At 71.6% G+C, this 54392-nt stretch carries 54 protein-coding genes, 1 tRNA gene, 1 pseudogene and 1 riboswitch (1 of these 57 running past the window's edge); of the genes and pseudogenes, 25 read left to right on the top strand and 31 right to left on the bottom strand.

Features of this window, described 5'->3' with window-relative positions:
• On the bottom strand, nucleotides 1-805 hold the 5' portion of the coding sequence (locus ACZ5WG_RS17265) for a S8 family peptidase (RefSeq protein ID WP_468724015.1). Its footprint begins 377 nt before the window's first position; only the first 805 of its 1182 coding nucleotides appear in the window; it begins with the start codon at nucleotides 803-805; its stop codon lies beyond the left edge, outside the window.
• Between the two features lie 379 nt (nucleotides 806-1184).
• Between ACZ5WG_RS17265 and ACZ5WG_RS17260 the strand changes: the two genes are divergently transcribed.
• Entirely contained in the window at nucleotides 1185-1511 is a 327-nt protein-coding gene (locus ACZ5WG_RS17260) for a protease inhibitor I9 family protein (protein ID WP_468724013.1), read from the top strand.
• A 97-nt stretch (nucleotides 1512-1608) separates the two neighbouring features.
• A complete protein-coding gene (locus ACZ5WG_RS17255; protein WP_468724011.1) occupies nucleotides 1609-3225 on the top strand; it encodes a serine/threonine-protein kinase in 1617 nt (538 codons plus the stop codon).
• Nucleotides 3226-3241: 16 nt separating this feature from the next.
• Here ACZ5WG_RS17255 and ACZ5WG_RS17250 read toward each other — a convergent pair whose 3' ends face one another.
• Nucleotides 3242-3841 (bottom strand): phosphoribosylanthranilate isomerase, encoded by a 600-nt coding sequence (locus ACZ5WG_RS17250; RefSeq protein ID WP_468724009.1) that lies wholly within the window; start codon nucleotides 3839-3841, stop codon nucleotides 3242-3244.
• A 212-nt stretch (nucleotides 3842-4053) separates the two neighbouring features.
• Between ACZ5WG_RS17250 and ACZ5WG_RS17245 the strand changes: the two genes are divergently transcribed.
• Nucleotides 4054-4551, top strand: a complete 498-nt coding sequence (locus tag ACZ5WG_RS17245; protein WP_468724008.1) for a Uma2 family endonuclease — start codon at nucleotides 4054-4056, stop codon at nucleotides 4549-4551.
• Nucleotides 4552-4636: 85 nt separating this feature from the next.
• Here the strand turns inward: ACZ5WG_RS17245 and groL are convergent, their stop codons facing one another.
• The 4 genes from groL to thrC form a co-directional block, all read right to left on the bottom strand.
• On the bottom strand, nucleotides 4637-6259 hold the full coding sequence (gene groL, locus ACZ5WG_RS17240) for a chaperonin GroEL (protein WP_468724007.1): 1623 nt from the start codon (nucleotides 6257-6259) through the stop codon (nucleotides 4637-4639).
• 344 nt (nucleotides 6260-6603) lie between these two features.
• Complete coding sequence (locus ACZ5WG_RS17235) at nucleotides 6604-6807, bottom strand: cold-shock protein (RefSeq protein WP_005315736.1); 204 nt, start codon at nucleotides 6805-6807, stop codon at nucleotides 6604-6606.
• 382 nt (nucleotides 6808-7189) lie between these two features.
• Nucleotides 7190-7468, bottom strand: a complete 279-nt coding sequence (locus ACZ5WG_RS17230; protein ID WP_468724005.1) for a MoaD/ThiS family protein — start codon at nucleotides 7466-7468, stop codon at nucleotides 7190-7192.
• A 33-nt stretch (nucleotides 7469-7501) separates the two neighbouring features.
• Nucleotides 7502-8776 carry a threonine synthase gene (thrC, locus tag ACZ5WG_RS17225; RefSeq protein ID WP_389412980.1) on the bottom strand — a complete coding sequence of 425 codons (1275 nt, stop codon included), beginning with the start codon at nucleotides 8774-8776 and terminating at the stop codon, nucleotides 7502-7504.
• Nucleotides 8777-8793: 17 nt separating this feature from the next.
• A riboswitch (SAM riboswitch) is annotated at nucleotides 8794-8947 on the bottom strand.
• A 196-nt stretch (nucleotides 8948-9143) separates the two neighbouring features.
• Between thrC and ACZ5WG_RS17220 the strand changes: the two genes are divergently transcribed.
• Both ACZ5WG_RS17220 and ACZ5WG_RS17215 read left to right on the top strand, forming a co-directional pair.
• Nucleotides 9144-10121, top strand: coding sequence for a glucosyl-3-phosphoglycerate synthase (locus ACZ5WG_RS17220; protein ID WP_468724002.1), 978 nt, complete (start codon nucleotides 9144-9146; stop codon nucleotides 10119-10121).
• Between the two features lie 45 nt (nucleotides 10122-10166).
• Entirely contained in the window at nucleotides 10167-11627 is a 1461-nt protein-coding gene (locus tag ACZ5WG_RS17215) for an alpha,alpha-trehalose-phosphate synthase (UDP-forming) (protein ID WP_468724000.1), read from the top strand.
• A 107-nt stretch (nucleotides 11628-11734) separates the two neighbouring features.
• Here the strand turns inward: ACZ5WG_RS17215 and otsB are convergent, their stop codons facing one another.
• From otsB to ACZ5WG_RS17200, 3 genes are all read right to left on the bottom strand, one after another.
• Complete coding sequence (otsB, locus tag ACZ5WG_RS17210; RefSeq protein ID WP_468723999.1) at nucleotides 11735-12583, bottom strand: trehalose-phosphatase; 849 nt, start codon at nucleotides 12581-12583, stop codon at nucleotides 11735-11737.
• Nucleotides 12584-12651: 68 nt separating this feature from the next.
• Nucleotides 12652-12912 (bottom strand): DUF3263 domain-containing protein, encoded by a 261-nt coding sequence (locus tag ACZ5WG_RS17205; protein ID WP_468723997.1) that lies wholly within the window; start codon nucleotides 12910-12912, stop codon nucleotides 12652-12654.
• Nucleotides 12913-12990: 78 nt separating this feature from the next.
• Entirely contained in the window at nucleotides 12991-14292 is a 1302-nt protein-coding gene (locus tag ACZ5WG_RS17200; RefSeq protein ID WP_468723996.1) for an extracellular solute-binding protein, read from the bottom strand.
• A 211-nt stretch (nucleotides 14293-14503) separates the two neighbouring features.
• Between ACZ5WG_RS17200 and ACZ5WG_RS17195 the strand changes: the two genes are divergently transcribed.
• From ACZ5WG_RS17195 to ACZ5WG_RS17185, 3 genes are all read left to right on the top strand, one after another.
• Nucleotides 14504-15436 (top strand): ROK family protein, encoded by a 933-nt coding sequence (locus ACZ5WG_RS17195; RefSeq protein WP_468724535.1) that lies wholly within the window; start codon nucleotides 14504-14506, stop codon nucleotides 15434-15436.
• The gene (nagA, locus tag ACZ5WG_RS17190) at nucleotides 15436-16587 is read left to right on the top strand and encodes an N-acetylglucosamine-6-phosphate deacetylase (protein ID WP_468723994.1); all 1152 of its coding nucleotides are present in this window, start codon (nucleotides 15436-15438) and stop codon (nucleotides 16585-16587) included. The genes ACZ5WG_RS17195 and nagA overlap by 1 nt, the downstream gene beginning before the upstream one ends.
• 93 nt (nucleotides 16588-16680) lie before the next feature.
• Nucleotides 16681-17598 carry a 1-phosphofructokinase family hexose kinase gene (locus tag ACZ5WG_RS17185; protein WP_468723993.1) on the top strand — a complete coding sequence of 306 codons (918 nt, stop codon included), beginning with the start codon at nucleotides 16681-16683 and terminating at the stop codon, nucleotides 17596-17598.
• Between the two features lie 14 nt (nucleotides 17599-17612).
• Here ACZ5WG_RS17185 and ACZ5WG_RS17180 read toward each other — a convergent pair whose 3' ends face one another.
• Together ACZ5WG_RS17180 and cdgB are read right to left on the bottom strand one after the other, a co-directional pair.
• Nucleotides 17613-18623 carry a CBM35 domain-containing protein gene (locus tag ACZ5WG_RS17180; protein ID WP_468723991.1) on the bottom strand — a complete coding sequence of 337 codons (1011 nt, stop codon included), beginning with the start codon at nucleotides 18621-18623 and terminating at the stop codon, nucleotides 17613-17615.
• 68 nt (nucleotides 18624-18691) lie between these two features.
• On the bottom strand, nucleotides 18692-20422 hold the full coding sequence (gene cdgB, locus ACZ5WG_RS17175) for a diguanylate cyclase CdgB (RefSeq protein ID WP_468723990.1): 1731 nt from the start codon (nucleotides 20420-20422) through the stop codon (nucleotides 18692-18694).
• A 313-nt stretch (nucleotides 20423-20735) separates the two neighbouring features.
• On the opposite strand from cdgB, the gene ACZ5WG_RS17170 reads away from it, so the two are divergent.
• Entirely contained in the window at nucleotides 20736-21305 is a 570-nt protein-coding gene (locus ACZ5WG_RS17170) for a flavin reductase family protein (RefSeq protein WP_468723988.1), read from the top strand.
• Between the two features lie 17 nt (nucleotides 21306-21322).
• Here ACZ5WG_RS17170 and arfB read toward each other — a convergent pair whose 3' ends face one another.
• Nucleotides 21323-21748: an alternative ribosome rescue aminoacyl-tRNA hydrolase ArfB gene (arfB, locus tag ACZ5WG_RS17165; protein WP_053786579.1), complete on the bottom strand. Its 426-nt coding sequence runs from the start codon at nucleotides 21746-21748 to the stop codon at nucleotides 21323-21325.
• A gap of 180 nt (nucleotides 21749-21928) precedes the next feature.
• On the opposite strand from arfB, the gene ACZ5WG_RS17160 reads away from it, so the two are divergent.
• Complete coding sequence (locus ACZ5WG_RS17160; protein ID WP_030156998.1) at nucleotides 21929-22504, top strand: TerD family protein; 576 nt, start codon at nucleotides 21929-21931, stop codon at nucleotides 22502-22504.
• A 120-nt stretch (nucleotides 22505-22624) separates the two neighbouring features.
• On the opposite strand, the gene ACZ5WG_RS17155 is transcribed toward ACZ5WG_RS17160, so the two are convergent.
• Together ACZ5WG_RS17155 and ACZ5WG_RS17150 are read right to left on the bottom strand one after the other, a co-directional pair.
• Nucleotides 22625-24061, bottom strand: a complete 1437-nt coding sequence (locus tag ACZ5WG_RS17155; RefSeq protein ID WP_468723986.1) for a M1 family metallopeptidase — start codon at nucleotides 24059-24061, stop codon at nucleotides 22625-22627.
• A 163-nt stretch (nucleotides 24062-24224) separates the two neighbouring features.
• Nucleotides 24225-24782 carry a GlcG/HbpS family heme-binding protein gene (locus tag ACZ5WG_RS17150; protein WP_468723985.1) on the bottom strand — a complete coding sequence of 186 codons (558 nt, stop codon included), beginning with the start codon at nucleotides 24780-24782 and terminating at the stop codon, nucleotides 24225-24227.
• A 379-nt stretch (nucleotides 24783-25161) separates the two neighbouring features.
• On the opposite strand from ACZ5WG_RS17150, the gene ACZ5WG_RS17145 reads away from it, so the two are divergent.
• From ACZ5WG_RS17145 to ACZ5WG_RS17130, 4 genes are all read left to right on the top strand, one after another.
• A complete protein-coding gene (locus ACZ5WG_RS17145) occupies nucleotides 25162-26283 on the top strand; it encodes a sensor histidine kinase (RefSeq protein ID WP_468724533.1) in 1122 nt (373 codons plus the stop codon).
• Complete coding sequence (locus tag ACZ5WG_RS17140; RefSeq protein ID WP_468723983.1) at nucleotides 26280-26933, top strand: response regulator; 654 nt, start codon at nucleotides 26280-26282, stop codon at nucleotides 26931-26933. The genes ACZ5WG_RS17145 and ACZ5WG_RS17140 overlap by 4 nt, the downstream gene beginning before the upstream one ends.
• 437 nt (nucleotides 26934-27370) lie before the next feature.
• Entirely contained in the window at nucleotides 27371-28468 is a 1098-nt protein-coding gene (locus ACZ5WG_RS17135; RefSeq protein ID WP_468723981.1) for a M4 family metallopeptidase, read from the top strand.
• A 197-nt stretch (nucleotides 28469-28665) separates the two neighbouring features.
• On the top strand, nucleotides 28666-29169 hold the full coding sequence (locus tag ACZ5WG_RS17130; RefSeq protein WP_468723979.1) for a hypothetical protein: 504 nt from the start codon (nucleotides 28666-28668) through the stop codon (nucleotides 29167-29169).
• Nucleotides 29170-29186: 17 nt separating this feature from the next.
• Here the strand turns inward: ACZ5WG_RS17130 and ACZ5WG_RS17125 are convergent, their stop codons facing one another.
• Nucleotides 29187-29861, bottom strand: coding sequence for a pentapeptide repeat-containing protein (locus tag ACZ5WG_RS17125; RefSeq protein ID WP_468723977.1), 675 nt, complete (start codon nucleotides 29859-29861; stop codon nucleotides 29187-29189).
• Nucleotides 29862-29969: 108 nt separating this feature from the next.
• Here ACZ5WG_RS17125 and ACZ5WG_RS17120 point away from each other — a divergent pair, with 108 nt between their 5' ends.
• Together ACZ5WG_RS17120 and ACZ5WG_RS17115 are read left to right on the top strand one after the other, a co-directional pair.
• Entirely contained in the window at nucleotides 29970-30962 is a 993-nt protein-coding gene (locus tag ACZ5WG_RS17120; protein WP_468724531.1) for a zinc-binding dehydrogenase, read from the top strand.
• Between the two features lie 68 nt (nucleotides 30963-31030).
• Nucleotides 31031-31534, top strand: coding sequence for an FBP domain-containing protein (locus tag ACZ5WG_RS17115; RefSeq protein ID WP_468723976.1), 504 nt, complete (start codon nucleotides 31031-31033; stop codon nucleotides 31532-31534).
• A gap of 33 nt (nucleotides 31535-31567) precedes the next feature.
• Here the strand turns inward: ACZ5WG_RS17115 and ACZ5WG_RS17110 are convergent, their stop codons facing one another.
• Together ACZ5WG_RS17110 and ACZ5WG_RS17105 are read right to left on the bottom strand one after the other, a co-directional pair.
• A complete protein-coding gene (locus ACZ5WG_RS17110) occupies nucleotides 31568-32047 on the bottom strand; it encodes a GNAT family N-acetyltransferase (RefSeq protein WP_468723974.1) in 480 nt (159 codons plus the stop codon).
• 39 nt (nucleotides 32048-32086) lie between these two features.
• Complete coding sequence (locus ACZ5WG_RS17105) at nucleotides 32087-33001, bottom strand: aminoglycoside phosphotransferase family protein (protein ID WP_468723973.1); 915 nt, start codon at nucleotides 32999-33001, stop codon at nucleotides 32087-32089.
• Between the two features lie 190 nt (nucleotides 33002-33191).
• On the opposite strand from ACZ5WG_RS17105, the gene ACZ5WG_RS17100 reads away from it, so the two are divergent.
• On the top strand, nucleotides 33192-34586 hold the full coding sequence (locus ACZ5WG_RS17100; RefSeq protein ID WP_468723971.1) for an NAD(P)/FAD-dependent oxidoreductase: 1395 nt from the start codon (nucleotides 33192-33194) through the stop codon (nucleotides 34584-34586).
• An 88-nt stretch (nucleotides 34587-34674) separates the two neighbouring features.
• Here ACZ5WG_RS17100 and ACZ5WG_RS17095 read toward each other — a convergent pair.
• Nucleotides 34675-34748: transfer RNA gene (locus ACZ5WG_RS17095), tRNA-Thr, on the bottom strand.
• A gap of 160 nt (nucleotides 34749-34908) precedes the next feature.
• Between ACZ5WG_RS17095 and ACZ5WG_RS17090 the strand changes: the two genes are divergently transcribed.
• A complete protein-coding gene (locus tag ACZ5WG_RS17090; protein WP_468723970.1) occupies nucleotides 34909-36309 on the top strand; it encodes an RNA-guided endonuclease InsQ/TnpB family protein in 1401 nt (466 codons plus the stop codon).
• A 174-nt stretch (nucleotides 36310-36483) separates the two neighbouring features.
• Here ACZ5WG_RS17090 and ACZ5WG_RS17085 read toward each other — a convergent pair whose 3' ends face one another.
• A complete protein-coding gene (locus tag ACZ5WG_RS17085) occupies nucleotides 36484-36663 on the bottom strand; it encodes a hypothetical protein (protein ID WP_468723968.1) in 180 nt (59 codons plus the stop codon).
• 123 nt (nucleotides 36664-36786) lie between these two features.
• Between ACZ5WG_RS17085 and ACZ5WG_RS17080 the strand changes: the two genes are divergently transcribed.
• The 3 genes from ACZ5WG_RS17080 to ACZ5WG_RS17070 all read left to right on the top strand — a co-directional run bounded on the left by ACZ5WG_RS17080 (nucleotide 36787) and on the right by ACZ5WG_RS17070 (nucleotide 39299).
• On the top strand, nucleotides 36787-37875 hold the full coding sequence (locus tag ACZ5WG_RS17080) for an ABC transporter ATP-binding protein (protein ID WP_468723966.1): 1089 nt from the start codon (nucleotides 36787-36789) through the stop codon (nucleotides 37873-37875).
• A 183-nt stretch (nucleotides 37876-38058) separates the two neighbouring features.
• Nucleotides 38059-38472, top strand: coding sequence for a hypothetical protein (locus ACZ5WG_RS17075; RefSeq protein ID WP_053787873.1), 414 nt, complete (start codon nucleotides 38059-38061; stop codon nucleotides 38470-38472).
• A gap of 47 nt (nucleotides 38473-38519) precedes the next feature.
• Nucleotides 38520-39299, top strand: coding sequence for a nucleotidyltransferase family protein (locus ACZ5WG_RS17070; protein WP_468723964.1), 780 nt, complete (start codon nucleotides 38520-38522; stop codon nucleotides 39297-39299).
• A 77-nt stretch (nucleotides 39300-39376) separates the two neighbouring features.
• On the opposite strand, the gene ACZ5WG_RS17065 is transcribed toward ACZ5WG_RS17070, so the two are convergent.
• The 6 genes from ACZ5WG_RS17065 to ACZ5WG_RS17040 all read right to left on the bottom strand — a co-directional run bounded on the left by ACZ5WG_RS17065 (nucleotide 39377) and on the right by ACZ5WG_RS17040 (nucleotide 45677).
• On the bottom strand, nucleotides 39377-40960 hold the full coding sequence (locus ACZ5WG_RS17065; RefSeq protein WP_468723962.1) for a DoxX family protein: 1584 nt from the start codon (nucleotides 40958-40960) through the stop codon (nucleotides 39377-39379).
• A gap of 133 nt (nucleotides 40961-41093) precedes the next feature.
• The gene (gene rlmB, locus ACZ5WG_RS17060; RefSeq protein ID WP_468723960.1) at nucleotides 41094-42065 is read right to left on the bottom strand and encodes a 23S rRNA (guanosine(2251)-2'-O)-methyltransferase RlmB; all 972 of its coding nucleotides are present in this window, start codon (nucleotides 42063-42065) and stop codon (nucleotides 41094-41096) included.
• Nucleotides 42066-42177: 112 nt separating this feature from the next.
• A complete protein-coding gene (gene cysS, locus ACZ5WG_RS17055; protein ID WP_468723958.1) occupies nucleotides 42178-43578 on the bottom strand; it encodes a cysteine--tRNA ligase in 1401 nt (466 codons plus the stop codon).
• 106 nt (nucleotides 43579-43684) lie between these two features.
• A complete protein-coding gene (gene ispF, locus ACZ5WG_RS17050; RefSeq protein ID WP_468723956.1) occupies nucleotides 43685-44206 on the bottom strand; it encodes a 2-C-methyl-D-erythritol 2,4-cyclodiphosphate synthase in 522 nt (173 codons plus the stop codon).
• Nucleotides 44196-44942, bottom strand: coding sequence for a 2-C-methyl-D-erythritol 4-phosphate cytidylyltransferase (ispD, locus tag ACZ5WG_RS17045; protein WP_468723954.1), 747 nt, complete (start codon nucleotides 44940-44942; stop codon nucleotides 44196-44198). Before ispD ends, ispF begins: the two co-directional genes overlap by 11 nt.
• Nucleotides 44943-45194: 252 nt before the next feature.
• Nucleotides 45195-45677 carry a CarD family transcriptional regulator gene (locus ACZ5WG_RS17040; protein ID WP_003953493.1) on the bottom strand — a complete coding sequence of 161 codons (483 nt, stop codon included), beginning with the start codon at nucleotides 45675-45677 and terminating at the stop codon, nucleotides 45195-45197.
• A 661-nt stretch (nucleotides 45678-46338) separates the two neighbouring features.
• Between ACZ5WG_RS17040 and ACZ5WG_RS17035 the strand changes: the two genes are divergently transcribed.
• Nucleotides 46339-47019, top strand: coding sequence for a copper chaperone PCu(A)C domain-containing protein (locus ACZ5WG_RS17035; protein WP_468723953.1), 681 nt, complete (start codon nucleotides 46339-46341; stop codon nucleotides 47017-47019).
• A 325-nt stretch (nucleotides 47020-47344) separates the two neighbouring features.
• Here ACZ5WG_RS17035 and phoP read toward each other — a convergent pair whose 3' ends face one another.
• Complete coding sequence (gene phoP / locus ACZ5WG_RS17030; protein WP_466527820.1) at nucleotides 47345-48016, bottom strand: two-component system response regulator PhoP; 672 nt, start codon at nucleotides 48014-48016, stop codon at nucleotides 47345-47347.
• 61 nt (nucleotides 48017-48077) lie between these two features.
• Entirely contained in the window at nucleotides 48078-49301 is a 1224-nt protein-coding gene (gene phoR, locus ACZ5WG_RS17025) for a two-component system sensor histidine kinase PhoR (protein WP_468723951.1), read from the bottom strand.
• Nucleotides 49302-49514: 213 nt separating this feature from the next.
• Here phoR and phoU point away from each other — a divergent pair, with 213 nt between their 5' ends.
• Together phoU and ACZ5WG_RS17015 are read left to right on the top strand one after the other, a co-directional pair.
• On the top strand, nucleotides 49515-50192 hold the full coding sequence (gene phoU, locus ACZ5WG_RS17020; RefSeq protein WP_030858619.1) for a phosphate signaling complex protein PhoU: 678 nt from the start codon (nucleotides 49515-49517) through the stop codon (nucleotides 50190-50192).
• Nucleotides 50193-50311: 119 nt separating this feature from the next.
• Nucleotides 50312-50461, top strand: coding sequence for a hypothetical protein (locus ACZ5WG_RS17015; protein WP_266628058.1), 150 nt, complete (start codon nucleotides 50312-50314; stop codon nucleotides 50459-50461).
• A gap of 146 nt (nucleotides 50462-50607) precedes the next feature.
• Here the strand turns inward: ACZ5WG_RS17015 and ACZ5WG_RS17010 are convergent, their stop codons facing one another.
• The 3 genes from ACZ5WG_RS17010 to ACZ5WG_RS17000 all read right to left on the bottom strand — a co-directional run bounded on the left by ACZ5WG_RS17010 (nucleotide 50608) and on the right by ACZ5WG_RS17000 (nucleotide 52833).
• Nucleotides 50608-50964 carry a carboxymuconolactone decarboxylase gene (locus tag ACZ5WG_RS17010; RefSeq protein WP_389412955.1) on the bottom strand — a complete coding sequence of 119 codons (357 nt, stop codon included), beginning with the start codon at nucleotides 50962-50964 and terminating at the stop codon, nucleotides 50608-50610.
• Between the two features lie 254 nt (nucleotides 50965-51218).
• The gene (locus ACZ5WG_RS17005) at nucleotides 51219-51884 is read right to left on the bottom strand and encodes a hypothetical protein (protein ID WP_468723949.1); all 666 of its coding nucleotides are present in this window, start codon (nucleotides 51882-51884) and stop codon (nucleotides 51219-51221) included.
• Nucleotides 51885-52074: 190 nt separating this feature from the next.
• Nucleotides 52075-52833: a phosphoglyceromutase gene (locus tag ACZ5WG_RS17000; RefSeq protein WP_468723947.1), complete on the bottom strand. Its 759-nt coding sequence runs from the start codon at nucleotides 52831-52833 to the stop codon at nucleotides 52075-52077.
• A 152-nt stretch (nucleotides 52834-52985) separates the two neighbouring features.
• Here ACZ5WG_RS17000 and ACZ5WG_RS16995 point away from each other — a divergent pair, with 152 nt between their 5' ends.
• Nucleotides 52986-54263, top strand: coding sequence for an MDR family MFS transporter (locus tag ACZ5WG_RS16995; RefSeq protein ID WP_468723945.1), 1278 nt, complete (start codon nucleotides 52986-52988; stop codon nucleotides 54261-54263).
• Here the strand turns inward: ACZ5WG_RS16995 and ACZ5WG_RS16990 are convergent.
• Nucleotides 54260-54392, bottom strand: a pseudogene (locus tag ACZ5WG_RS16990) (IS481 family transposase); the annotation flags it as partial. The gene ACZ5WG_RS16995 and the pseudogene ACZ5WG_RS16990 overlap by 4 nt on opposite strands.

Raw genomic sequence — 54392 nt, 5'->3', positions numbered from 1 at the left:
GCAGCACGCCCGCGTCGGAGAGCGCGGTCGCCGCGTTGTCGACGGCGGTCGACTTGTCGCCGCCCAGGGAGGCGTTCAGCACGGCCGGCTGCTTGGCGTTCTTCGCCACCCAGTCCATGCCCGCGATGATCCCCGACCAGGTGCCCTTGCCGTCGCAGCCGAGGACGCGGACGCTGACCAGGCTCGCCTTGCGTGCGACCCCGTACGTCTTGCCGGCGACCGTGCCCGCGACGTGTGTGCCGTGGCCCTGGCAGTCCGCGCCGAGCCGTCCGTCGTTGACGGCGTCGTAGCCGAAGGTGGCTCGCCCGCCGAACTCGGTGTGGGCGTAGTCGATGCCGGTGTCGAGGATGTAGGCGGTCACCCCGGCGCCGTTGCCCTGGGTGGTGAAGGTGTTGTCGAGCGGCAGCTCCTTCTGGTCGATCCGGTCCAGGCCCCACGTCGAGGACGGCGCCCGCTTACCCGGCGTCCGGGTCGGCTGCGGCACGGACTGGACCGCGGCGTCCTCCTCGACCGACTTCACCCCGAGGCTCACCCGCACGATCTGCAACTGGAGCGGGGTCAGCGGGACCGCGAATCCGGTCATCGCCTTCGTGTAGACGAAGGTCGGCTTCAGACCCAGCTGCTGCGCGACCTTCGCCGCGTCCTGCCCGTTGTCCAGGGTCACGATGTACTGGCCGGGCACCGCGTTCGCGGCGGTGTGCAGCGGCACCGGGGTCGGCTCCGGGGTGTCGGCGGCGGCCGTACCGGCCGCGATCGGGGGCACGGTGAGCAGGGCGGCGGCGGCCAGGCGTGCGAGCAGGCGCATGGAAGGAACTCCCTGAAGGGGCGGGACGGAAGTCGGCATGAATGAGCCGCCCCGACCAGGACGAATGTCTGTGCGGGGGCGGCCTTCCCTTCCATCGGTGCCACGCCGGTGCATCCTGAACCGCCGTGCACCGCTTGGCCGATCGTCCGGTGCCCGCGCCCGCCCGCCCTGTCGGACAAGCGGCAGAAGGGGTTATCCCCTTACGCCGTCAAACCCGTGCCGAGCGAGGTCCCGGCCCGTACGGCCCGCGAGCCTCCAACAAGATCACCCGTATGGCCCGCCCCCACACCAGGGAGCGCACGGCCGGTGCGCCCCCAGTGCCCCCGCTACCGCCGCGGACGTCGTTGACCTGCGCCGTTGTACGTGATGGCCTCGGCCCATGCGCACCCGTCCGAGCCGGGCCCTGCCCGCAGCCGTCGCCGTACTGGCCGCCTTCTCCGCCCTGCCCGCGTCGGCGGCCACGGCCGCCGTGCGCGAACCGGTCCCGTACGCGGCCCCCGTCGACCACCCCTCGTACATCGTCACCGTACGCAGGGACCTCGACCCGGCCGACGTGGCGCGGCTGGTCGGCGCCACCCCCGTCCACGTCTACCGCACCGCCCTGCACGGCTTCGCCGCCCCGCTCAGCCCCGGCCAGGTCGCGGCCCTGCACGCGCTGCCGGGCGTCGAGACCATCGCGGAGGACGGGACGGCCTCGGCGGGCTGACGGGCTGACGGGCTCCCGGCCGTTGCGCCTCCCTGCCCGCGACTTAGGGTGAGGTCGATCAACTCATCGGTTGATCGGGGGAGTCGGGGGGAGACCGATGAACAGCGCGACCGAGGTGTTCCAGCCCCTGCGGGAGGACGATCCTCAGACCGTTGCCGGCTACCGCCTCGCGGCCCGGCTCGGCGCGGGCGGCATGGGCCGGGTCTACCTGTCGCACACCCAGGGCGGCCGCCCTGTGGCGATCAAAGTGGTGCGGCCGGAACTGGCCGAGGACCCGGCGTTCCGGCGGCGGTTCCGCCGGGAGGTGGAGGCGGCCCGGCGGGTTAGGGGTGCGTACACCGCCGAACTGATCGACGCCGACGTGGAGGGAACGCCGCCCTGGCTGGCCACCGTGTACGTGCCGGGGCCCTCGCTGTCGGAGGCCGTGGCCCGGCGCGGACCGCTGCCGGTGCCCGCGGTGCTGTGGCTGGTGGCCGGGGTGGCCGAGGCCCTGGAGGTCATCCACCGTGCGGGGATCGTGCACCGCGATCTGAAGCCGTCGAACGTGCTGCTGGCCGCCGATGGGCCCCGGGTCATCGATTTCGGCATCTCGCTGGCGTCCGGTACCACCTCGCCCACCGCCACGGGCAGCGCCATCGGCACACCCCAGTTCATGGCCCCCGAGCAGGCGCTGGCAGGCGAGACCACGGCGGCCACCGATGTCTTCGCTCTGGGCCAGACGGCGGCGTTCGCCGCGTTGGGCGAGCCGTTGTACGGAGACGGCCCCTCCGTGAGCGTGCTGTTCCGGATCGTGCACTCCGACCCCGACCTGTCCCGGCTGCCGGAGTCGCTGCGTCCGCTGATCGCCCGGTGTCTGGCAGCCGATCCGGAGGATCGCGCCACCCCGGCGGAGATCGTGGCGTGGTGCAGGCAGCGGCTGGGCAAAGACGCAGACGCGGGCGGTGGTCCGGCCGTCTGGCGGGAGGTGGCGGGGCCGGAGCCGGTGGTCCCTGCTCCGGTCCCGCACCCCACGTCGGTCCACACACGGGCCCTGGACCCGCAGCCGCCGGGGCCGTCCCAGACGGCCTGGCAGCCGCCGAGGACTACGCCGCTCACGCCGGAGGAGCGGCGCGGGCGCAGGCGGCGTACCGCTGTGATCGTCACTGCGGTGGTGACGGTGTCGGCCGTCCTGCTGACCGGTCTGGCCTGGACGGTCATGGACGCGGCGGACCGGGTGCGCGAACGGAACGCGGCCGCAGCCACGTCCCCCGGCCCGGCGAGTGGCGGCAAGGCCACCGGAGCCGCCGGGCCCGGCGGATCGGCATCGAGTACGCCCAAGGCCTCCAAGCCGCCCGCGCCCATCCCCTTCCCCCAGGTCCGGCTGGACGAGAAGAACTCGATCGGCATCAAGGACCCGGTCAGGCGGGAGGACCGCACGGGGGACATCCGCCTGGAGTGCGAGAAGAAGAGCTGTGCGCTGGCGAGCGACACGAGCGTCATCACACAGCTGTACGCCGACCCCGGCACCGGCAGCCTCGACACGTGCGGCCTCCTCACGAAGGCCGCCACGCAGCACACGCTCCCACTCGCCGCATCGGCGCCCGGTACCGAGATCTGTGTCCGGCACCCCTCTGGAGACATCGCGCTGCTCGTGATCCAGATCAAGTCGGTCGTGCGGCTGAACGGCCTGCCCGACTGGATCACCGCGGACATGACGGTCTGGCGCGCGTCCTGACGGCGGTGCGGCGGGGTCAGCCGCGGGCGGCCCCGATGAAGGCGCGGATCAGGCCGGGGTCCTTCACGCCGCGCTCCCGCTCGACCCCGCTGGACACGTCCACGCCCCAGGCGCCGGTGGTCTCCACGGCCTCCCGGACGTTGCCCGGGGTCAGCCCGCCGGCCAGCAGCCAGCGGCCCTCCGGGGCGGTGAACTCCGCCGAGCCCCAGTTCCACGGCTTGCCGGAGCCGGGGTCGGGCGCGTCGAGCAGCAGCAGGTCCTCCCCGTACTCCCCGCAGCGCTTCACGTGTTCGGCGGTGGCCCGCAGCAGGGTCCGCCCCTCGGCGCGCAGCGCCTCGTAGTACTCGGGCCCCTCGTCCCCGTGCAGCTGGACTCCCCGTACGCCGCTCTCCTCGGTCAGCCGCCGGACCTCCTCGACCGGCTGCCCGCGGAACACCCCGACGGTCAGCACCGAGTCCGGCACCTCGGCGGCCAGCGCCCGCGCCGTGGCGGCGTCGACGGTACGCGGACTCCCCGGCGCGAAGACGAACCCGACGGCATCGGCCCCGGCGGCCACGGCCACGTCGACGTCCGACCCGGTTTTCAACCCGCAGATCTTCACGAACAGCTCGCTCATCCCCCCAGTCAACCAAACCGCCCTGTTGGGTGGTGATCCGTCTCGGCACCCGGGCGCGGCCACCCACGCGCCGCTAGCCTGGAACGGGGCTCACGCCCAGTGCACGGCACGCCACGCGGAGGATCACGGTGACGATCATGATCGAACGGGCCACACCGATAGAGCAGGCGGCACCGCCGACATTCGAGACGCTCCTGCGCACGGTTGCGGAGATGGACACGCCAGACGGCTATAAGGCCGAGCTCATCCGGGGGAAGATCATCGTGTCGCCGTTCTCCAAGCTGCGCTACTCCCGTCGCATGCGTCTTTTGCGCGAGCAGCTCCAGGCCCACGTCCCCGAGGGGCAATTCGCGGACACCTCGCCCTTCCTCTTCCGGTTCGAGGCAGCGGAGCGCGGCTACGGACCAGACCTCTACGTCGCGGACGAGGCGGCCTTCGAGCAGGAGGGGCTGCACGCGGACGGAGCGGCCCTGTCACTGGTCGGAGAGTTCACGTCCGTCTCCACCAGGGACGCGGACTGGAACGAGAAGCTCGACGTGTACGGCCGGCTCGTGCCCGTCCACCTGGTCGTCGACATGCAGGACTCGGAGATCACCTGCTTCTGGGACCCCTCGCCGCACGGATACCGCTCCCGTACGACGGTGTCCTTCGGGGAGCCCCTGCAGGTCCCCGAGCCGTTCGGGTTCGCGCTCGACACCACCGGTTTCTAGAGGACCGGGAAACGCCCGAGGGCGGCACCCCCCGTGTGGGGAGTGCCGCCCTCGGTCGAAGAACAGCCGATCAGCCAGGGGCCGATCAGAAGTCCATGTCACCGCCCGGCATGCCGCCGCCGGCCGGGGCGCCGGCCTTCTCGGGCTTGTCGGCGATGACGGCCTCGGTCGTCAGGAACAGCGCGGCGATGGACGCGGCGTTCTGCAGGGCAGAGCGCGTGACCTTCGCCGGGTCGATGATGCCCTCGGCGATCATGTCCACGTACTCGCCGGTCGCGGCGTTCAGGCCCCAGCCGACGGTCAGGTTGCGGACCTTCTCCACGACGACGCCACCCTCGAGACCACCGTTGACGGCGATCTGCTTGAGCGGGGCCTCCAGGGCGAGCTTCACGGCGTTGGCGCCGGTCGCCTCGTCACCCGACAGGTCGAGCTTCTCGAAGACCACGGAGGCCTGGAGCAGGGCCACGCCACCACCGGCGACGATGCCCTCCTCGACGGCCGCCTTCGCGTTGCGAACGGCGTCCTCGATGCGGTGCTTGCGCTCCTTGAGCTCCACCTCGGTCGCGGCGCCGGCCTTGATGACGGCCACGCCGCCGGCCAGCTTCGCGAGGCGCTCCTGGAGCTTCTCGCGGTCGTAGTCCGAGTCGGAGTTCTCGATCTCGGCGCGGATCTGGTTGACGCGACCCTGAACCTGGTCGCTGTCACCGGAGCCGTCGACGATCGTGGTCTCGTCCTTGGAGATGACGACCTTGCGGGCGCGGCCGAGCAGGTCGAGGCCCGCGTTCTCGAGCTTGAGGCCGACCTCCTCGGAGATGACCGTGCCGCCCGTGAGGATGGCGATGTCGCCGAGCATGGCCTTGCGGCGGTCGCCGAAGCCCGGAGCCTTGACGGCGACGGAGCGGAAGGTGCCGCGGATCTTGTTGACGACCAGGGTCGACAGGGCCTCGCCCTCGACGTCCTCGGCGATGATCAGCAGCGGCTTGCCGGACTGCATGACCTTCTCGAGCAGCGGAAGGAGGTCCTTCACGTTGCCGATCTTGGAGTTGACGATCAGGATGTACGGGTCGTCCAGGGACGCCTCCATACGCTCCATGTCGGTGGCGAAGTACGCCGAGATGTAGCCCTTGTCGAAGCGCATGCCCTCGGTGAGCTCGAGCTCCAGACCGAAGGTCTGGGACTCCTCGACGGTGATGACGCCTTCCTTGCCGACCTTGTCCATGGCCTCGGCGATGAGCTCGCCGATCTGGGTGTCGGCGGCGGAGATGGAGGCCGTGGAAGCGATCTGCTCCTTGGTCTCGACATCCTTCGCCTGGTCGAGCAGGGCGGCGGAGACGGCCTCGACGGCCTTCTCGATGCCGCGCTTGAGGGCCATCGGGTTGGCACCGGCGGCCACGTTGCGCAGGCCCTCGCGGACGAGCGCCTGGGCGAGAACGGTGGCGGTGGTCGTACCGTCGCCGGCGACGTCGTCCGTCTTCTTGGCGACTTCCTTGACCAGCTCGGCGCCGATCTTCTCGTACGGGTCCTCGAGCTCGATCTCCTTGGCGATGGAGACACCATCGTTGGTGATCGTGGGGGCGCCCCACTTCTTCTCAAGGACGACGTTGCGACCCTTGGGGCCAAGGGTGACCTTGACGGCGTCGGCGAGCTGGTTCATCCCGCGCTCGAGACCGCGCCGGGCCTCCTCGTCGAACGCAATGATCTTGGCCATCTGAAGTGGTCCTCCAGGACTGGGGTTCCCCCTGCACCGTCGGTACGGGGGGAGGGCTGGATTGCTCCGGACCGCGCCCGCGCCCGCGACGGACGGCCTGCGTGCCCGGCGGTTCCTTCCCGCCGGACCCTGCGGGCCTCACCGACCCGGTCCTGTGTAGTAGCACTCTCGGCACGAGAGTGCTAACGCCAATGATTAGCACTCGACCCCCTCGAGTGCAAGCGGCTTGGGGGAACGCCGGGCCGCCGCCCGCGTCGGCGCCCGGACATGCGTCGAGGGCCCACATCCCTCCTCAAGGATGTGGACCCTCGTGCGTCATGCGTCGGTGGTCGATCGCGCCGGGGCTAGACGGCGAGCTTGACCATGTCCGCCTGCGGACCCTTCTGACCCTGCGAGATCTCGAACTCGACCCGCTGACCCTCTTCAAGGGTGCGGTACCCGTCCATCTGGATGGCGCTGTAGTGGACGAACACATCCGCACCACCGTCGACCGCGATGAAGCCGTAGCCCTTCTCCGCGTTGAACCACTTGACGGTGCCCTGAGCCATGCCTAACTCCCCTATTACTGGCCCTTGCGCAGGACCGCACTTCGCGGTCCCGGGTCAGAACTTGCGCCGGAACGCCTCGACCGGGGCTGAATGTATCTGCACCGCTGCTGTCTGCAACAGGTCAATCCGACGAGAAATCTGGACACGGGGATACATTGAAATAGAGTGAAAATTTGGCATATTGCCGGGCAACTCGGACCCGGCATATCTCGCCAAAGCCTCATAACGCGCTTGCATATTGACTCAATGTCAACCCTCACGCGACCCGCTCATATGCGGCGGGCAAGTCCAGCGGAGGGGACTTCCCCAACCCTACCGCGCCCAACCAAGCAGAATTACCCCCTCCGCTTTTACCGGAGGGGGTAATTCAGGGGTTCTTGCGTCAGCAGCCGCCGGCGACGGCGGGAATGATCGAGACGCCCGCGCCGTCCGGCGTCACCGCGTCCAGGCCGCCCTCGAAGCGCACGTCGTCGTCGTTGACGTACACGTTCACGAAGCGGCGCAGCTTGCCCTGGTCGTCCAGGACGCGCGCAGCGATGCCCGGGTGGTTCGCCTCCAGGGAGGCGATGACCTCGGAGAGCTTCGCGCCCTCGGCGGTGACCTCGGCCTGGCCGCCGGTGTAGGTGCGCAGGATGGTGGGGATGCGGACGTTGACGCTCATGGCGCTACTGCCTTTCCGGGTGTCGGGGAGAGATCAGACCAGGCCGGCGGCGCGGAACGCGTCCAGGCTGGGGCGGATGGTGGCGGTCTGCCCGCTGTCCGCGGCCACCGCCTCCAGGGTCTTGAGGCCGTCACCGGTGTTCAGGACCACCGTGGTCAGCGCCGGGTCGAGCTGCCCGTTCTCGATGAGCTTCTTGGTCACGCCGACGGTCACGCCGCCCGCGGTCTCGGCGAAGATGCCCTCGGTCTGCGCGAGGATCTTGATCGCCTCGACGACCTGCTCGTCGGTCACGTCCTCGACGTAGCCGCCGGTGCGGCGCGCGATGTCCAGGACGTACGGGCCGTCGGCCGGGTTGCCGATGGCCAGCGACTTGGCGATGGTGTTCGGCTTCTGCGGGCGGACCACGTCGTGGCCGGCCTTGAAGGCGGTCGAGACCGGGGAGCAGCCCTCGGCCTGGGCACCGAAGATCTTGTACGGCTTGTCCTCGACCAGGCCGAGCTTGATCAGCTCCTGCAGACCCTTGTCGATCTTCGTCAGCTGCGAGCCGGACGCGATCGGGATCACGATCTGGTCGGGCAGCTGCCAGCCGAGCTGCTCGCAGATCTCGTACGCGAGCGTCTTGGAACCCTCGCCGTAGTAGGGGCGCAGGTTGACGTTGACGAAGCCCCAGCCCTCGCCCAGCGGGTCGCCGATGAGCTCGGAGCAGAACCGGTTGACGTCGTCGTAGTTGCCCTCGATGCCGACCAGGTCGCCGCCGTACACACCGGCCATGACGACCTTGCCCTGCTCCAGGTCGTGCGGGATGAACACGCAGGAGCGGAAGCCGGCCCGGGCTGCCGCGGCGCCGACGGCGCCGGCCAGGTTGCCGGTGGAGGAGCAGGACAGGGTGGTGAAGCCGAAGGCGCGGGCCGCCTCGACGGCGATGGCCACGACGCGGTCCTTGAAGGAGTGCGTCGGGTTGCCGGAGTCGTCCTTGACGTACAGCTTGCCGGTGACGCCGAGCTCCTTGGCCAGGTTGGCCGCGTCCACGAGCTTGGTGAAGCCCGGGTTCAGGCTCGGCTTGGAAGCCACGTCCGCGGGGACCGGCAGCAGTGGGGCGTAGCGCCAGATGTTGTTCGGGCCGGCCTCGATCGCGGCGCGCAGGGCTTCGGGGTCCCCGGTGGGGAGGTCGTAGGCGACTTCCAGAGGTCCGAAGCACTCGACGCAGGCGAAGATGGGTCCGAGCTCGAAGCGGGTACCGCACTCACGACACGAGAGGCCGGTGGCAGGTCCGAGATCGACAGAGGTGGCAACAGTCTGTGCAGCCATGATGGCGAGGCCCTTTCTCCTCATCTTCCCCATGGCGCACTTCGCCATGAGACGGAATTGGCACCTTCCCTAGCCGGGGACCCCGCTGCTTGCTGCAAGCAGGCGCGAGAACCGACTGGAGGGTTGCCGGGGCTTCAACGGGCCGTGTCCCTCTGCCCCTCTGGATGAGCGGTATGGCACCGGGCCGCGCGCTCCATGGCGCGTCCGGGCGTTTGTACGCGGGGACCCCCGGCATGCGGTGGTCCTTCGCGTTGTTCAAGACTGTAACGGAAGGTCCGGATGGTTGAGACAGCCGTCCGAACCGCGAGATGGATCACTTTTCGGCTGAAACCGCCGAGGGCGAACGAGGAAACAGGGAGTGCCGAACGTGCTGGAAGAGGTGGAGCGCTGGTTTGCGGACCGCTCCTGGTCCGCGGCCGACCGACCGCTCGACCAGCTGCTTTCCGCCAAGCGGGCGGCAGGCACCACGGTCAGCGTCGTCCTGCCCGCGCTCGACGAAGAGGAGACGGTCGGCGCCATCGTCGAGGTGATCCGGCGGGATCTGATCGACGGGCTGCCGGTGCCGCTGGTCGACGAACTGGTGGTGGTCGACTCCGGTTCCGCCGACCGGACCGCAGAGGTGGCCGCGAAGGCCGGTGCCCGTGTGGTGCACCGCGACGACATCCTGCCGCGGATCCCCGCCGTGCACGGCAAGGGCGAGGTGCTGTGGCGCTCGCTGCTGGCGACCACCGGCGACATCGTCTGCTTCGTGGACGCCGACCTGCGGGACTTCTCCTCCGCCTTCGTGTCCGGGATCGTCGGCCCGCTGCTGACCGAGCCGGACGTGCAGTTCGTCAAGGCGATGTACGACCGCCCCCTGGCGGGCTCCCCCGGCCAGGGGGGCCGGGTGACCGAGCTGGTCGCCCGTCCGCTCCTCAACCTGCACTGGCCGCAGCTGGCCGGCTTCGTGCAGCCGCTGGGCGGCGAGTACGCCGTGCGCCGCACCCTGCTGGAACGTTTGCCCTTCCCCGTCGGGTACGGCGTCGAGCTCGGCCTGCTGGTCGACGCGCTGCACACCGTCGGGCTGGACGCGCTGGCCCAGGTGGACGTCGGCGTACGGCTCCACCGCCATCAGGACGGCCAGGCGCTGGGCCGGATGGCCGCGGCGATCTACCGCACGGCGCAGCTGCGGCTCGCGCGCGGGCACTCCCCCGGCCACCGCCGGGGGTACCCCCGGGTACGGCCGGAGCTGACGCAGTTCGAGCGCGGGCCGAACGGGTTCGTGCCGCGGACGTACTCCGTGGACACCGAGGAGCGGCCGCCGATGACCGAGGTCAAGGAGTACTCCGGCCGCAGGGTGGCGTGAGGGAACTGACGTTTGAGCGGGCAGGCCCCGGGCTAGGTTCGCGGCATGGCTTCCCAGGTACTCGTTGCAGCGAACCGCGGCCCGCTCTCCTACCTCCTCTCCGACGACGGCACACTCACGGCCCGGCGCGGCGGGGGCGGTCTCGTGTCCGGCCTCTCCGCCGCGCTCGCCCGGCAGCCGGAGGCGCTGTGGATCTGCGCGGCGCTGTCGGAGGCGGACCGGGAGGCGGTCCGCCGCGGTGTCTCCGAACCCGGCGTCCGGATGCTGGACATCGATCCCACCACGTACGACGACGCCTACAACGGCATCGCGAACTCGGTGCTGTGGTTCACGCACCACCACCTGTACGACATCCCGCGCGAGCCGGTCTTCGACGCGCAGTTCCGGCGGCAGTGGCAGTCGTACGTCGCCTACAACCACGCCTTCGCGCTGGCGCTCGCCGAGGAGGCCGGCGAGGGCGCGGCGGTGCTCGTGCAGGACTACCACCTGGCGCTGGTCCCGGGTGAGCTGCGGGAACTGCGGCCGGACCTGAAGATCAGCCACTTCACGCACACCCCGTGGGCCTCGCGCGAGTTCCTGGACATGCTGCCCGGCGACATCCGGGCGCAGCTGATGTGGGGCATGCTCGGGGCGGACGTGGTGGGCTTCCACACGTGGGCGTGGGCGCACAGCTTCATGACCGCGGCGCAGCTGGACGACGAACGGGGCATCGCGGAGCCGAAGATGGCGGCCGGGGTGGACCCGAGGGACGCGCGGTACATCGAGAAGATGACGAGGGGCCCGGTGCGGCACCGGCGGACGACCGTGGCCGTGTACCCGCTGGGCGTGGACGGCGACGAACTGCGGGCGCTGGCGCACCGGCCGGAGGTGAACGACAAGCTGGCGGCGCTGCGGGCGGAGGTCGGGGACCGCAAGTCGATCGTCCGGGTGGACCGGACGGAGCTGTCGAAGAACATCGTGCGGGGGCTGCTGGCGTACCGGGAGCTGCTGACCGAGCACCCCGAATGGCGGGGCCGGGTGGTCCACCTGGCCTCGGCGTATCCGTCCCGGCAGGACCTGGCGGTGTACCGGTCGTACACGGAGGCGGTGCGGGAACTGGCCGCGCAGATCAACGAGGAGTTCGCCACGGAGGACTGGCAGCCGGTGCTGGTGTCGGTGAAGGACGACTTCGCGCGCTCCCTGGCGGCGTACCGGCTGGCGGACGTGGCGCTGGTGAACCCGGTGCGGGACGGGATGAACCTGGTGGCGAAGGAGATCCCGGTGGTCTCGGACGCGGGGTGCGTGCTGGTGCTGTCGACCGGGGCGGGGGCGTACGGGGAGCTCCGCGAGGACGCGCTGACGGTGAACCCGTACGACGTGTCGGAGACGGCGGATGCGCTGCACGCTGCGCTGGCGATGCCGGCCGAGGAGCGTGCGGAGCGCACGAAGCGGCTGGCCCTGGCGGCCACTGCCCTCCCCCCGACCGCCTGGTTCACGGCCCAGCTGGACGCTTTGCGCGAGGCGTAGCGGGAGCCGCTGCGCGGGGCCCTTCCCCACCCCGCCCCTTCCCGGAACCGGGGCTCCGGCCCCAGACCCCGCGCCTCAAACGCCGACGGGGCTGAGACACAGCCCCGTCAGGCCCGGATGGCTTCGGCCAGGGCGGCCAGGAAGGCCACGACGTCCGACGGGCCGTTCAGGACCAGGTCCGCCCGGGCGGCGAGTTCGGGGACCTCGGCCGAGCCGCTGGCCACCAGCAGCCCCGGCAGACCGTCGGCCCGGCGCTTCTCCACTGCGGAGTACGCGGCGAGGTCGCCCAGGTCGTCCCCCGCGTACAGCACGGCCTCGGCACCCGTCTCCGCCAGGTACTCGGTCAGGGCCACGCCCTTGTCCATCCCCGGCGGCCGCAACTCCAGCACCGCCCGCCCCGGCTCCACCATCAGCCCGTGCCGCGCCGCCAGCTCGGCCAGCGGCTCGCGCAGCGCGGCGAAGGCCGCTTCCGGGTCCTCGGCGCGCCGGGTGTGGACGGCCAGCGCCCGGCCCTTCTCCTCGATCCACGTGCCGCGCCAGGCCCCGATGGAGTCCAGGAACCCGGGCAGCTCCGCCCGTACGGCGGCGACTCCCGGGTGCTCGGCCGGGGTGTGCACGATGCCGCTCACCGCGTCCCAGCGCTCGGCCCCGTAGTGGCCGAGGACGACCAGGTGTTCCAGGCCTGCAGCCCCGGCGAAGCCCCCGTAGCGCACCGCGACCCCCGCCGGCCGGCCGGTGATCACGGCCACCGAGGCGACCTCCGGGGCCAGGGACGCCAGCGCCCCGACGGCTCCCGGGTGGGCGCGCGCCTGGTCCGGGTCCGGGACGATCTCGGCGAGGGTGCCGTCGAAGTCGAGCGCGACCACGGAACGGCGGGGTGCACGGAGGAGGGCTTCGAGTCCCTCGCGTCCGGCGGCGGTGACGGGCATCGGCATGCTGTGCGGATGGCTCCCCATACGGACGACCCTAACGGCCCTGCCGGGCCACGGCTACGGCGCGCGGCGGGCCCGTGGGCGCCGATGCGTCAGCGCCGGGCCCGCTGGGCTTCGCGGATGCGGCGGAGCCGGTTGACGGTGCCGGGCGCGTGGGCCAGCGCCCGCGGGTCGTCCATCAGCACGTTGAGCAGCTGGTAGTAGCGGACCGGGGTCATCCCCAGCCCTTCCCGTATGGCCCGCTCCTTGGCCCCGGGCCCGGGCCAGGTGCGTCCCTCGTACGCGAGCACCGCGGCCTCGGCGGCCGTCAGCCCCGCGGCCGGCCTCCCGTCCGGGGTCCCGTCGTCCGTCATACCGCCAGATTAACGCCGCCCTCCGACAGCCACCGGGCGCCCACCGCCGGGCTGCGGGCGCCCGCAGCCGACCACCCGCTAGTGGGCGTCCGCCTTGCGCGCCGCCTCCGCGATGTCCTCGAGGACCTTCGCCGGCTGCCCGCCCGGCTGCACGCTCTTGCCGATGTTCTGCTTGACGTCCTCGCTCACCCCGGCCCAGGACTTCTTGCCGACCGGGTAGAGCCGGGCGTTCGGCAGCGCCTGCAGGAACGTCTTCAGCTGCGGGGCCGCGCCCCCCGTACCGGCGTCCGTCGCCCGGTAGCCGCTCGTCGTGACCGGCAGCAGGTCGTACTTGTTGGTGAAGGCCGTCACGTTCTTCGCCTCGTACAGGTAGTCGAGGAACTTCCCGGACTCCTTGCGGTGGCCGTTCTTGAAGGCCATCACCCAGTCGGCGACGCCCATCGTCGGGTGCTCGGTCCCGTCGGCGGTCGGCATGGCCACCATGCCGAACTTCACGCCCTTCTCCCCCGCCTGCTTGATCAGCGTGGGGTGGCCGTTGAGCATGCCGACCTCGCCCCGCGCGAAGGCGTCGAACGCGGCCCGGCGGTCCGTCTTCGCCGGTTCCGTCGCCCCGGTCAGACCCTGGCCGACCATCTTGTCGCGCAGGAACTCGAAGGTCTTGACGTTCTCCGGGGAGTCGATCGCGTACGCCTCCTCGTTGTCGGTGTAGCCGCCACCGCCGGAGAGCATCCACATCATCGATTCGGCCTGCGCCTCCTCGCGGCCCAGCGGCAGCGCGAAGGGGGTCGCCACGCCCGCGGCCTTGAGCTTCTTCGCAGCGGCCTCCAGGTCGGCCCAGCTCTTCGGCTGCCAGCCGCCCTTGGCGTCCTTCGGGATGACCCCGGCGTCCGTCAGCAGCTTCTCGTTGTAGAAGAGCAGGCGGGTGCTGGCCACGAACGGCATGCCGTACTGGACCCGCCTGACCTTGCCCGCGTCCGCGAGCGGCGCCAGGAAGTCGGCCTCGGTGGTGACGGAGAGCAGCTCGTCCGCTGTGTACAGCTTGCCGGCGGCCGCGTAGTCGGCGTAGGCGCCGATCTGTGCGACGTCGGGGGCCTTGCCGGCCTTGACCATCGCCGCGACCTTGGCGTCGACCTCGGACCAGGAGTAGACGCTGACCTCGACCTTGACGCCGGGGTGGTCCTTCTCGAAGCCGGCGGCGAGGTCCTTCCAGTACCCCGACGAGGAGTTCTGCGGATTGTCCCCGTAGTCGGCCGCCACGACCCGCAGGGTCACCTCGTTGTTCCCGGTGAGACTCCCCACAGCTCCACAGCCGGTCAGCGCCACGGCGGTCAGGCCCAGCGCGGCTCCGGTCGCGGCCAGGCTCAGGTAACGGCCCTTCACAGTTCTCGATCCACCCCTTGTTGTACGTACGATCCACGTAAGGTCTACACCACTTTGGCGGCTCGTCCACATCGGGAAACGCGCCGTGTCCCGTTCGTGCCCCGACCAAGGCCGCGAATTTGTATGGCAGCTCAACAATCCCTTCCAATGGACTAGACCTTTCCCCGCCGAGCACGCGAGACTGTCACCTGTGAAACCCGTGAAACACGCCGTGAAGCACGTCATCGCCCTCGATGTGGGCGGCACCGGGATGAAGGCCGCCCTCATCGCCGACGACGGCACCCTGCTCCACGAAGCACGCCGCGCCACCGGCCGCGACCGGGGCCCCGACGCCGTCGTCGAGACGATCCTGGAGTTCGCCGCCGAGCTGTCCGAGCTCGGCCGCGAGCGCTTCGGCGTGCGCGCCTGCGCAGCCGGCGTCGCCGTCCCCGGCATCGTCGACGCCGAGAACGGGATCGCCGTCTACGCGGCGAACCTGGGCTGGCGCGACGTACCGATGCGCGAGCTGCTCAGCAGACGGCTCGGCTCCCTCCCGGTGGCCCTGGGCCACGACGTGCGCACGGGCGGACTCGCCGAAGGCCGCATCGGCGCGGGCCGCGGCGCCGACCGCTTCCTGTTCGTCCCCCTCGGCACCGGCATCGCCGGCGCCATCGGCATCGCCGGCCGCATCGAGGCCGGCGCACACGGCTACGCCGGCGAGATCGGCCACATCGTGGTCCGCCCCGGCGGCCCCGCCTGCGGCTGCGGCCAGTACGGCTGCCTGGAGACGCTCGCCTCGGCGTCCGCCGTGAGCCGCGCCTGGGCGAGCGCCTCCGGCGCCCCCGACGCGGACGCCGCCGACTGCGCCAAGGCCGTCGAGTCCGGCGACGCGCGCGCCCGCGAGGTGTGGCAGGCCGCCGTCGGCGCCCTCGCCGACGGCCTGGTCACCGCGATCACCCTGCTGGACCCGCGCACGCTGATCATCGGTGGCGGGCTCGCCGAGGCGGGGGAAACCTTGTTCACACCACTACGGAAGGCCGTCGAGGAGCGCGTGACGTTCCAGCGGCTGCCCGACATCGTTCCGGCGGCCCTCGGGGACACCGCCGGATGCCTGGGCGCAGGGCTGCTCGCCTGGGACCTACTCGCCACGGAGGTACCTGCCTGATGTCCGGAAGCGCACACAGCACCGTTCTCTCCGGCGCCAGGGTGGTGCTGCCCACCGGGACCGTGGCGGGCGGCCGCGTCATCGTCGACGGCGAGCGCATCGCCGGCAGCGCCGGCGAGGGCGCGAGGACCGTCGACCTCTCCGGGCACTGGATCGTCCCCGGCTTCGTGGACATGCACAACCACGGCGGAGGCGGCGCCTCCTTCACCTCCGGCACCGCCGAGGAGGTCCTCAAGGGCGTACGGACCCACCGCGAGCACGGCACCACCACGCTCGTCGCCTCCACCGTCACCGGCGACCTCGACGAACTGGCCCGCCGCGCCGGGCTGCTCGCCGAGCTGACCCAGCAGGGCGAGATCGCGGGCATCCACTTCGAGGGCCCGTTCATCAACGCCTGCCGCAAGGGCGCGCACAAGGAGGAGCTGCTGCGCGACCCCGACCCGGCCGAGGTCCGCAAGCTCATCGACGCCGCGCACGGCGCCGCCCGCATGTTCACCCTCGCCACCGAACTCCCGGGCGGGCTGGACTCCGTACGGCTGCTGGCCGAGCACGGGGTCATCGCCGCGATCGGCCATACCGACTCCACGTACGACCAGACGCGCCAGGCCATCGACGCGGGCGCCACCGTGGCCACCCACCTTTACAACGCGATGCCCGGCATGGAGCACCGCGCCCCCGGCCCGATCGCCGCGCTGCTGGAGGACGAGCGGGTCACCGTCGAGCTGATCAACGACGGCACCCACCTGCACCCGGCGATGCTGGAGCTGGCCTTCCACCACGCGGGCGCGCACCGCGTGGCGCTCATCACGGACGCGATGGACGCGGCGGGCTTCGGCGACGGGATCTACCACCTCGGGCCGCTGGAGGTCGAGGTCAAGGACGGCGTCGCCCGCCTCGTCGAGGGCGGTTCGATCGCCGGCTCCACGCTGACCCTGGACACCGCGTTCAAGCGGTCGGTGACGCTGGACAAGCTGCCCGTCGAGTCCGTGGTCCAGGCGATCTCCGTGAACCCCGCCAAGCTGATCGGCCTGTACGACGAGGTCGGCTCGCTGGAGCCGGGCAAGTACGCCGACCTGGTCGTCCTGGACGCGGAGTTCGACGTCAAGGGCGTCATGCGGCGCGGCGAATGGATCGTGGATCCGCTGGTCTGAGCGGGTATGGGAGGCAGGCGGCGGCCCGCGGGACTGGGCCGCCCGTACTGCTGTTTGGCATGATCCCGGCACACACCGAGACCGGGGCCTGCCATGATCCTGACCGTGACGCTCAACACCGCACTCGACGTCACCCACCACGTACCGAAGCTGATCGCGCACACCACGCACCGGGTCACCACCGTGACCGAGAGACCTGGCGGCAAGGGCCTCAACGTCGCCCGCGTGCTGGCCGCCCTCGGCCACGAGGTCACCGCGACCGGCTTCGCGGGCGGCCGCACCGGCGCCGTCGTGCACGAACTGCTCGCCGGCTCACCGCAGGTGACGGACGCTCTGGTGCCCTGCGCGGGCACCACCCGGCGCACCCTGGCCGTCGTCGACGAGGCCTCGGGCGACACCACGCAGTTCAACGAGCCGGGCCCACTCATCAGTTCCGCGGAGTGGGCGGAGTTCCTCGCCCGCTACGAGGCCCTGCTGGCCGGCGCCGGCGCGGTCGCCCTGTGCGGCAGCCTCCCGCCGGGCGTGCCGGTGGGCGCGTACGCGGTGCTCGTACGGGCCGCCCGCGCGGCCGGGGTCCCGGTCCTCCTGGACACCAGCGGCGAGGCCCTGCGCCGCGGAGTCGCCGCCCGCCCGGAGATGATCAAGCCGAACGCCGCCGAGCTCGCCGAGCTGACCGGCTCCCGCGAGCCGCTGCAGGCCACCCGCGACGCCCGCCGCCGCGGCGCGCACGCCGTGGTCACCTCGCTCGGCCCGGGCGGGCTGCTGGCGGCCACCGCCCAGGGCACCTGGCAGGCGGCCCCGCCCCGCGCCCTGACGGGCAACCCGACCGGAGCCGGCGACTCCGCGGTAGCGGGCCTGCTGTCGGCGCTCACGGAGGGCCTGGACTGGCCGGCCCGCCTGACCCGCGCGGTAGCCCTCTCGGCAGCCACGGTCCACGCCCCGACGGCAGGGGACTTCGACCCCCGCACCTACGAGGAGGTACGGGGGTCGGTGAAGCTGACGGAGCGCTAGGGCCGTTGCCCGGCTCAGCCCTTCTCGAGCCAGAGCTGGTCGAGGTTGACCTCGCACTGGTTCCCGGCCTCGCACGAGATCTTGATCGTGTTCGTGCCCTGCTTGAGCGTCACGAGCGACCAGGTGTTGGTCCAGCCCTTGTCCCACTCACCCGGCTTGGCCTGGGAGAAGTTCTTCATGTTGACCGGCCGGGACTGCGCCTCGCCGTTGATGGTCAGCGTGGTGCTGGCGTCCTTGCCCGGCACCCCGTAGACCATCTTCAGCTTGTACTGGCCCGCCTTGGCCACGTCCACGGTCCACGTCGCCGCCGCACCGGCGGCGTTCAGGCCGCCCACGTACTGGCCGCCCGCGCTCTTCGCGCCCGGGACCGTGCCCTCGAGGTGTGCGCCGCCGGTCAGGGACATGCCCGCACCCGAGGCGTCCGCCTTGGGCAGCGGGGCCTCCGGGGACGTCGAGGGGCTCGGCTGCGCGGAGGACGAGTTCTGCGGCTGCGCGGACTGCTGCCCGCCCGTCGCGTTGCCCTTGTCGTTCTTGTCCTTGTCCTTGTCACCGAAGGTCACGGCCGCACCGATGCCGATCGCGACCGCGGCGACCACCGCGACCGCCGCGATGAGCATGCCCTTGCGGCTGGAACCGCTGCCTCCGCCGTGGCCGCCCGGCGCGGGGATCGTCGCCGTGGCCTGCCCCTGCTGCGGCGGAACCCCGTAGCCGCCCGCCTGGAGGGCCTCAGGGGCCTGGTACTGAGCCTGGTAGGCCGGCGGCTGCTGCTGCGGAACCTGGGCGCCGCGCTGGCCGCCGTACGTCCGCTCGCCGACCGTGCGCACCTGGTTGTAGGAGGTACGGGGGACACCGGGCTGTACGCCTGGCTGACCACCGACCGTCGGGCCGGGGTAGCCGTATCCACCGCCCGACGCGGGCGGGGTGGCTCCGGCGGCCTGGCCGTCCGCGTAGAGGTAGCCGAACGGGTCGTCGTCCTCGGGCTGGTTCGCCCCACTGTTCGAGCCGTGGTTCGCGGGCGTCGTCATCGCAGGTCACTCCTTTCAACCCACGGGAGCCTACCCCGAACAGGTGCACCCACGGGCGGCCGATCGCCTCATCCGGCCCGGCGGTGCGCCTTGGAACGGGACCTTTTCTCGATGTACATCCGCTGGTCGGCCGAGCGCAGCACCTCGTCCGCCGACATCCCGCAGCTGGCCCATCCGATGCCGAAACTCGCGCCCACACGGACCGCGCGGCCGTCCACGCGGATCGGCGGGATGATCGCGTTGCGCAGCCGGACGGCGAGGTCGGCGGCGTCGGCGGCGCCCAGTCCGTCCGCGAGGACGACGAATTCGTCACCACCCAGCCGAGCGACGGTGTCACCGTCCCTGACGCCCGTCGTCAACCGCCGGGCCACCTCGATCAGGACCGCGTCACCCGTGTGGTGCCCGAACCGGTCGTTGATCGACTTGAACCCGTCGAGGTCGCAGAAGAGCACCGCGAGCCCCTTCGTCCCGTCGTCGATGTCCGTCGCGGGCGCCACCGTGTGCACGTGGTGGTCGTACGGGCCCGCCCCCGCGCCGGCGGTCCCGGGGGCGCCGGGGGCCCCGGGCACCGCGGGCGCGCCGGGGAACTCGAAGGGCTCGGGGAAGGTGTCGGGCTGAAAGCCGTGCTCACCGCCGCCACCACCTGCCGCGAGCCCCGCGCCGGCTCCGTGCCCCTCGTAGGCCGCGTCGAGCGCCTCCACGGCGGTGGCGCGGACCGACTGCGGCCTGCGGCACAGCCGCGCGCCGAGGCGGGCGCGCAGCTCGGCGCCGTTCGGGAGGCCCGTCAGCGAGTCGTGGCTGGCCCGGTGGGCGAGCTGGAGCTCATGGCGCTTGCGCTCCTCGATGTCCTCGACGTGCGTGAGCAGGAAGCGCGGTCCGTCGGCGGCGTCCGCGACGACGGAGTTGCGCAGCGACACCCATACGTACGTGCCGTCGCGCCGCCCGAGCCGCAGCTCGGCCCGGCCGCCCTCGGCGGAGGTGCGCAGCAGGGTCCCGATGTCCTCGGGGTGGACCAGGTCGGAGAAGGAGTACCGGCGCAGTACGGACGCGGGCCGGCCCAGCAGCCGGCACAGCGCGTCGTTGGTCCGCAGCAGCCGCCCGTGCTGGTCCCCGCCCATCTCGGCGATCGCCATGCCGCTGGGCGCGTACTCGAAGGCCTGCCGGAACGACTCCTCGCTCGCGCGCAGCGCCTGCTGTTCACGCTCCAGCCGGACCAGCGCCCGCTGCATGTTCGCGCGCAGCCGTGCGTTGCTGATCGCAATCGCGGCTTGGAAGGCGTACATCTGGAGCGCTTCGCGCCCCCACGCGCCGGGGCGCCGCCCATTGCGCGGTCTGTCCACCGAAATGACACCCAGAAGTTCCCCGCCGGACGCATACATGGGGGCGTACAGCCGGTCCTCGGGGTGCCACTCGTCCTCGAAGCGCGGATCGGGGCCGTCCGTGTGCCACTGGGGCACGTCGTCCTCGAGGAGGACCCAGCCCTCGGTGTGCGGGATGAAGCGGAGCCCGTCCCAGCTCTCCCCCATCGTCAGACGGCGCTCCCAGGAGGCTCGGGAGCCGACACGGCCGGTGATGAGGGCTTCTGCGGCGGGGTCGCCGGCGAACGCGGCGACGACGAGATCCCCGTCAGGGCGTACGAGGTTGACACAGGCGAGCTGGTAGCCGAGGCCCACGACGATGCCGTCCACGACGGTCTGCAGAGTGTCCGCCAGGCTCCTGGCCGTATTGAGCTCGGCCACCACCTGGTGAAGCTGCCGCAGGGTCGCAAGACGGACGTACGGCTCCGACTCGGTCTCCATTGCTCGCTCTCCCCGAGACCTCGACAGCAACTCCAGGTTTGTCATCGGCGTTTCGTTGCGGTGTCCCGTCCACTGAATCACAGTGAGCTGTGCGCCAGGTACACAGGGTCAACAAATCTTGCTCTCTGTGACTCAAGTCACATGAGATGAATAAAGGTGGGTGGTGGGGGTGGTGGCGCCTGGGAGCGCTCCCCTGCATTCCCGGGAGCAAACGATACGCCCGGGCCTAGGGCGGCCTAGGCCGACGGGCCGGGACGCGACTCGGACTCGGGCCCGATGTGCGGCGCGGGAGGGCGAGACTAGCGTTCCCAACGTGCCGAAGACGACCCCTGTACCCGTGCCCATCACCTCCACCCTTCATCCTGAGGGCGTGAGCAACGACGAGTTCCGGGCCGCGATGTCCCGCCTGGCGGCGGGCGTGTGCCTGATCACCGCACACGAGAACCCGCTGACGCCGGACGGTCCGGGCGGCGAGGACGTCGGCATGACGGCCACCGCCTTCATGTCCGTGTCGCTGGAACCGCCGCTGGTCCTGGTGAGCCTGCGCGAGGGCTCCCGGATGGACGACCTGCTGGCGGAGCAGCCCCTGTGGGCGGTCTCGGTCCTCGCCGACCACCAGGTGCAGGTGGCGGGCCGCTTCTCGATGAAGAACCGCATCAGCGACCGGCTGCTCTTCGCGGACCTGCCCTACGTACGCGGCGAGGTCTCGGGGGCCCCGCTGCTGACGGGCGCCCTGGCCACCCTGGAATGCCGTACGGAGAACCGCGTCGAGGCGGGCGACCACACCCTGGTCATCGGCCGCGTCCTCACCTCGGCGCTCCCGTCCCCCGACTCCCCGCCGCTGGCCTACTTCCGCGGCCGCTACCGCCATCTGGCGGGCTGAGCCGAGCGCCTGCGCTGCTACCAGTCCCGGCCGGTACGGCCGCGCTTGGTCTCCGCCCGGGCCTTCTTCTCCCGGAGCCGCCGCTCGTTGATCCCCCGCGGGATCTTCGTGGCGCGGCGCGCCTTCGGCGGCGGGGCGGTGGCCTCCGCGAGCACGGACGCCATCCGGACCAACGCCATCTCCCGGTTGCGGAACTGCGACCGGTGTTCCGAGGCCCGTACGGTCAGCACCCCGTCCACCAGCCGGGCGGCGAGCCGCTCCAGCGCCCGCTCCTTCCACACGTCCGGCAGCGCCTTCGTCGCCGCCACGTCGAACAGCAGCTCCACGCGCGAGTCCGAGGTGTTCACGTGCTGCCCACCCGGCCCGGAGGATCGCGAGAAGCGCCAGGCGAGCTCCGCCTCGGGGAGCACGACCGAACCGCGAATGACATAGGGACCAGGCATGCCCCCTATGATCCCGCCCGGCGCGATGCCCGTCACCCGTATTTCCGCGGCTGAATGGTGGGGGAATCGGCGGGGAAAGCCTGGAGTGGAACCTACGGCCCCCCTCCCCGCGTTATGAAGGTCAGCGGTACCTTGGCCACAATCTCGCGGCCATGCGACGAGGAAGGGACACCAGTCAAAATGGCAGTAAGCCTGTCCAAGGGCGGCAACGTCTCGCTCACGAAGGAGGCCCCCGGCCTCAGCGCCGTCACGGTCGGCCTCGGCTGGGACGTCCGTACGACGACCGGTGTCGACTTCGACCTCGACGCCTCCGCCATCGCGGTCAACGCGATGGGCAAGGTCGTCTCCGACGGTCACTTCGTCTTCTTCAACAACAAGTCCACCCCGGACCAGAGCATCGTCCACACCGGTGACAACCGCACCGGCGAGGGCTCCGGAGACGACGAGTCCATCAACGTCAACCTCGCCACGCTCGCGGCAGACGTCGACAAGATCGTCTTCCCGGTCTCGATCTACGACGCCGACGCCCGCAGCCAGAACTTCGGCCAGGTCCGCAACGCGTACATCCGCGTCGTCAACCAGGCCGGCGGCGCCGAGATCGCCCGCTACGACCTCTCCGAGGACGCGGCCACCGAGACCGCCATGGTCTTCGGCGAGCTCTACCGCAACGGCGCCGAGTGGAAGTTCCGCGCGGTCGGCCAGGGTTACGCCTCCGGCCTGACCGGCATCGCCCAGGACTTCGGCGTCAACGTCTGAGTCCGGGCCGAGCCTGAGCCCAACCGGCCGAAAGCGCCGTAGCGAAGCCCCCTCCCGGCCGTCCGGGGAGGGGGCTTCGCCACGCCACCGCGCACCGCGCGGGGTACGGGCCCCGGCGGCCTACTTCGGCCGGCCCTTGCCGTAGAGCCAGACGTCCCAGACCTTCTTCAGGTCGTGCCCCGTCGTCCGCTCCGCGTACGCGGTGAACTCGGCCGTACTCGCGTTCCCGTACCGGTGGTCCTGGGCCCAGCCGCGCAGCAGGGCGAAGAACTTCTCGTCACCCACCTCCTGGCGGATCCGCTGCAGGACCATCGCGCCCCGGTAGTACACCGGCCCCTCGGAGATTTCCTTGGCTCCGGGCGGGTCCGCGGGCGGGAAGGCGTCCCAGTCGGAGTCGGCGTCCTTGTCCACCGCGGTGTCGCCCGCGAGGAAGGCGTCGAAGTACTGCTGCGCGGTCGTCCCGCCGTGGTCCTCGGACCACAGCCACTCGGCGTAGGTCGCGAAGCCCTCGTTGAGCCACATGTCCTTCCAGGACTTCGGCGACACCGAGTCGCCGAACCACTGGTGGGCCGTCTCGTGCAGGAGCAGCTTCTCGTCGGGTGCGCCGGAGAAGACGGGTTTGGTCTGCGTCTCCAGCGCGTACGTGAGGGTCTCGGCCGGCAGCACGATCGCCCCCGCGGTGCCGAAGGGGTACGGGCCGAACCGGCGGCTCCCCCAGTCCACGATCTCCGGCAGCCGGGCCAGCGCCGGGGCGCCGGCGGCGGCCTCCTCGGGCGTGACGGCCTCGTAGAGGGCGACCCCCGACGGGGTCCGCCCGGTGGTCACCTTGAACTTCCCGATCGCGGCGGTGGCCAGGTAGCTCGCCATCGGCTCCGCGCTGTGCCACACGAACTCGGTCCGCCCTCCCCCGGACTCCGTCCCGGAGGGACCCCCAGCGGTGTCGGTCCGGGATTTCAACTCGCCGTTCGACACCGCCTCGTAGCCCTTGGGGACCGTCAGGGTGATGTCGTACGTGGCCTTGTCGCTGGGGTGGTGGTTCCCGGGGAACCAGGCCATCGACCCGATCGGCTCGCCGACCCCGACGGCGCCGTCGGCGGTGGTGATCCAGCCTTCCTTGGCGCCGTCCGCATCCGTGATGGGCTTCGGCTTGCCGCGGTAGTCGATCTCCGTCCGGAAGACCTCGCCCTTCTTGATGTCCTCGGCCGGACGCACCGTCAGCTCCCGGCCGGTCCGGTTGAACCGCGCGCCCTCGCCCTGCACGGTGACGCCCTCGACCTCCAGGCCGCTCAGGTCGAGGTTGAAGGAGCTGAGCCCCTGCTCCGCGCGGGCGGTGATGACGGCGGTGGCGTTCAACTCCCCGTCGGCGGGGTCGTAGTCGAGGTCCAGGTCGTAGTGCTCGACCTGGTAGCCGCCGTTGCCGGCCTTCGGGAAGTACGGGTCGCGCAGCCCGGACGCACCCGGCCGCCCCTGCACCGTGCCGGCCGTACACGCCGTGGTGAGGGCGAGCAGGGCGGCGGCGGCAGGGACGGCTAGGCGGGAGAGCGCGCGGTGTTCCACGCGCCCGATCCTATGTGGGCCCGATGTCGCACTTCGGGGCGTTTCCCACGAGGGCCGGATTTCGCAGGGTCCGGATCGTGCGGCTCACGCCGCGGAGTACGTGCGGGGACCACGGGCCGGGGACCACGGGCCCGGGACCACGTGCCGGGACCACGTGCCGGGACTACTTGTCCAGGGCGTCGGCGCCGGCCTTGGCGTACTTCTCGTCCAGGTCACCGCTCGGGGCGCCGGCCACGCCGATGCCCGCGACCGGGGCGCCCTTGGCCTGCACCGGGGTGCCGCCGCCGAGGAAGAGGGTGCCGGGGATGTCCTTCAGGTTCGGCGCCTGGGCGAGACGGCCCGCGAGCACCGAGGTCGGGGCGTTCCAGGACACGGCGGTGAAGGCCTTGCGCTGCGCCGACTCGTAGGACTGCGGGCCCGCGCCGTCGCCGCGCAGGGTGACGATGGTGTTGCCGTTGCGGTCCACGACCGCGACCGTCACCTTCTGGTTCTCCTTCTGCGCGGCCTCGAGCGCGGCCTGGGCGGCGCGGGTGGCGGCGTCGATGGTGAGGTGGGTCGTGGTGGTGAAGTTCTTCTCGTTCGGCTCGCCGTCCTTCTTGGCGACGGCGGCGGCCGGGGCGGTCTCGCCCTGCGCGGCGCTGGCGCTGACCGCGCCGAAGGTCCCGGCGCCGAGCGCGACGGCGAGGGCGGTACCGGTGAGAACGCGGGTGCGGGTGTTCATGTCTGCTGCTCCTGTGTGCATCGGCTGAGTGCGTCGGCTCGTTCTGCTGCTCCAAGCCTGGGCCCGCACCCGGCGCCCACCGGTCCGCGTACCGGCTCGCGACGGCTGCCGCACCGGTTGACCCCGGGGTCAGCCGATCGGTCGATGCGGACCGGGTACGGGTACGGATTGGCTGGTCAGCGCCATCGCGTACGACCAGGCACGATGGAGGAGCCAGACACCGACCCGGGAGCCCGCCGTGAGCCACCTGAGCCGCACCCCGCCACAGGCGCCGGGGACGCCGGGCCCGCCCGGCACACCGCGGACGCCCGGCACACCCGGCACACCCGGCACACCCGGCACGGTGGGGAAGGCCGGCACACGCGCCCTGGCGACCGTCATGCACACGGCGTTCTTCCTGCTCCTCGGCGCCTCGGTGGCCCGCTTCCTGCTGCGCCACCCCGGCTCGCCCAGCACCCCGTGGATCATCGCCCTCAGCATCGTGCTGGCCCTGCTGTACGTACTCGGCCCCGCGCTCGGGGCAGCGCCCACCGTGCGGCGGATGCTCTGGCTCGGGCTGGTGGTGGCGACCTGGGTGGTCCTGGTCGTCCTCGCACCCAGCTTCGCCTGGTGCGCCGTCCCCCTCTTCTTCACCGCCCTGCGCACCCTGCCGCCCCGCGCGGCGATCGTCCTCGTGGCCCTGCTGACCGTGTTCGTGGTGGCGGCCCAGCTCAAGCTCTCCAAGGAGTTCGACCCGAACCTCCTGCTGGCCCCGCCCGCGATCGCCGCCCTCGCCACCGCCGTCTTCGTCCACATGGAGCGCCAGGCCGAGTCCCAGCGCGCGCTGATCGACGACCTGATCCGCACCCGGCGCGAGCTGGCCGCCACCGAGCGCCGCGAGGGCACCCTCGCCGAGCGGCAGCGGCTGTCGATGGAGATCCACGACACGCTCGCCCAGCACCTGTCCAGCCAGCAGATGCTGCTCCAGGCCGCGGACCGCACCTGGGACACCGACCCGGCCACCGCCCGCGCGCACGTCCGTACCGCCACCGGCATCGCGGCGCGCGGGCTGGCGGAGGCGCGGCGGCTGGTCCACGACCTGGCCCCGCCGGAGCTCGAAGGGGGCGGCGGCCTCGCGGACGCGCTGCGCGCGCTCGACGCGGGCCCGGACATCGAGGTCCGCTTCCACCTGGAGGGCACGCCCGCCCCGCTCCCGGACCGGGTCCAGTCGGCGCTGCTGCGCATCGCGCAGGGGGCGCTGGCGAACGTGCGCGAGCACGCGCACGCCCGGACCGCGGCCCTGACCCTGAGCTTCCTGGGCGACCAGGTGGTCCTCGACGTCGCGGACGACGGCGAGGGCTTCAGCGAGCCGCGCGGGGCGGGAGCGGCCGGGGACCGCGGGCACGGACTCCCGGCGATGCGCGCCCGCGTCCGCCAGCTCGGCGGCACCCTGACCCTCGAATCCACCCCCGGCGAGGGCACGGTCCTCTCCGCGGCCATCCCCCTGGAGCCCCCCGTATGACGACCGGAACCGGAACCGGCCCGATCCCGATGACGACGATCCTGCTCTGCGACGACCACGCGGTGGTCCGCGCCGGCCTGCTGGCGCTGCTCGGCAGCGCGCCCGGCATCGAGGTCCTGGGCGAGGCGGGCAGCGGCGAGGAGGCCGTCGCCCTGGCGGCGAAGCTCCGCCCGGACGTGGTGCTGATGGACCTCCAGCTGGGCGAGGGCATCGACGGGGTCGAGGCCACCCGCCGCATCACGGCGGTGACCGACCCCCCGCACGTCCTGGTCCTCACGACGTACGACACGGACGCGGACGTCACCCGCGCCATCGCGGCGGGCGCCACGGGCTACCTGCTGAAGGCGGAGCGCCCGGAGGAGCTGTTCTCCGCGATCCACTCGGCGGCGGCGGGCCGCACGACGCTCTCCCCGCCGGTGGCGAGCCGCGTGATGGCCCACATGCGGGGCTCGCGCCCGACGCTGACGGACCGCGAGCTGGACATCCTGGGCCAGCTGGCGCGGGGGCTGGGCAACCGGGACATCGCGCGGGCGCTGTTCATCAGCGAGGCGACGGTGAAGACGCACCTGGGCCGCATCTACGACAAGCTCGGCGTGGACACCCGCGCGGGAGCGGTCTCGGTGGCCAAGGAACAGCGCCTGCTGCCCTGACCGGGTCCTGCCCGGACGGGGCTCCTGCCCGGACGGAGCTCCTGCCCGGACGGGGCTCCTGCCCGGACGGGGCTCGTGCACTGACGGGCTCGTGCACTGAGCCCGGACGGGGCTCCTGCCCGGACGGGGCTCGTGCACTGACGGGCTCGTGCACTGACGGGGCTCCTGCCCGGACGGGGCTCCTGCCCGGACGGGCTCGTGCACTGACGGGGGTCCTGCCCGGACGGGGCTCCTGCCCGGACGGGCTCGTGCACTGACGGGGGTCCTGCCCGGACGGGGCTCGTGCGCTGACGGCGTCGGGTTCCGGACACCGAGCGGGGGCTGTTCGGACAACCCGGCCGGGATCCCCGAAATCCTTGTCGGAGACCTGCCAAAACCAGAGCCCGTCCTGTCACGCTCACTCGCGCCGCCACCCCGGCCACCGCGAAGGAGCCCGAGTGACCCACCCGACGTCCTCTCCCCGCACCCGCCTCGCCGTCCTCCTCGGCACCGTCGCCGTCATGACGGTCACCGCAGCCACGGCCACGGCTGCGACTGCCGCCCCCCGCAGCACCGGCACCGGCACCGGCACCGGTCACAGCCAGCACGCCGGCGCCGTCCCCCTCACCACCTACTTCACCGGCAGCGCGTACCAGCTCCGCGACACCACCCGCGGCAACCAGCGCACCCTCGACGCCATGAACCAGACCGGCGGCGGAACCCTCTTCACCGACCCCGACAACGACTGGGGCGGCACCGGCACCCCCGCCAACCGCCAGTCCGCCGGCGTCGACGCCCACTACGCCACCGCCGTCACCTGGGACTTCTACAAGGGCGTCCTCGGCCGCAACGGCATCCGCGGCGACGGTACGGGCGTCACCTCCCGCGTGCACTACGGCAGCAACTACCCCAACGCCTTCTGGGACCCGTCCTGCTCCTGCGCCAACTACGGCGACGACCCCGCCACCGGCCGGACGCTCGCCACCCTCGACATCGTCGGCCACGAGCTCACCCACGGCGTGGTCGCCGCCACCGCCGGACTCACGTACTCCGGCGAACCCGGCGCCCTCAACGAGGGCACCGCCGACATCCTCGGCACCTCGATCGAGTTCTTCGCCGACAACACCACCGACGTCGGCGACTACTTCATCGGCGAACGCGTCTTCGCCGACGGCTCCCTGCGCCGCATGGACCACCCCAGCCTCGACGGCCACTCCCGCGACTACTGGTCACGCGACATCGGCACCCTCGACCCGTACGCCGCCTCCGGCCCCGCCCGGCACTTCTTCTACCTCCTCGCCGAAGGCAGCGGCCCCAAGGAGATCAACAAGATCTCCTACGACTCCCCCACCTACGACGGCTCCAAGCTGCTCGGCATCGGCCGGGACAAGGCCGTCCGCATCTGGTACCGGGCCCTGAGCACCTACATGACCTCCACCACCAACTACGCCCGCGCCCGCACCGCCACCCTCATGGCCGCCGCCGACCTCTACGGCCCGGGCAGCGTCGAGTACGGGCGCGTCGCCGCCGCCTGGACGGCCGTCAACGTCCGCTGACGGGCGGTGGTGACGGCGATGGTTGCGGTGGGGCGGTGTCCGTGAAGCGCGGGGCATGCACCGCAGGCAGGCCCGCAGCCGCCCACGCCCGCCGGGGCGGCTGCCGGATGCGGCCTGCGGCCCGTCATCCACCGGCTCAAGACGCCCCACCGGCGTCCCGTCCCACGCACCCGCCCCACCGTGACACCATCGGGTACGTGCTCGACATCGGCTACTCCCTCTCCCGGCGCTTCCCGGACCCCCCGCAGACCGACTACCGCTCGGCGGACGTCCACTCCCTGCGCCACGACCTGTTCTGCGGGGACGTCTACCTCGCCGACACCATCAAGGACCGGGAAGTGTCCACAGCCTGGGGATGGGTGCCCGTACTGGACTTCGCCTGGGCGCTCTGCGACATCGTCGAGCAGCTCGACCAGGACCCCCGCGGCAGCCGCTCCGCCAACCGCCAGTACGCCGAGCTCGACTTCACCGAGTCCACCGACCGGATGCTGTTCGAGCGCCGCTTCGGCTGGGTCGACATCGAGGCCGACTGGATGCCGCCGGAGGAGGAACCGCTGACCTTCAGCCACCGCCTGCTGCGCCGCGAAGCCCGCGACTTCCTCCACGACCTGGTCGCCGACCTCATCGACATGCACGACGGCCTCGCCGACAACCCCGCCATCTGGACCCTCCAGGCCCGCTTCCCCCGCGTCCCGGCCTGAGCCGTCCCCCGCGGGGGCTACGACACGACGCGGAGGCCCAGCTGCGCCGCCAGGGACGGGGCCAGGCCGAAGAGCTGGGACGGGCTGATCACCGCCCCGGACAGCGCGTCCACCCCCCGCGCGATGTCCAGCTCCGCGGCCCCCCGCAGATCCACGTCCGTCATCCGCGCCCCCGTGAAATCCGCCCCCCGCAGCGCGCACCCGCGGAACTCCACCCGCTCCAGCACCGCGCCCCCGAAGTCCGCCTCCACCAGCACGCACCCGTCGAACACCACGTCCTTGAGCCGCGCCTGCCGCAGGTTCAGGTAGTCGATCTTGCCCCCGCGGACCACCACCCGCTCCAGCACCGCCCCGTGCAGCTGCACACCGCCCAGGCGCGCCTCCACCAGCTCCACATCCCGCAGCGAAGCCCCCGACAGGTCCGTCCCCACCCCCCGGACCCCCTCCAGCACCGAGTCCAGGATCCGCGCCTTCGCCAGCCCTGCCTCGTCCAGCGCGCACCGCCGCAGCGCGCAGTCCATGAACCGGGCCCCGACGCCCTCCTGCCCCACCAGGTCCAGGTCCGCGAACTCCAGCCCGTCGTAGTCCCCGTCCGGCTCCAGCTGACCGCCCTCCCACGCAGTCAGCTCCGGCAGCCGCACCTCCGGTTGCCGTGCCGCCTTCACCGTCTCCTGCTGCCCCTTGCGCGCCATGCCCCCATCGTCCCCCGCCCCACTGACAACGGCAGCGGGCAGCGTCTCGGCCCTTGACCTCGACCGCGCTTCAGGTCCGAGCCTGTCCCCATGGACACGCCGCACACCATGCACGCCATCCGCCTCCACGCCTTCGGCCCCGCCGAGAACCTCGTCCACGAGCGCAGCGAAACCCCCGTACCCGCCCCCGGCCAGGTCCGCATCGCCGTCGCCGCCGCAGGAGTCCACCTCCTCGACACCGCCCTCCGCCAGGGCGTCCAGGGCCCCGCCCCCACCCTCCCCGAGCTGCCCACCATCCCCGGCCGCGAGGTCGCCGGCACCGTCGACGCCCTCGGCCCCGGCACCGACCCCGGCTGGCTCGGCCGCCAGGTCGTCGTACACCTCGGGTTCGCGCCCGGCGGCTACGCCGAGTACACCGTCGCCGACGCCGACCGCCTGCACCCCGTACCGCCCGGCCTCGACCCCGCCGAGGCCGTCGCCATGATCGGCACCGGCCGCACCGCCCTCGGGATCCTCCAGTTCGCCGACCTCGGCCCGGACTCCGTCGCCCTCGTCCCCGCCGCCGCCGGCGGCATCGGCACACTGCTCGTCCAGTACGCCCGGGGCGCCGGCGCCACCGTCATCGCCCTGGCCGGCGGCCCCGCCAAAACCGCCCTCGCCGCCGCCAACGGCGCCGACCTCGCCCTCGACTACACCGCCCCCGGCTGGACCGATGCCGTACGCCGACACCACCCCGCCGGCGCCACCGTCCTCTTCGACTCCGTCGGCGGCCCCACCGCCCGCGCCGCCCTCGGCCTCCTCGCCCCCGGCGCCCGCCACCTCGTCTTCGGCCGGTCCGCCGGCCCCGTCCCCCTCACCGACACCGACCGCGCCGACCTCACCGCCCGCGCCGTCACCACTCACAACGTCCTCGGCCTCGCCATGCTCCGGCGAGCCGGCGGCGACAACCCCCTGCGCCTCCTGGAAACCCGCGCCCTCGCCGAAGCCGCCGCCGGCCGGCTCCGGCCCGCCCTCCAGCGCTACCCGCTCGCCGAAGCGGCCGCCGCCCACCACGCCCTGGAAACCCGCGCCACCACCGGCAAAGTCGTCCTCGAGCCCTGAGGGGAACCCCCGCGCCGCCGGTAATATCGGATGACAGCAGCCCTTACCCCCACGTACCGTCCCCCGACGTGGACCCGCTCACCGAAAAACAGATCCGTTCGTCCTTCGTGAACTGCACCAAGGGCGAGGCAGCCCGCCTCAAGCTCCCCCTGGACTTCAGCGAACTCCCCTGGGAAGACCTCGACTTCCTCGGCTGGGTGGACCCCGGCGCCCCCCTGCGCGCCCACCTCGTACGCCAGGACGCCGACGGCAACCCCATAGGCATCACGCTGCGCGTCCCCGGGGCCAGCCGCACGAGCGCCCTCAAGTCCAGCGTCTGCCAGATCTGCCTCACCGGCCACGCAGCCTCCGGCGTCTCCCTCCTCGTCGCCCCCCTCGCCGGGGCCCGCGGCCGCGAGGGCAACACCGTCGGCATGTACGTCTGCGCCGACCTCGCCTGCTCCCTCTACATCCGGGGCAAGCGACAGCCCAAACTGCGCGCCGGCCGCCACGAGGAGACCCTCACCCTCCCCGAGAAGATCGACCGCACCCGCACCAACCTCGACGCGTTCACCGCCAAGATCACCGGCTGACGGCGCACGCACCACCGGCCCGGCGCAGCGGCCTCAGCCCTGCGCCGAGCCCAGCTCCCTCAGCGGCCCGCCCGTCAGCCGGTACACCGACCACTCGTCCTGCGGCCGCGCACCCAGAGCCTCGTAGAACGCGATCGTCGGCTCGTTCCACTTCAACACCGCCCACTCGAGCCGCTCGTAGCCGCGCTCCACACAGATCCGCGCCAGCTCCGCCAGCAGCGCCTTCCCGTGCCCGCCACCGCGCACGCCCGGCCGCACGTACAGGTCCTCCAGGTAGATCCCGTGCACCCCGCGCCACGTCGAGAAGTTCAGGAACCACAGCGAGAACCCGACGGCCTCCCCGTCCTCCGCCTCCGCGATGTGCGCGAACGCCGCGGGCCGCGCCCCGAACAGCGCCTCCCGCAACTGCTCCTGCGTGGCCCGCGCCTCGTGCGGCACCTTCTCGTACTCCGCCAGCTCGCGGATCATGGCGTGGATGACGGGGACGTCTTCGACAACAGCGCTACGGATCATCCCGGCAGCCTAGAACGCCACCGGGAACGCAGCCGCGCGTCACCGCCCCAGCAGTACCTCCGCCACCGCCAGCTGCTCCTCCTCCAACTCCACCCCGCTGCCCGCGGCTTCCCCGCCCCCGGCGTCCTCCACGTCCCACAGGCAGTTCTGCAGGACCCGCCCCAGCGTCCACGCCCGGGCCCGCTCCCGGTCCAGCCCCAGCACCTCCGTCAGCAGATCGAACCGCCACCGCACCTCCCCCACCGCGAAGTTGTTCCGGATCGCCGGCAGCAGCTCGAACCCCGGATCACCCGCCAGCGGCTTCGGATCGATCGCCAGCCACGGCTCCCGGCCGCCCGCCAGCACGTTGTCGTAGTGCAGATCCCAGTGCAGCAAACGGTCCCCAGGCTCCCCCGCCACCTCCGCCAGCGCCGCCGCGCAATCCGCCACCAGCCCCCGCGCCCGCCCGTCCGCTACCCGCCCCAGTGCCTGCGGTACGGCCTCCAGAATCCCCGCGGCCACTCCCCCGAGCCCCCGCAGTCCGGCCGGAGCCCGCACCGCCGTCAACCGCGCCAGCAACTCCCCCCCCACCCGCACCGCCTGCCGCGCATCCCGCTCCGCCGACACCGACAGCGGCCGCCGCTCGTCCAGCCGCTCCAGCAGCAGCGCCCCGGTCTGCGCATCGTGCTCCAGCAGGCGTACGCAGCCCCGCCCGTCCCACGCGCGCAGCGCGAGCGGCTCCCCCGCGCTCTCTTCGTCCACCCTCGACAGCTTCAGCACCGCCGCCGAGCCGTCCGCCCGCTCCACCGGCAGCACCAAGGCCGTCACCCCGTGCATCCCGGGCCCGGTGCGCCGCAGCTCCCACCGCTCCAGGAACTCCGCCGCCCGCGCGGGCAGCCCGGCCACGAACTCCCGCCCCGCGTCACCGTTGTACGCGATCTGCGCCCGGACCAGCCCCTCCGGAATCTCCACCATGCCACCGACCCTACGACCGCCCGACCACCCCCTCAGATGCAAACCTCTCAGAACCGGGACAAATCCCCCAGCCGTCACCCTAAGGACCCCGCCACCCCCGCCACATCAGCCAAAAGGCCACCCGTCCCGCCCCAAAACCCGGCACCCGGTACCTGGACACCCGTCCGGAACCCCGTGTACCAACTCCCCCATGACGATCAACGGCGGCATCTCCTTCTGGTACGCGACGGACACGGCACGTCCGCAGCCCGGCGCAGCCCAGCCACCCCGCGCCCCCCTCACCGGCCACGCCACGGCCGACGTCGTCATCGTCGGCGGCGGCTACACCGGCCTGTGGACCGCCTACTACCTCAAGACCGCCGCCCCCGACCTCCGCGTCACCGTCCTCGAGCAGAAGTTCTGCGGGTACGGAGCCTCCGGCCGCAACGGCGGCTGGCTCTACAACGGCATCGCCGGCCGCGACCGCTACGCCGAACTCCACGGCCACCAGGCCGCACTCCGCCTCCAGCAGGCCATGAACGACACCGTCACCGAAGTCATCGGCGTCGCGGCCAAAGAGGACATCGACGCCGACATCCACCGCGGCGGCGTCCTCGAAGTCGCCCGCACCCCCGCCCAGCTCAGCCGCCTCAAGGCCTTCCACGCCGCCGAACTCGCCTTCGGCGAGAGCGACCGCGAGCTCTACGACGCCACCGACACCCGCGCCCGCATCGACATCGCGGACGCCGTCGGCTCCAGCTGGACCCCGCACGGCGCCCGCATCCACCCCCTCAAGCTCGTCAAGGGCCTGGCCGCCGCCTGCGAACGCCTCGGCGTGGTCATCCACGAATCCACCCCCGTCACCGAGATCGCCCCACGCCGGGCCATCACCCCGTACGGCACGGTCCGCGCCCCCTACGTCCTGCGCTGCACGGAGGGCTTCACCGCAGCGCTCAAGGGCCAGAGGCGCTCCTGGCTCCCGATGAACTCGTCGATGATCGCGACGGCCCCGCTGCCGCCCGAGGTCTGGTCCCGCATCGGCTGGTCGGACGCCTGCACCCTCGGCGACATGGCCCACGCCTACATGTACGCCCAGCGCACCGCGGACGACCGCATCGCGATCGGCGGCCGCGGCGTCCCGTACCGCTTCGGCTCGCGCACGGACACCGACGGCACCACCCAGCAGTCGACGATCGATTCCCTGACCGCGCTCCTGACGTCCTTCTTCCCGGTCCTCGCGGGAGTGGAGATCACCCACGCCTGGTCGGGCGTCCTCGGCGTCCCCCGCGACTGGTGCGCCACGGTGACCCTGGACCGCACGACGGGCCTCGGCTGGGCCGGCGGCTACGTCGGCTCGGGCGTCGCCACCTCGAACCTCGCCGCCCGCACGCTACGCGACCTGGTCCTGGGCGAAACCTCGGACCTGACCACGCTCCCGTGGGTCAACCACCGCGTCCGCCGCTGGGAGCCGGAACCCTTCCGCTGGCTCGGCGTCCAGGCCCTCTACGCGGCCTACCGCGAGGCGGACCGCCACGAATCCGCGACCCACACCCCGACGACAACCCCCCTGGCCCGCCTGGCGAACCGCATCTCGGGCCGCCACTGACGACAAAGCGGAAGGCTCCGGGTGATCACCCGGAGCCTTCCGCTTCTGTACGAATTCCCTGGACCAGCAAGCCTCTGACCTGGGACGGAGCCGCCTGTCGGAATCGAACCGACGACCTCAAGATTACAAGTCAAGCGCTCTAGCCAACTGAGCTAAGGCGGCACACGTGACACTGCACAGCGCACAGAATCGCCTTCACTTTACACAGCGCCCAGACTTTCTCGCGAAGAGCTTTCCGACCTACGTGACTCATCGCCCTCGTGTTCGTTATCCGTACTGGAGTGCACGTCCGACTATCGGACCGTAGGGCTGGGGAGGGGCCGTGGCTGGAGCCACCGAGCAGGGGACCCGTGTCGTGGGCACGGAAGCCAAGCGCGTCAAGCGCGAGATCCTGGGCATCCCCGATCAGCGCAAGCACCAGGAACGCGCCGCCAAATCGCTCACGAGCCGGGTGAAGGAACCGGGTACGCAGCAGCGGGTGTACCGCTACCGCTTCTATCCGACCGACGTACAGGCTCGACAACTGACGCAGACGTTCGGCGCCTGCCGGTGGGTCTACAACGAGGGTCTCGCCCTGCGATCGAACGCCTGGCGTGACCACCGCGTGTCCGTCGGTTTCGCCGAGACCTCCCGCGCACTGACGGGGTGGCGGCAGGCCAGGAAGACGTCTTGGCTCCAGACCGTGTCCTCAACCGTCCTCCAGCAGTCACTGCGTCACCTCGACGGCGCCTTCACCCGCTTCTTCAGGGGAACGGCCAACTACCCGAAGCCGAAGCGCAAGCACCGAGCGCGGGATTCGGCGACATACGTGCGCACTGGGTTCCGCTGGCGGGAGGATCCAGAGCGGCCGGGTACCGGGCTCATCTCGCTGGCCAAGCAGACCGAGCCGCTGGATGTGCGCTGGTCCCGTCCGCTGCCGGCCGGGGTCCTGCCGGTGAAGCTGACGGTCACCCGCGACCGGGCGGGCCGCTTCCTCCTGTACGTCCTCGTGGAGGAGCGGATCGTCCCCCTGCCCGCCGCGTTCGTCCCCGGTTCCAGCGCCCCTAAGGCCGTCGGCCTGGATCTCGGACTGGCCGCCCTCGTGACCATGGACGACGGCAGCACCGTGGAGCACCCGCGGCTGCTGAAGAAGTACGAGAAGAAGCTGGCGCGGCTCCAGAAGGAGCTGCATCGCAAACAGAAGGGATCGAGCAACCGTGGCAAGGTCCGCGAGAAGATCGCCAGGCTCTACGCCTTGATCACTGACGTCCGGAAGGACGGCCTCGACCAGCTCACCACCCGCCTCGTGCGCGAGAACCAAGTGCTCGTGGTGGAGGATCTGGCGGTCGCGAATCTGATGCGGTCCCCCGCGGGGAGCGGGCGTCGGCGGAAGGCGAAACTCAACCAGTCGATCGCCGACGCGGCCTGGGGTGAGTTGCTGCGCATGCTGCGCTACAAGTGCGAGTGGTACGGCCGAACGCTGGTGATCGTGGACCGGTTCTTCCCGTCGACGCGTCGTTGTTCCTCCTGCCACGCGAAGGGGGAGCGGCTCGATGTGTCGATCCGCTCCTGGACCTGCCGGGAGTGCGGGGCCGTTCACCACCGGGATGCGAACGCCGCGGTGAACCTCCGCGACGAAGGTTTACGGCTGTACTGGCTGGTGGCCATGGCACTGCCGCCGGGGCGGGCAACGCCAACGGTGATCAGAGCATCGCAACTGCCGGAGTGCGTCGTGGCCGCGTAGGCCGCGCAGGAGTACGGGCCGACGGGCCGTCGGTCTTCTCGCCTGTGGAGTTCGTGTCAGACCATCTGGTTCTGTCCTGAGGGCCGAACCAGGCGGCAACGGACAGCGAAGCAGGAATCAGGGGTCAAAAGTGTGTTGCTCTGCCGCGGCTCCGGAGGCCAGAAGACCAGTGCTCTACCGGGTCGCGGAGTATCCGATGCGGATCAGCATCGCTGCCGCCTGGGCCAGGTCCAGTCCCGCTAGGCCTCGGGGGAGGATGCGGATCAGGTCGTGGACGTCGCGGGGACGCTGCGCGCTGGTCGTGGCCGTCACCACGCGGGCGGGTCCGACGGATCGCACAGAGTTCGAAGTCACGGCCTCGGGGGTGCTGACAGGAGGAGGGTCGCCGGGTAGCGTCGGGCGGAGTCCTGCTTACTGGACTAGACCTTCCACTCGGATCGTCCGGCACGTTCCTGCCGGTAGAAGGGATTCATCACCATGGCTTCTGTCACCTTCGACAAGGCGACCCGGCTGTACCCCGGCGGCGACAAGCCCGCCGTCGACGAGCTCGAGCTGCACATCGAGGACGGCGAGTTCCTCGTCCTCGTCGGCCCCTCGGGCTGCGGCAAGTCCACCTCGCTGCGCATGCTGGCCGGCCTGGAGGACGTCAACGGCGGCGCCATCCGCATCGGCGACCGCGACGTCACGCACCTGCCGCCCAAGGACCGGGACATCGCGATGGTGTTCCAGAACTACGCGCTGTACCCGCACATGACCGTCGCCGACAACATGGGCTTCGCGCTCAAGATCGCCGGTGAGGACAAGGCGACCATCCGCAGGAAGGTCGAGGACGCGGCGAAGATGCTCGACCTCACCCAGTACCTCGACCGCAAGCCGAAGGCGCTCTCGGGCGGCCAGCGCCAGCGCGTCGCCATGGGCCGTGCCATCGTGCGCAAGCCGCAGGTGTTCCTCATGGACGAGCCGCTGTCGAACCTCGACGCCAAGCTGCGCGTGTCCACCCGTACCCAGATCGCCGCGCTCCAGCGCGACCTCGGGATCACCACCGTCTACGTCACCCACGACCAGGTCGAGGCCATGACGATGGGCGACCGCGTGGCGGTCCTCAAGGACGGTCTGCTGCAGCAGGTCGACACCCCGCGCAACATGTACGACCGTCCGGCGAACCTGTTCGTCGCCGGCTTCATCGGGTCGCCGGCCATGAACCTGGTCGAGGTCCCGATCGCCGACGGCGGCGTGAAGTTCGGCGAGACCGTGGTCCCGGTGTCGCGCGAGGCGCTGTCCGCCGCCGCGGACGCGGGCGACCGTACCGTCACGGTCGGCGTGCGCCCGGAGCACTTCGACGTCGGCAGCGCGGGCGGCCTGACGATCACCGTCAACGTCGTCGAGGAGCTCGGCGCCGACGGCTACGTCTACGGCCGGACCACCGAGGCCGAGGGCGGTCAGGACATCGTGGTGCGCGTGGGCGGCCGCCAGGTGCCGGAGAAGGGCTCGACGCTGCAGGTGGTGCCGCGGGCCGGCGAGATCCACGTGTTCTCGACGTCTTCGGGTGAGCGGCTCTCCGGCTGATCTCCCGGACGAGCAGGACCAAGCAGGGGCGCCCCTTCCCGGGGCGCCCCTGTGCGCCATCCCGGGCAGACCGGGCCATTCGGCCCCACTCGTCAACCCTTAATTCGAAAAGCCACGTCGAACCATCCCCCGACCGGGTGACTAAATGTCGCCAAATCTTCACCGAGCGCTACTCTCGCCCTCGTGACCCACACTGCCCGCCGTATCGGCCGATCCCTCGCCCTGGTCCTGCCCGTCGTCCTGGTCCTGTCCGGGACCCTCGCGGTCACCATGGTCCCCTGGGCGGACAACACCCCTTCCCAGATCCTGACCGCCTCCGCCGAGGACGTGTCCGTCCCCGCGAAGCCGCGCGCCGCGCAGGACGTGCTGCGCGACAAGCTGCTGAGTGAGCTGCAGCAGGGCGAGACCCCGGGTGACGTCCTGACGCACCTCCAGCGGGAGGTGGACCGGCGGCCGTCGCTGGCCGAGCACTGCGTGGGGATCGCGCGGGCGCTGGGGCGGGCTGCGGTGGACGCGTACGGTCCGACGAAGGCGCAGTCCTTCGCGCGTCCCGTGTGCGACACCTCGTACGCGACCGGCGTCGCCTCGATGGGCTGACGGGCGTCGCCGTACTCCTCCGGGCCGGGGCCTCTACGCTGACGGCCATGACCGACGTGCCTCCCGTGTCCCGCTCTTCCGTTTCCGCGGCCGCGGACCCGGCCTCCCTCGCTCAGGCGCCCGTTCAGGCGGTCGTGTTGGCGGGTGGCCAGGGTTCGCGGCTGCGTCCGTATACGGACGACCGGCCGAAGCCGATGGTGGAGATCCCGGGGACCGGGGTGCCGATCATCGGGCATCAGCTGGCGTGGCTGGCGGCGGAGGGGGTGACGGATGCCGTGGTGTCGTGCGGGCATCTCGCGGAGGTGCTGCAGGACTGGCTGGCCAAGGCGGACCTGCCGCTCAGGGTGACGACGGTGGTGGAGGAGGAGCCGCTGGGGCGGGGCGGCGGGCTGAAGTACGCGGCCCGGCACCTGCCGCATCCGGACCGGGCCTGGTACGCGACGAACGGGGACATCTGGACGCGGTTCTCGCTGCGCGAGATGGCGGCGTTCCATGCGGAGCGGGGGGCGACGGCGACGCTGGCGCTGGCGCGGCCGCGGATTCCGTGGGGGGCGGTGGAGACCAATGAGTTCGGGCAGGTGCTGGACTTCATCGAGTCGCCGCCGTCGCCCTATCTGATCAATGCGGGCGTGTACGTCTTCGGTCCCGAATTCGCGGCGCTGCTGCCGGACTTGGGCGATCACGAGCGTACGACCTTCCCGCGGCTGGCGCGTGAGCGGCGGCTGGCGGGCTTTCCGCTGCCGCAGGGGGCCTACTGGCGGGCGATCGACACGGCGAAGGACCTGACCGAGGCGGCACGGGAGTTGGCCGCGCAGGGCGGCTCCTGAGGCCGTGCGCGTACGGAGCCGGGGCCGGCGCGCTGTGTGCGCGCCGGCCCCGGCTCCGTTCTCGTGCCGTTCCGTCGTCAGCCGAGGAGGCCTCCGACGAGGCCGGGCTTCTTGGACGGCGCGTCGCCGCCGGTGCCGCCGCCGCTGCCCGAGCTGGAGGACGGTGGCTTCGGGGTGGACTGCTTGGGCGTGCTGCCCGAGTTCTGGCCGGTGCCGGAGCCGCGGGTCGCGGTGGGCGACTGCGAGCCGGTGCCGGCGGTCTCCTTCGCGGTGGAACCGGTGCCGCCCCGCCCGGACTTGGCAGCGGGCGCCGAGGCGCTGGCGGTGGGTTCGGCCGGCTTGGAGGGCTGCTGGGCGGTGGGCGGTTGCTGCTGCTGTTGCTGCTGCTGCTTGGTGGGGGCCTGCGGGAGCGGGGAGCCGGGCAGGTAGTTGCTGGGGGCCTGGCCGGGTCCGGGCACGGTGACCACGGTGGTCGAGCGGACGGCGCCGCCGAGGAGCGAGCCGGTGATCAGGGTGAGTCCGCAGACGACGGTGGCCATGATGGTTCCGCGGCGCAGGACGCGCCGGCGCAGCCGCCAGATTTCGGAGCGGGGTCCGAGGGTGCGCCAGGCCTCGCCGGCGAGGCGGCCGTCGAGGGAGTAGACCGGGGCGCCGGCGATGATCAGCGGGCTCCACGCGGCGAGGTAGATGATGTCGGGGGCGTCGTAGGCGGGGACGGTCTTCCAGCTCACCGTCATGAGGAGTGCGGCGGACAGCAGGGCGCCGATGCAGGCGGCGAACCGCTGCCACAGGCCGAGGACGGTCAGGACGCCGACGATGACCTGGAGGAAGGCGACGCTGAGCCCGGCCCCGACGGGGTGGGCGAGGGCGAAGTCGCGCAGGGGTTCGGCGAGTGCCCAGGGGTGGAGGGTGCGGAGCCAGGTGACCATGGAGCCGCGTTCGCCGCCGTCGAAGTAGACGGGGTCGCACAGCTTGCCCATGCCGGCGTAGATGCAGATGAAGCCGAGGAAGACGCGCAGCGGGAGGAGGACGACCCCGAGGTTCATGCGGCGGCCGGGGTAGTACGAGGCGTGCCCCCGGGTGTCGGAGGAGGCCCGGCGGGAGTCGGTGCCGGGTCCGCCGCCGAGGCCGTCGTGGCTGCCGTGGCTGTCGTAGGGGCCGCCGCCCGCGTACCGGGCGTCGTACGGGAGGTCGCGTACGGGGGTCAGCGGGCGGGTCTCGTCCGGGTCTCCGTAGGTGCGCTGGCCGATGACGGTCGGCGTGGCGAGGGTGTCCTCGGCGAGGTCGCGGGCGAGGTCGATGCGGGGGATGGTCTGGGTGGTGCCCCCGTCGCCGTCGTCGAAGCCGCCGTGTCCACGCCCGTGTTCGCGTACGGCCTGGATGAGTCCGCCCATGGCGGCGGTGTCGCCGGGGGCGGACTTGCCGCTCCAGACGACGGGGGCCCGGCGGCGGCCGGCTCCGGCGGCGGCGACCACGGCGCCGCCGAGGACGGGCACGCGGCCGGGGGCGTTCGCGGGCTTGGAACGCGCGCTCGGGCTCGGTGCGAGCCGCACGCGGAAGCTGGCGTGGTTGACGATGACCTGTGCGGGGTCGCACGGCACCTTGACCATGCTCAGCGCGGGCTGGTCGTCGAACCCTGACGTTCTGGTGTCCACACTCATCTAACCGAGTGATCAGTGTTTAGGACACTGCCTTGACGGGAGGGATGTGTCCGAGGCCCGTCAAGATCAAGCCACCCCGCCCGAAAGGGGCGGGGTGGCACGCTCACGGGTCACTTTCCGTGAGCCAAGTGGATCAAGCGCGGGGCGTCTCGGCGCGGCGGCGGGCCGCCTCGTAGAGCACGACGCCCGCGGCGACACCGGCGTTGAGGGACTCGGCGCCGCCCGGCATGGGGATGCGGACGAGGTAGTCGCAGTTCTCGCCGACGAGGCGGCCGAGGCCCTTGCCCTCGGAGCCGACGACGATGACGACCGGGCCGGCGAGCGCGTCGAGGTCGTTGACCGTGTGCTCGCCCTCGGCGGCGAGGCCGACGATCGTGATGCCGGCCTTCTTGTACTCCTGGAGGGCGCGGGTCAGGTTGGTGACGCGCGAGACCGGGGTACGGGCGGCGGTGCCGGCCGAGGTCTTCCAGGCGCCGGCGGTCATGCCGGCGGCGCGGCGCTCGGGGATGACCACGCCGTGGCCGCCGAAGGCGGAGACGGAGCGGACGATCGCGCCGAGGTTGCGGGGGTCGGTGACGCCGTCGAGGGCGACGATGAGGGGGTCCTCGCCGTTGTCGTAGGCGGCGGTGGTGAGGTCCTCGGGGTGCGCGTACTCGTACGGCGGGACCTGGAGGACCAGGCCCTGGTGGTTGAGCCCGTTGGTCATCCGGTCGAGCTCGGGGCGCGGGGCTTCCATCAGGTTGATGTTGCCGCGCTCGCCGGCGAGCTTGAGGGCCTCGCGGACGCGCTCGTCGTTGTCGATGAACTGCTGGACGTAGAGGGTGGTGGCGGGGACGCCGTCGCGCAGCGCCTCGAAGACCGGGTTGCGGCCGACGACCATCTCGCTGGTGCCCTTGGGACCGCCGCGGCGGGGGGCGGGGCGGCGCTTGGCGGCCTGCCGCGCCATCGCGTTGCTGATGCGGTTCGCCTTGTGCTTCTTGCGGTCCTCGGCCTTGGGTGTGGGGCCCTTGCCCTCCAGGCCCTTGCGCCGCTGGCCACCGCTGCCGACCGTGGCGCCCTTCTTGTTGGACGTGCGGCGGTTCCTGCGCTGGCTGTTCCCGGCCATGACCTCTACCTGTTTTCGTTGGTGCTGCGATATGTACGTATGAAGAGTGTGCCGCCCGGAGCGCCGGGCGGCCACCAAACTCGGCTGCCCGGGCTCGGCGCGGGCCGAGCACTCAGCGCGGGCCGAGCGTCCAGCGCGGGCCGGCCGGGCCGTCCTCGATGACGAGGCCGGACTGCTGGAGCTGGTCGCGGATGGCGTCGGCGGTCGCCCAGTCCTTGCGGGCCCGGGCGGACTCGCGCTGTTCGAGGACGAGGCGTACGAGGGTGTCGACGGCGCCGTGGAGGTCCTCGCCGCGGTCGCTCTCCTCGGCCCAGTGCGGGTCGAGCGGGTCGAGGCCGAGGACGCCGAGCATCGCCCGTACCTCGGACAGCCGCGCGATCGCGGCGTCCTTGTCGTCGGCGGCGAGGGCGCTGTTGCCCTGGCGGACCGTGGTGTGGACGATGGCGAGCGCCTGCGGGACGCCCAGGTCGTCGTCCATGGCCTCGGCGAAGGCGGGCGGGACCTCGGGAGCGGGGTCGACGGTCTTGCCGGCCTTCTCGATGACGCGCTGGTAGAAGCCCTCGATGCGCGCGAACGCGGACTCGGCCTCGCGCAGCGCCTCCTCGCTGTACTCGATCATCGAGCGGTAGTGCGGGGTGCCGAGGTAGTAGCGCAGGACGATGGGGCGCCAGTTCTTGACCATCTCGGAGACGAGCACCGAGTTGCCGAGGGACTTGGACATCTTCTCGCCGGACATGGTGACCCAGGCGTTGTGGACCCAGTACTTCGCGAACTCGTCGCCGAAGGCCTTGGCCTGGGCGATCTCGTTCTCGTGGTGCGGGAAGATCAGGTCCAGGCCGCCGCCGTGGATGTCGAAGGCCTCACCGAGGTACTTGTGCGCCATGGCGGAGCACTCGAGGTGCCAGCCGGGGCGGCCGCGGCCCCAGGGGGTCTCCCAGTCGGGCTCGCCGGGCTTGCTGGCCTTCCACATGGCGAAGTCGCGGGGGTCGCGCTTGCCGGTGATGCCCTCCTCGGCGGGCTGGCGCAGGTCGTCGATGCTCTGGTTCGACAGCTCCAGGTAGCCGGGGAAGGAGCGCACGTCGAAGTAGACGCTGCCGTCCGCCTCGTAGGCGTGGCCGCGCTCGATGAGCGTGCGCATCATCTCGATCATCTCGGGCACGTGGCCGGTCGCGCGCGGCTCGTACGTGGGCGGGAGGCAGCCCAGCGCGTTGTAGCCGTCGTTGAAGGCGCGCTCGTTCTCGTAGCCGATGGACCACCACGGGCGGCCCTGCGCCTCGCCCTTCGAGATGATCTTGTCGTCGATGTCGGTGACGTTGCGGATGAAGGTGACGTCGAGGCCGCGGTAGGTGAACCAGCGGCGCATGACGTCGAAGTTGAGGTACGACCGGATGTGCCCGATGTGCGGGGCCGCCTGGACGGTGGCGCCACAGAGGTAGATCGAGACGCAGCCCGGGACGAGCGGGGTGAAGTCGCGGATCTGCCGGGCGCTGGTGTCGTACAGGCGAATAGTCACGGCATCCAGGGTAGTGCGCCTGCGGCAGTGCCCCGCGACCCTTTTGGGGCGCGGGGCGCTTTGTTGCCGAAGCGGTGTCGTGCGGAACCCGTCCGAAAGAGACGGCCTAGGCGGGGTTCGTCCGGTACACCAGTGCGGTGGCGATGGCGGCGAGGCCCTCGGCGCGGCCGGTGAGGCCGAGGCCGTCGGTGGTGGTGCCGGAGACGGAGACGGGGGCGCCTGCGGCCGCCGCGAGCGCCTTCTGCGCTTCTTCGCGCCGTTTGCCGATCTTCGGGCGTACGCCGATCACCTGGATGGCGATGTTGCCGATCTCGAAGCCCTCGGCGCGGACGATGCGGGCGGCTTCCGCCAGGAGGGTGACGCCGGCGGCACCGGACCACTCGGGGCGGGAGGTGCCGAAGTGGGCGCCGAGGTCGCCGACGCCGGCGGCGGAGAAGAGGGCGTCGCAGGCGGCGTGGGCGGCGACGTCGCCGTCGGAGTGGCCGGCGAGGCCGTCCTCGCCCTCCCAGAGCAGGCCGGCGCACCACAGCTCGCGCCCGGCCTCGAAGGCGTGCACGTCGGTACCGATGCCGACGAGCGGGATCACGGGCACGGTGGGACCTGCGGAACCTGCGGGGCTAGTAGGCATCGGTGGCCCTCCTGCGGGCGAGTACGGCCTCGGCGAGGACCAGGTCGAGCGGGCGGGTGACCTTGAAGGCCTCTTCGTGGCCGGGGACCACCATGACGGTGATGCCGAGCTGTTCCACCATTCCGGCGTCGTCGGTGGCGCCCTCGCCGTTGACGGCGATGCTCTCGTGCGCGCGGACGAGGGTGGCGAGGTCGAAGCCCTGCGGGGTCTGCACGGCGCGCAGCCGGGCCCGCTCGGGGGTGGCGACGACCGGCTCGGGCTCGCCGGGCTTGCCGGGCTCGACCTCCTTGACCGTGTCGGCCAGCGGCAGCGCCGGCACCACGGCGGGCGAGCCGTCGCGTACGGCCTCGACGACGGAGTCGACGGTGTCCACGGGGACGAGCGGGCGGGCCGCGTCGTGGATGAGGACGGAGGTGATGTCCGCGGGGAGCGCGGCGAGGCCGGCGCGCACGGATTCCTGGCGGGTTTCGCCGCCGGGGACGACCAGGATCTCGGTCCGGTCGGGCAGGGCGTGCTCGTCGACGAGCCGGCGCACCTCGGCGGCGCCGTCGGACGGGGCGACGACGACCACGAGGGACACGGCCCGGGAGCGGGCCATCGCGCGGACGGCGTGGATGAGCATGGGGGTGCCGCCGAGGGCCCGCAGGGCCTTGGGGGCGCCGGGACCGAGGCGAACCCCGCGGCCGGCGGCCGGGATCACCGCGGCGGTGCGGTGGGGGCGCGTTTCGTCAGACATCAGTAGCTCCGAGCCAGGTTTGTGACTTCGGCCGACATGGGTATGGCCTGAAGGGTGCCGGGTGCGACGCCCTCGCCCCTTCCGTGACGACCGGTCGAGCAGGCTGTCCGGACCCGGCACGCCGGTGGAAAAAAGATGTGGGTGCAGACATGCCGCAGCGCCCGGCAACAGCCCTCTCGTGGAGGAGAGGGCGTGTCATCGGGCACCGCGGCACAACCGTGTGAACGCTGTTTTCCTGGGCGGCACGCCGCGTCAGGACGCGAGAACCTCGTCGAGGAGGGCTTCCGCCTTGTCCTCGTTGGTGTTCTCGGCGAGCGCGAGCTCGCTCACCAGGATCTGGCGCGCCTTCGCGAGCATGCGCTTCTCGCCCGCGGAAAGCCCGCGCTCACGCTCACGACGCCACAGGTCACGCACCACTTCGGCGACCTTGATGACATCGCCAGAAGCGAGCTTCTCCAGATTTGCCTTGTAGCGCCGGGACCAGTTCGTCGGCTCTTCGGCATACGGTGCACGCAGCACCTCGAAGACCCGGTCCAGCCCGTCCTGGCCGACTACGTCGCGAACGCCGACGAACTCCGCATTGTCCGCAGGCACACGAACCGTCAGGTCGCCCTGGGCGACCTTGAGCACCAAGTAGGTCTTGTCCACGCCTTTGATCTGGCGAGTTTCGATGGCCTCGATCAGCGCGGCCCCGTGATGGGGATAGACCACGGTGTCGCCAACCTTGAACGTCATGTGACAGGTACCCCTTCCGTGGCTATCCAGGGTAACACGAGAACTGACTGTTATGAATGGCGTTTTCGCAGGTCAGGGCACATCTCGGGGCTTGACAACAGCGACACGAACGTGCTGCGAAGGGCTTCCGGTGGGGGGTATTCGCAGGTCGGAGCCGCTGTGCGGACCGGGCGAAACGGCCACGTTACACCCGGGCGGCGGCCCTACCCCTGTGGCGTACGTCCCGTTTTGCCGGTTTCGAAGCCGGGAAACCGAACTACTCCGTTCGACTGGCGACCACCCGTACGGAGCGGTTCCGGCCCAATCCGGAATTGATCACCGCGGGCCGTTCGAAGGAATCCCGGAATTGATCACGGCAGGTCCGGCCGGCGATATGCGGGCGGCACATGATCGGCAGATGAACGGCGGGGGAAGTGCCCGGCGTAAGGACCGCAGGAAGGACTGCGGGAAGGACCGAGGGAAGGGCGGGCGGAAGAGCGGGCGGAAAGGAAGATCGCGGGGCCGGTGCAGGGCGGCCCGTGCGCTGCGGAGGGTCGGGTGCGGGGGCGGGGCGGCGGCTCGGTAACCTAAGCGCGCTGACACACCCTTAGGACGGCTTTACCTCGGCCGCCCTGGGACTGCCCACCCTTCCGTTCCGTACGTCCAAGGAGTTGCCGCCGCCGTGAGCCGCAGCCTTCGACGCGGCGCCCTCGCCGCCACTGCCATCGTGTTCTCGATCGCCTCGCTGGCCGCTTGCGGTGCAGGCAACAACGCGGAGACGCTCCAGATCAAGCCGGACAACGCCGCCGTCACCAAGGGCAACATCAAGATCCAGAACGCTCTTGTGATCACCAAGGGCGAGAAGGACAAGAAGGGCCCGGCCGCGGTCTCCGCGACGCTCTTCAACACCGGCGAGAAGCCGCAGACCCTCGACGCCATCACCCTCCTGGGTGGCAAGACCAAGGTCGTGCTGAAGCCCGCCGAGGGTGCGAACAAGGTGACCGTGCCCGCCGGCGGTTCCGTGGTCCTGGGCGGCAAGGGCAACCCCTCCGCCGTGATCGAGGGCGGCGAGGGCGTGCAGAAGGGCGACTCGCAGCCGGTCGTCTTCCAGCTGAGCAACGCGGGCGACGTCGAGATCGCCGCGCTCGTCGTTCCGGGCGCCGGCATGTACGCGGGCTTCGGCCCGACCGAGGCGCCGGTCGCGGCCCCCGGCGCCACCCCGTCGGGGAGCCCTTCGGGCACGCCGTCGGGCGGCCCGTCCGGCTCCCCCGCCACGACCCCGTCGGGCGCCGCTTCGGGCACCCCGTCGGGCGCGGCCTCGGGTTCGCCGTCGGGTTCCCCCTCGCACAGCGCCGGCCACTGAGCCGGTAGCAGCACGTACGAAAGGGCCCCCCTCCGCTCCGGCGGAGGGGGGCCCTTTCGTATACGACTGCACTGCTACGACTGCACTGCGGACCGCACCCGCCGGCTACGACTTGCGGCTCGGGGCGCAACCGCCGGAGGCTGCGGCCTACGGCTCGAACTTGTAGCCCAGGCCGCGGACCGTGACCAGGTAGCGCGGCGCGCCCGGGTCCGGCTCGAACTCCTCCCCCGTGCGACCCTCGCGCGGTGAGGCCCCGGGGGCCTCACCGGCTTCGAGCCGCTGCGCCGGCCTCCGGCCGGCCCCGGGCCGCGGCGACACCGTCGGCCTACGGCTCGAACTTGTAGCCCAGGCCGCGGACCGTGACCAGGTAGCGCGGCGCGCCCGGGTCCGGCTCGATCTTGGCGCGGAGGCGCTTCACGTGGACGTCCAGGGTCTTGGTGTCGCCGACGTAGTCCGCGCCCCAGACCCGGTCGATCAGCTGCATGCGGGTCAGTACGCGGCCCGCGTTGCGCAGCAGCATCTCCAGCAGGTCGAACTCCTTCAGGGGGAGGTCCACCTTGGCTCCGGCGACGGTGACCACGTGGCGGTCGACGTCCATCCGTACGGGGCCGGCCTCCAGCGCGGCCGGGGTGACCTCCTCCGGCTCGCCGCGGCGGCGCAGGACCGCGCGGATGCGGGCGACCAGCTCCCGCGAGGAGAAGGGCTTGGTGACGTAGTCGTCGGCTCCTATCTCCAGCCCGACGACCTTGTCGATCTCGCTGTCCTTGGCGGTCACCATGATGACGGGGACGTTGGAGCGGCCGCGCAGCTGCCGGCAGACCTCCGTGCCGGGCAGGCCGGGGAGCATCAGGTCGAGGAGGACGAGGTCGGCGCCGTTGCGCTCGAACTCGTCGAGCCCGTCGGGCCCGGTCGCGGCGATGGCGACCTCGAAGCCCTCCTTGCGGAGCATGTAGGACAGGGCGTCGCTGAAGGATTCCTCATCCTCGACGACGAGCACTCGGGTCACGGAAGGACCTCCAGGGCAGGAATGGCTGGCGTGGTTCTTTGAGGAGCGTGGTTCAGGCGGGGGTGGGGTGGCTTGGTGCGGGGGCGTCCGCAGCCGGGGTGGCCGCAGGTGCAGGTGCCGGAGCGGCTGCTTCCGGCAGGCGCAGGGTGAACGTGGAGCCCTGACCCTCCGAGCTCCACACGGACACCTCCCCGCCGTGCGAGGCCGCTACGTGCTTCACGATCGCAAGGCCGAGGCCGGTTCCTCCCGTGGCGCGGGAGCGGGCCGGGTCCACGCGGTAGAAGCGCTCGAAGATGCGCTCGCGGTCCTTTTCCGGGATGCCGATGCCCTGGTCGGTCACGGCGATCTCGATCAAGTCTCCCCCAGGTGCCGTGACCCTGCGTCCGGCTATGCCGACGCGGGTGCGGGCGGGGCTGTAGTTGACGGCGTTCTCGACCAGGTTCCCGAGGGCTGCCGCGAGCTGGCCGCGGTTGCCCCAGACGCGCAGGTCGGCGGTGCCGCCCGAGGCCATGGTGATCTGTTTGGAGGACGCCGTGTGGCGGCAGCGGTCGATGGCCTCGGCCACCAGCGTGTCCACCCGTACGGGCTCGGCGTCCTCGAGCGGGTCGTCGTTCTGTACCCGGGAGAGGTCGATGAGCTCTTGCACGAGGTTGATCAGGCGGGCGGCTTCGATCTGCATGCGGCCGGCGAAGCGGCTGACCGCCTCGGGGTCGTCCGAGGCGTCCATGACGGCCTCGGACAGCAGGGAGATGGCCCCGACCGGCGTCTTCAGCTCGTGCGACACGTTCGCGACGAAGTCGCGCCGTACGGCCTCGATGCGGCGGGCCTCGGTGAGGTCCTCGACCAGGAGCAGGACGAGCCGGGAGCCGAGGGGGGCGACGCGCGCCGAGACCGCGAGGGCCTCGCCGCGGCCGGTGCCGCGCCGGGGCAGGTCGAGCTCGACCTGGCGTATCTCCCCGTCGCGGCGGGTGTCGCGGGCCATGTGGAGCATGGGCTCGACGGCCAGTTTGCCGCCGCGTACGAGCCCGAGGGCGTAAGCGGCGGACGAGGCCTTGACGACGGCGTCCCCCTCGTCGAGGACGACGGCGGAGGAGCGGAGCACGGAGAGGACGGTGTCCACGCCGGGCGGGAGCACCGCGTTGATGTCGGGGCGCATGGAGCTCCGGGTGGGGCGGGCTTGGTCGCGCTCGCTCCAGCGGAACGCCAGCATCGCGATCACACCGGTGCAAAGACCGGCGATCGCTGCAGCTGCGGCGACCGCCGCGTTCACGTCCATGCATCCAGGTTAAGCAGGCGCGACGGCACTTCCACAGCCGTTCGGGGGGCACCTCGAACAGTCGTCGCCCAGAGTTCACCGTGACGACGGGGTTGATTCACTTGTGATGCCGGAGTCGGACGCGTTTGCGGCTCACCGTGTCAACGTGGGGGCATGAGGCCGCCCCGGCCCGGCCCGTGGGGCAAGAGGCAGTAGGCAAGAGAGGGACAACCCATGCGTGACGCGTACCACGAGGAACTGGACTCGATCGGAGAAGGCCTGGTCGAGATGGCACGGCTCGTCGGTTCCGCGATCGGGCGGGCCACGACGTCCATGCTCGACGCCGATCTGAAGCTCGCCGAGAGTGTCATCGCCGCCGACCAGAAGGTCGACGACCTCCAGCACGACCTGGAGGCCCGCGCCATCGCGCTGCTGGCCCGCCAGCAGCCGGTCGCCACCGACCTGCGCATCGTGGTGACCTCGCTGCGCATGTCCGCCGACCTGGAGCGCTCGGGCGACCTGGCCCAGCACGTGGCGAAGCTGGCCCGGCTGCGCTTCCCGGACACGGCGGTGCCGCGGGACCTGCACGCGACCATCCTGGAGATGGGGCAGCTGGCGCAGCGCCTGATGGCGAAGGCGGCCGAGGTCATCATCACGAAGGACGTCGACCTGGCGCTCCAGCTGGAGCAGGACGACGACGAGATGGACCAGCTGCACCGCACGCTGTTCCAGCACCTGATGGACGACCGCTGGAAGCACGGCATCGAGACCGCGGTGGACGTGACCCTGCTGGGCCGCTACTACGAGCGCTTCGCCGACCACGCGGTGTCGGTGGCCAAGCGCGTGGTCTACCTGGTGACGGGCGAGCACGCGGACGAACTGCAGGCTCCGACGCAGGTCGAGGGCGTCTGAGCCGTTCTGCCCCCGTGCGCCGTTGACGCGCCGGTGCGGCTGGGCATGAATGAGGGCGAAGGCAGTTAAGAGGCACGGAAAGCAGAAGACGCCACGCACTCCGCCTGCGAGGAGGATCCATGCCCGAATCCCCCGTCCCCATCACCCCGGACCATGAGCAGCAGCCCCGGCCCGAACCCCTGCGGCTCCCGCTGCTCGCGGCCTGCGGGTGCGGCTCGGGCTGCGGCTGCGGCTGCCAGTCCGGCGCGCCCTGCCAGTGCGGCGGCTGACCCGCCCGCCCGGCATCCCGTACGTGAAGGGCCCCGACCGCATCCGCCGGCCGGGGCCCTTCGCGTGCCGTGCGCCGGGTCCGCCGCCCGCCCGGGACCGGGCCCGGGATCCCGGTGGCCTCACGCGGGGTGGGGGACGGGCTCGCTCAGGACTTGCCCCTGCTCTGGGCTTCGGCCTCCACCATGACGCGGGCCTCGCTCTCCTCCAGGGCGATGGCGAAGCCGAGCGCCTGGGCGATGTGCCCTGCGGCGGACATGACGCGTGCGGTGCCCACGACGGGGGCGATCGCGACGAGGACGTCTTGGAGTTGCTCGGCGCTCAGGTCGGCCTTGACCGCGGGACTGATGTGGGCGAGGTAGGAGACCGGCGGCGCGTCCATGGCGACGAGCGCGGCGATGCGGGTCAGGATGAGGGTGCCCTCGTCCATGCCGCACCGTTCGAGCGAGTCGACCGTCATGGCGGCAAGGGTGTCGAGGACGGGTGTGTCTGACGTTGTGGCCATCTCTGGACCGCCTATCGGTGGGTGTGGAGCCCACACGCACGACCCGTGAACACGGGCCGGCCCTCCCCCGCGTGTCGGCGTTTCCCCTTTCACCGTAGAGGCCGCCCGACTCGCGCGCACGTTGGTCCGTACGGATGACCCGTGCCCCGCGCATCCAGCGCAGAAAGCCCCCTACCCGGCGGGGAAACCGCAGGCAGGGGGCCACTTCCGGGACCACTGCCCCGGTATGCCCTTGAGGTGCGGGCCGTTGCCGGTCAGCCGGTGGTGGCCTTTTGGGCCGCCTGGTACTTGGCCGCGTCGCGCTGTCCCGGCGTGACGCACCAATCGTCACCGTCGAAGCTGTCACGCCAGACGTAGCCCGGCTTGCACTGGTTGGTGCCCGGCTGGCGGTTGGGGTTCCATTCGCGATGCCAAACGTCTCGTTCCTCCGGCGTGACACACACGGCGTCGCCCTCGAAACTGTCACGCCAGACGTAGCCCGACTTGCACTGGTTACTACCCGCCTGGCGGTTGGGGTTGAATGTGCTCGCTGCGTCCCGCTCCTCCGACGTGACGCAGAGGCCGTCGCCCTCGAAACGGTCGCGCCAGACGTAACCCGGCTTGCACAGGTTGCTGCCTGGCTGGCGATTCGGGTTCTCGGCATGCGCCTTGTCGCGTTCCGCCGGTGTGACGCAGAGGCCGTCGCCCTCGAAACTGTCGCGCCAGACGTAGCCCGACTTGCACAGGTTGCTGCCCGGCTGACGGTTCGGGTCGTCGGCGCTGCTGCTCGTGACCGGGGAATGGTGGGGACTCGCGGTCGCCGCGGACGCCGGCAACGCGACGGCTCCGGAGATGAAGGCCGCCGAGGTGAGGGCCATCCCCACGCGCGAGATCCGCCGCCTCGACGGGGAGGCGGCCGGGGTGTGGAGGTCGTACGACATGTCTGCTCCTTGAGGTGTGCGGCCGACGGACAAGGGCCGCCGGCCATGTGTCTGTCCGGCCCTCAAGTACGCAGGAAGGGGATCCCCCCGTCATGCCACGGAAAGACGTGACTTGACGGGCCCTGGGACAGCGAAGAGCCCCCTACCCGGCGGGGGAACCGCAGGTAGGGGGCTGTTTCGTGCGTGAGGGTTACTTCTTGCCCTGGTTCTTGACGGCCTCGATGGCGGCTGCGGCGGCGGCCGGGTCGAGGTAGGTGCCGCCCGGGTTGAGGGGCTTGAAGTCGGCGTCGAGCTCGTAGGAGAGCGGGATGCCGGTCGGGATGTTCAGGCCCGCGATGTCGGCGTCGGAGACACCGTCCAGGTGCTTGACCAGGGCGCGGAGGCTGTTGCCGTGTGCGGCGACCAGGACGGTGTGGCCGTCGAGGAGGTCCGGGACGATCGAGTCGTACCAGTACGGGAGCATGCGGACGACGACGTCCTTGAGGCACTCGGTGCGCGGACGCAGCTCCGGCGGGATCGACGCGTAGCGCGGGTCCTCGGACTGCGAGAACTCCGTACCGTCCTCGAGGGCCGGCGGCGGGGTGTCGTACGAGCGGCGCCACAGCATGAACTGCTCCTCGCCGAACTCGGCGAGGGTCTGGGCCTTGTCCTTGCCCTGGAGCGCACCGTAGTGGCGCTCGTTCAGGCGCCAGGAGCGGTGGACCGGGATCCAGTGGCGGTCGGCGGACTCCAGGGCGAGCTGCGCGGTGCGGATGGCGCGCTTCTGGAGGGACGTGTGGACCACGTCGGGGAGCAGGCCGGCGTCCTTGAGCAGCTCACCGCCGCGGACCGCCTCCTTCTCGCCCTTCTCGTTGAGATTGACGTCCACCCAGCCGGTGAACAGGTTCTTCGCGTTCCACTCGCTCTCGCCGTGACGGAGGAGGATCAGCTTGTACGGTGCGTCGGCCATGCGTACGAGCCTAATGGACGCGCGGGGGCGCTCGCGCGCGGTGTCCACGGCCGTGGATTGACGGTGCGCGTCAATCCGGTGGCCTTCGCAGACCCCCCGCCCGTAGGGTGCGGTCAGCAGGAGAGCCACTTACACCGCCGGGGGGATTCCGTATGTCCGTTGCCAGTCTCAGACGGGCGGCGCGCGAGAGCGTGTCGGGGCTGCCGCGGGAGTTCTGGTGGCTGTGGGCCAGCACGCTGGTCAACCGGCTCGGGGCCTTCGTCGCCACGTTCCTGACCTTGTACCTGACCGTGGACCGGGGCTACTCGGCCTCCTTCGCCGGACTCGTGGTGGCGTTGCACGGGCTCGGCGGGGTGATCTCCTCGCTCGTCGCGGGCGTGATGACCGACCGGCTGGGCCGGCGCCCGACGCTGATGGCGGCTCAGGCCTCGACGGCGTTCTCGGTGGCGCTGCTCGGCTTCATGGAGCACCCGGCGGCCATCGCGGCGGTGGCCCTGCTGGTCGGCATGACCTCGAACGCCTCGCGCCCGGCGGTGCAGGCGATGATGGCGGACATCGTCCGGCCGGAGGACCGGGTCCGGGCCTTCGCGCTGAACTACTGGGCGATCAACCTCGGCTTCGCCGTCTCGGCGACGGCCGCGGGCTTCGTCGCCGAGTACAGCTACCTCGCCGGGTTCCTCGGTGAGGCGGCACTGACGCTGGTCTGCGCGGTGCTCGTGTACGTGAAGCTGCCGGAGTCGCGGCCGGAGCGGACTGCCGCGGAGGAGGCCGCCGCCGAACCGGAGGCCGGGCTCGGGACCGTGCTGCGGGACGGGCGCTTCATGGGCGTGGTCGGGCTGTCGTTCCTGATCTCGCTGATCTTCACGCAGGGCTCGTTCGGACTGCCGCTGGCCATGGGCACGGGCGGCTTCTCCGCCGGGGACTACGGGCTGGTCGTCGCCGCCAACGGGGTGCTGATCGTGCTGCTGCAGATCCCGGTCACCCGGTTCATCGAGAAGGGCGACCCGCAGAAGCTGCTGGTGGTCTCGGCGCTGCTGGCCGGGTACGGGTTCGGGCTGACGGCCTTCGCCGGGTCGGTGTGGAGCCTGGGGCTGACCGTCTGCGTGTGGACGCTGGCCGAGATCATCAACTCCCCGACCCAGATGGGCCTGGTCGCCCGGCTCTCCCCGCCGCACGCGCGCGGCCGCTACCAGGGTATGTACACGATGTCCTGGGCGGTGGCCTCGCTGGTGGCTCCGCTGATGGCCGGGTTCATGATCGACCAGTGGGGGGCGGGCTGGCTCTGGGCGTCCGTGGCGCTGCTGGGCACGGTGGCGGCGCTGGGCTACTGGCTGCTGATGCGGAGCCTGGGCGAGAAGGAGCCCGGGTCCGTGGTCTCGGCATCGGCTGCCGCGCCGGCGGCCCCGGCCCCGGCCGCCGTCGAGGCCTAGGTGTATTGCCCAGTGAGGTTGGGGACGCGGCTGGCGGGTGGTTTGCCTGCGAGCGCGGTGTGTCCGCGGTGGTGATTGTAGGTGTGGAGCCAGCTGGGGAAGGCGTCGCGTCGTTCCTGTTCTGAGCGG

The organism is Streptomyces sp. NPDC032745 (genome assembly GCF_055579465.1).
The sequence above is the reverse complement of the archived record's forward strand: the minus strand, read 5'-3'. Positions and strand labels throughout refer to the sequence as shown.

Coding starts and splice junctions, on each gene's coding strand:
- ACZ5WG_RS17260 (WP_468724013.1), top strand. CDS start 1,185: ATGCGCACCCGTCCGAGCCGGGCCCTGCCCGCAGCCGTCGCCGTACTG.
- ACZ5WG_RS17255 (WP_468724011.1), top strand. CDS start 1,609: ATGAACAGCGCGACCGAGGTGTTCCAGCCCCTGCGGGAGGACGATCCT.
- ACZ5WG_RS17250 (WP_468724009.1), bottom strand. CDS start 3,841: ATGAGCGAGCTGTTCGTGAAGATCTGCGGGTTGAAAACCGGGTCGGAC.
- ACZ5WG_RS17245 (WP_468724008.1), top strand. CDS start 4,054: ATGGACACGCCAGACGGCTATAAGGCCGAGCTCATCCGGGGGAAGATC.
- groL (WP_468724007.1), bottom strand. CDS start 6,259: ATGGCCAAGATCATTGCGTTCGACGAGGAGGCCCGGCGCGGTCTCGAG.
- ACZ5WG_RS17235 (WP_005315736.1), bottom strand. CDS start 6,807: ATGGCTCAGGGCACCGTCAAGTGGTTCAACGCGGAGAAGGGCTACGGC.
- ACZ5WG_RS17230 (WP_468724005.1), bottom strand. CDS start 7,468: ATGAGCGTCAACGTCCGCATCCCCACCATCCTGCGCACCTACACCGGC.
- thrC (WP_389412980.1), bottom strand. CDS start 8,776: ATGGCTGCACAGACTGTTGCCACCTCTGTCGATCTCGGACCTGCCACC.
- ACZ5WG_RS17215 (WP_468724000.1), top strand. CDS start 10,167: ATGGCTTCCCAGGTACTCGTTGCAGCGAACCGCGGCCCGCTCTCCTAC.
- otsB (WP_468723999.1), bottom strand. CDS start 12,583: ATGGGGAGCCATCCGCACAGCATGCCGATGCCCGTCACCGCCGCCGGA.
- ACZ5WG_RS17205 (WP_468723997.1), bottom strand. CDS start 12,912: ATGACGGACGACGGGACCCCGGACGGGAGGCCGGCCGCGGGGCTGACG.
- nagA (WP_468723994.1), top strand. CDS start 15,436: ATGTCCGGAAGCGCACACAGCACCGTTCTCTCCGGCGCCAGGGTGGTG.
- ACZ5WG_RS17185 (WP_468723993.1), top strand. CDS start 16,681: ATGATCCTGACCGTGACGCTCAACACCGCACTCGACGTCACCCACCAC.
- ACZ5WG_RS17180 (WP_468723991.1), bottom strand. CDS start 18,623: ATGACGACGCCCGCGAACCACGGCTCGAACAGTGGGGCGAACCAGCCC.
- cdgB (WP_468723990.1), bottom strand. CDS start 20,422: ATGGAGACCGAGTCGGAGCCGTACGTCCGTCTTGCGACCCTGCGGCAG.
- arfB (WP_053786579.1), bottom strand. CDS start 21,748: ATGCCTGGTCCCTATGTCATTCGCGGTTCGGTCGTGCTCCCCGAGGCG.
- ACZ5WG_RS17160 (WP_030156998.1), top strand. CDS start 21,929: ATGGCAGTAAGCCTGTCCAAGGGCGGCAACGTCTCGCTCACGAAGGAG.
- ACZ5WG_RS17150 (WP_468723985.1), bottom strand. CDS start 24,782: ATGAACACCCGCACCCGCGTTCTCACCGGTACCGCCCTCGCCGTCGCG.
- ACZ5WG_RS17145 (WP_468724533.1), top strand. CDS start 25,162: ATGCACACGGCGTTCTTCCTGCTCCTCGGCGCCTCGGTGGCCCGCTTC.
- ACZ5WG_RS17140 (WP_468723983.1), top strand. CDS start 26,280: ATGACGACCGGAACCGGAACCGGCCCGATCCCGATGACGACGATCCTG.
- ACZ5WG_RS17125 (WP_468723977.1), bottom strand. CDS start 29,861: ATGGCGCGCAAGGGGCAGCAGGAGACGGTGAAGGCGGCACGGCAACCG.
- ACZ5WG_RS17120 (WP_468724531.1), top strand. CDS start 29,970: ATGCACGCCATCCGCCTCCACGCCTTCGGCCCCGCCGAGAACCTCGTC.
- ACZ5WG_RS17110 (WP_468723974.1), bottom strand. CDS start 32,047: ATGATCCGTAGCGCTGTTGTCGAAGACGTCCCCGTCATCCACGCCATG.
- ACZ5WG_RS17105 (WP_468723973.1), bottom strand. CDS start 33,001: ATGGTGGAGATTCCGGAGGGGCTGGTCCGGGCGCAGATCGCGTACAAC.
- ACZ5WG_RS17100 (WP_468723971.1), top strand. CDS start 33,192: ATGACGATCAACGGCGGCATCTCCTTCTGGTACGCGACGGACACGGCA.
- ACZ5WG_RS17080 (WP_468723966.1), top strand. CDS start 36,787: ATGGCTTCTGTCACCTTCGACAAGGCGACCCGGCTGTACCCCGGCGGC.
- ACZ5WG_RS17070 (WP_468723964.1), top strand. CDS start 38,520: ATGACCGACGTGCCTCCCGTGTCCCGCTCTTCCGTTTCCGCGGCCGCG.
- ACZ5WG_RS17065 (WP_468723962.1), bottom strand. CDS start 40,960: ATGAGTGTGGACACCAGAACGTCAGGGTTCGACGACCAGCCCGCGCTG.
- rlmB (WP_468723960.1), bottom strand. CDS start 42,065: ATGGCCGGGAACAGCCAGCGCAGGAACCGCCGCACGTCCAACAAGAAG.
- ispF (WP_468723956.1), bottom strand. CDS start 44,206: ATGCCTACTAGCCCCGCAGGTTCCGCAGGTCCCACCGTGCCCGTGATC.
- ispD (WP_468723954.1), bottom strand. CDS start 44,942: ATGTCTGACGAAACGCGCCCCCACCGCACCGCCGCGGTGATCCCGGCC.
- ACZ5WG_RS17040 (WP_003953493.1), bottom strand. CDS start 45,677: ATGACGTTCAAGGTTGGCGACACCGTGGTCTATCCCCATCACGGGGCC.
- phoR (WP_468723951.1), bottom strand. CDS start 49,301: ATGGACGTGAACGCGGCGGTCGCCGCAGCTGCAGCGATCGCCGGTCTT.
- phoU (WP_030858619.1), top strand. CDS start 49,515: ATGCGTGACGCGTACCACGAGGAACTGGACTCGATCGGAGAAGGCCTG.
- ACZ5WG_RS17015 (WP_266628058.1), top strand. CDS start 50,312: ATGCCCGAATCCCCCGTCCCCATCACCCCGGACCATGAGCAGCAGCCC.
- ACZ5WG_RS17010 (WP_389412955.1), bottom strand. CDS start 50,964: ATGGCCACAACGTCAGACACACCCGTCCTCGACACCCTTGCCGCCATG.
- ACZ5WG_RS17005 (WP_468723949.1), bottom strand. CDS start 51,884: ATGTCGTACGACCTCCACACCCCGGCCGCCTCCCCGTCGAGGCGGCGG.
- ACZ5WG_RS17000 (WP_468723947.1), bottom strand. CDS start 52,833: ATGGCCGACGCACCGTACAAGCTGATCCTCCTCCGTCACGGCGAGAGC.
- ACZ5WG_RS16995 (WP_468723945.1), top strand. CDS start 52,986: ATGTCCGTTGCCAGTCTCAGACGGGCGGCGCGCGAGAGCGTGTCGGGG.